At 36.4% G+C, this 56736-nt stretch carries 67 protein-coding genes and 2 tRNA genes (2 of these 69 cut by a window edge); 56 read left to right on the top strand and 13 right to left on the bottom strand.

Annotated features, from left to right (window positions below):
* The 5 genes from gyrB to dnaA all read right to left on the bottom strand — a co-directional run.
* Positions 1-350, bottom strand: the 5' portion of a protein-coding gene (gene gyrB, locus F0Q01_RS09265) for a DNA topoisomerase (ATP-hydrolyzing) subunit B (RefSeq protein ID WP_090153287.1). Its footprint begins 1579 nt before the window's first position; the window shows 350 of its 1929 coding nt (coding positions 1-350); its start codon is at positions 348-350; its stop codon lies beyond the left edge, outside the window.
* Complete coding sequence (gene recF, locus F0Q01_RS09260; RefSeq protein WP_090488336.1) at positions 343-1443, bottom strand: DNA replication/repair protein RecF; 1101 nt, start codon at positions 1441-1443, stop codon at positions 343-345. The genes gyrB and recF overlap by 8 nt, the downstream gene beginning before the upstream one ends.
* Positions 1433-1648 carry a S4 domain-containing protein YaaA gene (gene yaaA / locus F0Q01_RS09255; RefSeq protein WP_090488334.1) on the bottom strand — a complete coding sequence of 72 codons (216 nt, stop codon included), beginning with the start codon at positions 1646-1648 and terminating at the stop codon, positions 1433-1435. Before yaaA ends, recF begins: the two co-directional genes overlap by 11 nt.
* Positions 1648-2763, bottom strand: a complete 1116-nt coding sequence (dnaN, locus tag F0Q01_RS09250) for a DNA polymerase III subunit beta (protein WP_090153280.1) — start codon at positions 2761-2763, stop codon at positions 1648-1650. Before dnaN ends, yaaA begins: the two co-directional genes overlap by 1 nt.
* Before the next feature lie 270 nt (positions 2764-3033).
* Positions 3034-4419 (bottom strand): chromosomal replication initiator protein DnaA, encoded by a 1386-nt coding sequence (dnaA, locus tag F0Q01_RS09245; RefSeq protein ID WP_090153278.1) that lies wholly within the window; start codon positions 4417-4419, stop codon positions 3034-3036.
* A gap of 470 nt (positions 4420-4889) precedes the next feature.
* Here dnaA and rpmH point away from each other — a divergent pair, with 470 nt between their 5' ends.
* From rpmH to F0Q01_RS09155, 18 genes are all read left to right on the top strand, one after another.
* Positions 4890-5024, top strand: coding sequence for a 50S ribosomal protein L34 (rpmH, locus tag F0Q01_RS09240; protein WP_015550658.1), 135 nt, complete (start codon positions 4890-4892; stop codon positions 5022-5024).
* A gap of 48 nt (positions 5025-5072) precedes the next feature.
* Entirely contained in the window at positions 5073-5411 is a 339-nt protein-coding gene (gene rnpA / locus F0Q01_RS09235) for a ribonuclease P protein component (protein ID WP_090153276.1), read from the top strand.
* A 20-nt stretch (positions 5412-5431) separates the two neighbouring features.
* Entirely contained in the window at positions 5432-5644 is a 213-nt protein-coding gene (yidD, locus tag F0Q01_RS09230; RefSeq protein WP_090488333.1) for a membrane protein insertion efficiency factor YidD, read from the top strand.
* A 21-nt stretch (positions 5645-5665) separates the two neighbouring features.
* Complete coding sequence (locus tag F0Q01_RS09225) at positions 5666-6940, top strand: YidC/Oxa1 family membrane protein insertase (RefSeq protein ID WP_242941856.1); 1275 nt, start codon at positions 5666-5668, stop codon at positions 6938-6940.
* A 14-nt stretch (positions 6941-6954) separates the two neighbouring features.
* Positions 6955-7584 carry an RNA-binding cell elongation regulator Jag/EloR gene (gene jag, locus F0Q01_RS09220; protein ID WP_090153272.1) on the top strand — a complete coding sequence of 210 codons (630 nt, stop codon included), beginning with the start codon at positions 6955-6957 and terminating at the stop codon, positions 7582-7584.
* Positions 7585-7749: 165 nt separating this feature from the next.
* Positions 7750-9120 (top strand): tRNA uridine-5-carboxymethylaminomethyl(34) synthesis GTPase MnmE, encoded by a 1371-nt coding sequence (gene mnmE, locus F0Q01_RS09215; protein ID WP_090488331.1) that lies wholly within the window; start codon positions 7750-7752, stop codon positions 9118-9120.
* Between the two features lie 72 nt (positions 9121-9192).
* On the top strand, positions 9193-11070 hold the full coding sequence (gene mnmG, locus F0Q01_RS09210) for a tRNA uridine-5-carboxymethylaminomethyl(34) synthesis enzyme MnmG (protein WP_090488329.1): 1878 nt from the start codon (positions 9193-9195) through the stop codon (positions 11068-11070).
* Positions 11071-11122: 52 nt separating this feature from the next.
* A complete protein-coding gene (gene rsmG / locus F0Q01_RS09205; RefSeq protein ID WP_090488327.1) occupies positions 11123-11842 on the top strand; it encodes a 16S rRNA (guanine(527)-N(7))-methyltransferase RsmG in 720 nt (239 codons plus the stop codon).
* A gap of 21 nt (positions 11843-11863) precedes the next feature.
* The gene (locus tag F0Q01_RS09200) at positions 11864-12343 is read left to right on the top strand and encodes a hypothetical protein (protein WP_090488325.1); all 480 of its coding nucleotides are present in this window, start codon (positions 11864-11866) and stop codon (positions 12341-12343) included.
* Between the two features lie 280 nt (positions 12344-12623).
* Positions 12624-13394, top strand: coding sequence for a ParA family protein (locus tag F0Q01_RS09195; protein WP_090488323.1), 771 nt, complete (start codon positions 12624-12626; stop codon positions 13392-13394).
* 2 nt (positions 13395-13396) lie between these two features.
* On the top strand, positions 13397-14290 hold the full coding sequence (locus F0Q01_RS09190; RefSeq protein ID WP_090153261.1) for a ParB/RepB/Spo0J family partition protein: 894 nt from the start codon (positions 13397-13399) through the stop codon (positions 14288-14290).
* Positions 14291-14316: 26 nt separating this feature from the next.
* Positions 14317-14811, top strand: a complete 495-nt coding sequence (locus F0Q01_RS09185; protein WP_090153259.1) for a DUF4446 family protein — start codon at positions 14317-14319, stop codon at positions 14809-14811.
* A gap of 1 nt (position 14812) precedes the next feature.
* Positions 14813-15685, top strand: coding sequence for a DUF3881 family protein (locus F0Q01_RS09180; RefSeq protein WP_163927211.1), 873 nt, complete (start codon positions 14813-14815; stop codon positions 15683-15685).
* A gap of 29 nt (positions 15686-15714) precedes the next feature.
* A tRNA-Arg gene (locus F0Q01_RS09175) sits at positions 15715-15788 on the top strand.
* A gap of 55 nt (positions 15789-15843) precedes the next feature.
* Positions 15844-16773 carry an AEC family transporter gene (locus tag F0Q01_RS09170; protein WP_090153255.1) on the top strand — a complete coding sequence of 310 codons (930 nt, stop codon included), beginning with the start codon at positions 15844-15846 and terminating at the stop codon, positions 16771-16773.
* A 197-nt stretch (positions 16774-16970) separates the two neighbouring features.
* On the top strand, positions 16971-17582 hold the full coding sequence (gene fliY / locus F0Q01_RS09165) for a flagellar motor switch phosphatase FliY (protein WP_090153253.1): 612 nt from the start codon (positions 16971-16973) through the stop codon (positions 17580-17582).
* Between the two features lie 8 nt (positions 17583-17590).
* Complete coding sequence (locus F0Q01_RS09160; RefSeq protein WP_090488319.1) at positions 17591-19000, top strand: hypothetical protein; 1410 nt, start codon at positions 17591-17593, stop codon at positions 18998-19000.
* A 207-nt stretch (positions 19001-19207) separates the two neighbouring features.
* Positions 19208-19280, top strand: a tRNA-Lys gene (locus F0Q01_RS09155).
* Between the two features lie 89 nt (positions 19281-19369).
* Here F0Q01_RS09155 and trmB read toward each other — a convergent pair.
* Entirely contained in the window at positions 19370-20014 is a 645-nt protein-coding gene (trmB, locus tag F0Q01_RS09150; protein ID WP_090488317.1) for a tRNA (guanosine(46)-N7)-methyltransferase TrmB, read from the bottom strand.
* A gap of 116 nt (positions 20015-20130) precedes the next feature.
* On the opposite strand from trmB, the gene F0Q01_RS09145 reads away from it, so the two are divergent.
* Positions 20131-21516, top strand: a complete 1386-nt coding sequence (locus F0Q01_RS09145) for a D-alanyl-D-alanine carboxypeptidase family protein (RefSeq protein WP_090488315.1) — start codon at positions 20131-20133, stop codon at positions 21514-21516.
* 129 nt (positions 21517-21645) lie between these two features.
* Here the strand turns inward: F0Q01_RS09145 and F0Q01_RS09140 are convergent, their stop codons facing one another.
* A complete protein-coding gene (locus tag F0Q01_RS09140; RefSeq protein ID WP_090488313.1) occupies positions 21646-22158 on the bottom strand; it encodes a hypothetical protein in 513 nt (170 codons plus the stop codon).
* A gap of 256 nt (positions 22159-22414) precedes the next feature.
* On the opposite strand from F0Q01_RS09140, the gene F0Q01_RS09135 reads away from it, so the two are divergent.
* Positions 22415-23047 (top strand): type IV toxin-antitoxin system AbiEi family antitoxin domain-containing protein, encoded by a 633-nt coding sequence (locus F0Q01_RS09135; protein ID WP_090153237.1) that lies wholly within the window; start codon positions 22415-22417, stop codon positions 23045-23047.
* A complete protein-coding gene (locus tag F0Q01_RS09130) occupies positions 23047-23901 on the top strand; it encodes a hypothetical protein (RefSeq protein ID WP_090488311.1) in 855 nt (284 codons plus the stop codon). Before F0Q01_RS09135 ends, F0Q01_RS09130 begins: the two co-directional genes overlap by 1 nt.
* 2 nt (positions 23902-23903) lie before the next feature.
* Here the strand turns inward: F0Q01_RS09130 and mobA are convergent, their stop codons facing one another.
* On the bottom strand, positions 23904-24521 hold the full coding sequence (gene mobA / locus F0Q01_RS09125) for a molybdenum cofactor guanylyltransferase (protein ID WP_090153232.1): 618 nt from the start codon (positions 24519-24521) through the stop codon (positions 23904-23906).
* Between the two features lie 67 nt (positions 24522-24588).
* Between mobA and F0Q01_RS09120 the strand changes: the two genes are divergently transcribed.
* From F0Q01_RS09120 to rpsR, 12 genes are all read left to right on the top strand, one after another.
* Complete coding sequence (locus F0Q01_RS09120) at positions 24589-25944, top strand: aminotransferase class I/II-fold pyridoxal phosphate-dependent enzyme (protein WP_090488309.1); 1356 nt, start codon at positions 24589-24591, stop codon at positions 25942-25944.
* A 51-nt stretch (positions 25945-25995) separates the two neighbouring features.
* Positions 25996-26583, top strand: a complete 588-nt coding sequence (locus tag F0Q01_RS09115) for a guanylate kinase (protein WP_090488308.1) — start codon at positions 25996-25998, stop codon at positions 26581-26583.
* Between the two features lie 4 nt (positions 26584-26587).
* Positions 26588-27028, top strand: coding sequence for a YaaR family protein (locus F0Q01_RS09110; RefSeq protein WP_090488416.1), 441 nt, complete (start codon positions 26588-26590; stop codon positions 27026-27028).
* Positions 27029-27044: 16 nt separating this feature from the next.
* A complete protein-coding gene (holB, locus tag F0Q01_RS09105; RefSeq protein WP_090488306.1) occupies positions 27045-28103 on the top strand; it encodes a DNA polymerase III subunit delta' in 1059 nt (352 codons plus the stop codon).
* Complete coding sequence (locus tag F0Q01_RS09100) at positions 28100-28978, top strand: PSP1 domain-containing protein (RefSeq protein WP_090153224.1); 879 nt, start codon at positions 28100-28102, stop codon at positions 28976-28978. Before holB ends, F0Q01_RS09100 begins: the two co-directional genes overlap by 4 nt.
* On the top strand, positions 28978-29718 hold the full coding sequence (locus F0Q01_RS09095; protein ID WP_090488304.1) for a tRNA1(Val) (adenine(37)-N6)-methyltransferase: 741 nt from the start codon (positions 28978-28980) through the stop codon (positions 29716-29718). The genes F0Q01_RS09100 and F0Q01_RS09095 overlap by 1 nt, the downstream gene beginning before the upstream one ends.
* Positions 29719-29745: 27 nt before the next feature.
* Complete coding sequence (rsmI, locus tag F0Q01_RS09090; protein WP_090488302.1) at positions 29746-30585, top strand: 16S rRNA (cytidine(1402)-2'-O)-methyltransferase; 840 nt, start codon at positions 29746-29748, stop codon at positions 30583-30585.
* Between the two features lie 9 nt (positions 30586-30594).
* A complete protein-coding gene (locus F0Q01_RS09085) occupies positions 30595-31053 on the top strand; it encodes a divergent PAP2 family protein (RefSeq protein ID WP_090488300.1) in 459 nt (152 codons plus the stop codon).
* 27 nt (positions 31054-31080) lie between these two features.
* Complete coding sequence (locus F0Q01_RS09080; RefSeq protein ID WP_090488298.1) at positions 31081-31839, top strand: NAD-dependent protein deacylase; 759 nt, start codon at positions 31081-31083, stop codon at positions 31837-31839.
* A 137-nt stretch (positions 31840-31976) separates the two neighbouring features.
* Complete coding sequence (gene rpsF / locus F0Q01_RS09075; RefSeq protein ID WP_028247183.1) at positions 31977-32267, top strand: 30S ribosomal protein S6; 291 nt, start codon at positions 31977-31979, stop codon at positions 32265-32267.
* Between the two features lie 27 nt (positions 32268-32294).
* Complete coding sequence (locus F0Q01_RS09070; protein WP_090153211.1) at positions 32295-32732, top strand: single-stranded DNA-binding protein; 438 nt, start codon at positions 32295-32297, stop codon at positions 32730-32732.
* Positions 32733-32775: 43 nt separating this feature from the next.
* Complete coding sequence (gene rpsR / locus F0Q01_RS09065; protein ID WP_028234190.1) at positions 32776-33030, top strand: 30S ribosomal protein S18; 255 nt, start codon at positions 32776-32778, stop codon at positions 33028-33030.
* A 56-nt stretch (positions 33031-33086) separates the two neighbouring features.
* On the opposite strand, the gene F0Q01_RS09060 is transcribed toward rpsR, so the two are convergent.
* A complete protein-coding gene (locus tag F0Q01_RS09060) occupies positions 33087-34367 on the bottom strand; it encodes a serine dehydratase subunit alpha family protein (protein WP_090488297.1) in 1281 nt (426 codons plus the stop codon).
* A gap of 132 nt (positions 34368-34499) precedes the next feature.
* Between F0Q01_RS09060 and F0Q01_RS09055 the strand changes: the two genes are divergently transcribed.
* The 5 genes from F0Q01_RS09055 (at position 34500) to F0Q01_RS09035 (ending at position 39281) form a co-directional block, all read left to right on the top strand.
* Positions 34500-35696, top strand: a complete 1197-nt coding sequence (locus tag F0Q01_RS09055) for an ABC transporter substrate-binding protein (RefSeq protein ID WP_090488295.1) — start codon at positions 34500-34502, stop codon at positions 35694-35696.
* A 61-nt stretch (positions 35697-35757) separates the two neighbouring features.
* The gene (locus tag F0Q01_RS09050; protein WP_090488293.1) at positions 35758-36639 is read left to right on the top strand and encodes a branched-chain amino acid ABC transporter permease; all 882 of its coding nucleotides are present in this window, start codon (positions 35758-35760) and stop codon (positions 36637-36639) included.
* Positions 36640-36648: 9 nt separating this feature from the next.
* On the top strand, positions 36649-37734 hold the full coding sequence (locus tag F0Q01_RS09045) for a branched-chain amino acid ABC transporter permease (RefSeq protein ID WP_090488291.1): 1086 nt from the start codon (positions 36649-36651) through the stop codon (positions 37732-37734).
* The gene (locus F0Q01_RS09040; RefSeq protein WP_090488289.1) at positions 37727-38584 is read left to right on the top strand and encodes an ABC transporter ATP-binding protein; all 858 of its coding nucleotides are present in this window, start codon (positions 37727-37729) and stop codon (positions 38582-38584) included. The genes F0Q01_RS09045 and F0Q01_RS09040 overlap by 8 nt, the downstream gene beginning before the upstream one ends.
* Entirely contained in the window at positions 38571-39281 is a 711-nt protein-coding gene (locus tag F0Q01_RS09035) for an ABC transporter ATP-binding protein (RefSeq protein WP_090488287.1), read from the top strand. The genes F0Q01_RS09040 and F0Q01_RS09035 overlap by 14 nt, the downstream gene beginning before the upstream one ends.
* Positions 39282-39516: 235 nt before the next feature.
* On the opposite strand, the gene F0Q01_RS09030 is transcribed toward F0Q01_RS09035, so the two are convergent.
* Entirely contained in the window at positions 39517-39987 is a 471-nt protein-coding gene (locus tag F0Q01_RS09030; protein WP_090488284.1) for a cupin domain-containing protein, read from the bottom strand.
* Between the two features lie 185 nt (positions 39988-40172).
* Positions 40173-40880: a zinc ribbon domain-containing protein gene (locus F0Q01_RS09025; RefSeq protein WP_090488282.1), complete on the bottom strand. Its 708-nt coding sequence runs from the start codon at positions 40878-40880 to the stop codon at positions 40173-40175.
* A gap of 216 nt (positions 40881-41096) precedes the next feature.
* On the opposite strand from F0Q01_RS09025, the gene F0Q01_RS09020 reads away from it, so the two are divergent.
* From F0Q01_RS09020 to F0Q01_RS09000, 5 genes are all read left to right on the top strand, one after another.
* Complete coding sequence (locus F0Q01_RS09020) at positions 41097-41651, top strand: biotin transporter BioY (RefSeq protein WP_090488280.1); 555 nt, start codon at positions 41097-41099, stop codon at positions 41649-41651.
* Positions 41652-41678: 27 nt separating this feature from the next.
* Positions 41679-42662: a biotin synthase BioB gene (gene bioB, locus F0Q01_RS09015; RefSeq protein WP_090488278.1), complete on the top strand. Its 984-nt coding sequence runs from the start codon at positions 41679-41681 to the stop codon at positions 42660-42662.
* A 21-nt stretch (positions 42663-42683) separates the two neighbouring features.
* The gene (gene bioD / locus F0Q01_RS09010) at positions 42684-43349 is read left to right on the top strand and encodes a dethiobiotin synthase (RefSeq protein ID WP_090488276.1); all 666 of its coding nucleotides are present in this window, start codon (positions 42684-42686) and stop codon (positions 43347-43349) included.
* A 95-nt stretch (positions 43350-43444) separates the two neighbouring features.
* Positions 43445-44002 carry a GNAT family N-acetyltransferase gene (locus F0Q01_RS09005; RefSeq protein ID WP_090488275.1) on the top strand — a complete coding sequence of 186 codons (558 nt, stop codon included), beginning with the start codon at positions 43445-43447 and terminating at the stop codon, positions 44000-44002.
* Between the two features lie 12 nt (positions 44003-44014).
* Positions 44015-44161 carry a hypothetical protein gene (locus F0Q01_RS09000; RefSeq protein WP_163927209.1) on the top strand — a complete coding sequence of 49 codons (147 nt, stop codon included), beginning with the start codon at positions 44015-44017 and terminating at the stop codon, positions 44159-44161.
* On the opposite strand, the gene F0Q01_RS08995 is transcribed toward F0Q01_RS09000, so the two are convergent.
* A complete protein-coding gene (locus tag F0Q01_RS08995; protein WP_090153197.1) occupies positions 44158-44454 on the bottom strand; it encodes a hypothetical protein in 297 nt (98 codons plus the stop codon). The genes F0Q01_RS09000 and F0Q01_RS08995 overlap by 4 nt on opposite strands.
* A gap of 210 nt (positions 44455-44664) precedes the next feature.
* Between F0Q01_RS08995 and F0Q01_RS08990 the strand changes: the two genes are divergently transcribed.
* From F0Q01_RS08990 to sfsA, 11 genes are all read left to right on the top strand, one after another.
* Entirely contained in the window at positions 44665-45783 is a 1119-nt protein-coding gene (locus F0Q01_RS08990; protein WP_090488273.1) for a CapA family protein, read from the top strand.
* A 9-nt stretch (positions 45784-45792) separates the two neighbouring features.
* Entirely contained in the window at positions 45793-46194 is a 402-nt protein-coding gene (locus F0Q01_RS08985) for a (deoxy)nucleoside triphosphate pyrophosphohydrolase (RefSeq protein ID WP_090153190.1), read from the top strand.
* Positions 46195-46235: 41 nt separating this feature from the next.
* The gene (locus tag F0Q01_RS08980) at positions 46236-46784 is read left to right on the top strand and encodes a prolyl-tRNA synthetase associated domain-containing protein (protein ID WP_090488271.1); all 549 of its coding nucleotides are present in this window, start codon (positions 46236-46238) and stop codon (positions 46782-46784) included.
* A gap of 108 nt (positions 46785-46892) precedes the next feature.
* Positions 46893-47594 carry a gamma-glutamyl-gamma-aminobutyrate hydrolase family protein gene (locus F0Q01_RS08975; protein WP_242941855.1) on the top strand — a complete coding sequence of 234 codons (702 nt, stop codon included), beginning with the start codon at positions 46893-46895 and terminating at the stop codon, positions 47592-47594.
* Positions 47595-47610: 16 nt separating this feature from the next.
* Positions 47611-48402, top strand: a complete 792-nt coding sequence (locus F0Q01_RS08970) for a transporter substrate-binding domain-containing protein (RefSeq protein WP_090153185.1) — start codon at positions 47611-47613, stop codon at positions 48400-48402.
* Between the two features lie 50 nt (positions 48403-48452).
* Positions 48453-49124, top strand: coding sequence for an amino acid ABC transporter permease (locus F0Q01_RS08965; protein ID WP_090153182.1), 672 nt, complete (start codon positions 48453-48455; stop codon positions 49122-49124).
* A complete protein-coding gene (locus F0Q01_RS08960; RefSeq protein ID WP_090153179.1) occupies positions 49114-49857 on the top strand; it encodes an amino acid ABC transporter ATP-binding protein in 744 nt (247 codons plus the stop codon). The genes F0Q01_RS08965 and F0Q01_RS08960 overlap by 11 nt, the downstream gene beginning before the upstream one ends.
* A gap of 10 nt (positions 49858-49867) precedes the next feature.
* Complete coding sequence (locus F0Q01_RS08955; RefSeq protein WP_090488268.1) at positions 49868-50455, top strand: AAA family ATPase; 588 nt, start codon at positions 49868-49870, stop codon at positions 50453-50455.
* A 197-nt stretch (positions 50456-50652) separates the two neighbouring features.
* Positions 50653-51642, top strand: coding sequence for a guanosine polyphosphate pyrophosphohydrolase (locus F0Q01_RS08950; RefSeq protein WP_090488266.1), 990 nt, complete (start codon positions 50653-50655; stop codon positions 51640-51642).
* Positions 51643-51674: 32 nt separating this feature from the next.
* The gene (locus F0Q01_RS08945; RefSeq protein WP_090488264.1) at positions 51675-54251 is read left to right on the top strand and encodes a PEP/pyruvate-binding domain-containing protein; all 2577 of its coding nucleotides are present in this window, start codon (positions 51675-51677) and stop codon (positions 54249-54251) included.
* Positions 54252-54272: 21 nt separating this feature from the next.
* Positions 54273-54932 (top strand): DNA/RNA nuclease SfsA, encoded by a 660-nt coding sequence (gene sfsA / locus F0Q01_RS08940; RefSeq protein ID WP_090488262.1) that lies wholly within the window; start codon positions 54273-54275, stop codon positions 54930-54932.
* A 4-nt stretch (positions 54933-54936) separates the two neighbouring features.
* Here the strand turns inward: sfsA and F0Q01_RS08935 are convergent, their stop codons facing one another.
* A complete protein-coding gene (locus F0Q01_RS08935) occupies positions 54937-55209 on the bottom strand; it encodes a DUF1294 domain-containing protein (RefSeq protein ID WP_090488260.1) in 273 nt (90 codons plus the stop codon).
* A gap of 127 nt (positions 55210-55336) precedes the next feature.
* Between F0Q01_RS08935 and F0Q01_RS08930 the strand changes: the two genes are divergently transcribed.
* Together F0Q01_RS08930 and F0Q01_RS08925 are read left to right on the top strand one after the other, a co-directional pair.
* Positions 55337-55957, top strand: a complete 621-nt coding sequence (locus F0Q01_RS08930; RefSeq protein WP_090488258.1) for a metal-dependent hydrolase — start codon at positions 55337-55339, stop codon at positions 55955-55957.
* Positions 55958-56305: 348 nt separating this feature from the next.
* Positions 56306-56736, top strand: partial view of a 5' nucleotidase, NT5C type gene (locus tag F0Q01_RS08925; RefSeq protein WP_090488256.1) — the 5' portion only. It continues 91 nt past the right edge of the window; the window shows 431 of its 522 coding nt (coding positions 1-431); the start codon lies at positions 56306-56308; the stop codon falls past the right edge of the window.

The raw sequence follows: 56736 nt of genomic DNA, 5'->3' as shown, positions 1-56736 counted from the left end.
CCACCTGATACCTTGTAACCGCCACCGCCGAATTTACCACCGGCATGAAGTACTGTAAATACAACTTCAACCGCAGGAATTCCAGCTTTGCTGTTGATACCAGTAGGAATACCACGACCGTCATCAACTACTGTAATTGAATTGTCTGGATTAATAGTTACCTGAATATGAGTACAAAATCCTGCAAGTGCTTCATCAACTGCATTATCTACAATCTCATATACTAAATGATGAAGACCTCTTTCAGAGGTAGAACCAATATACATACCAGGACGCTTACGAACAGCTTCAAGTCCCTCTAAAATCTGTATTTGGTCTGCACCATATTCCTGATTAACTTCCTTACTCATTTAGTTCCTCCGTAATTAATTCTATAGAACCATCTGTTACCTTATAAACTGTGTTTAGCTTAAATCGATTTTTTACAAATTCATCAAGTCCAGTACAAGTAATGATAGTTTGTGTATCAAGTAAATTATCTAATAAATCACTTTGACGATTTTTATCAAGCTCAGATAAAACATCATCAAGGAGAAGTATTGGCTTGTCATTTATTGTATTTTCAACAAGTTTAATTTCTGAAAGTTTAAGTGAGAGAGCACAAGTACGTTGTTGACCCTGACTTCCAAATTTTCTAATATCTATTCCATCAACAGTTATCTTAATATCATCTCTATGAGGCCCTACTGAAGTCTGGCAAAATCTCATATCTTTTTCTTTATTTTTTACTAATTCATCAAGGAAAAAAATGTCCTCAATATTTGGATCATAACTTACATCTATATTTTCCTTACCTGATGTAATTTTAGAGTGGATATCTTTAACTATGATGTTGATATCATTAATAAATTGTTGACGTCTTGTTATTATCTTTTTGCCATATGTAATAAGCTGCTCATCCCATACTGGCAATGTCTCTTTTAAATCAGGTTTATAAATCATCTCTTTTAGTAGAGCATTTCTCTGATTTAAAGCTTTGTTATAATTTGTCAAATCTGAAAGATATATTTTATCTATTTGACAAAGTTCAGCATCCATGAATTTTCTTCTCTCAGCTGGACCATTTTTAATAATATTTAAATCTTCCGGTGAAAAGAAAATAATATTGATTAGACCAAATAAATCAGCGGCTTTTTTAATTGGAACTCTATTAATTGCAATACCTTTTGATTTATTTTTCTTAAGATGAATATCTATTTGATAGTCACGTTCATTTTTTGAAATGACCGTTTTAATATGACTCTCATTTTTATCAAATTTAATTATTTCTTTATCACGACTTCCTTTATGAGATTTGGTAGTACCACTCATATAGGCAGACTCTAAAATATTAGTCTTACCCTGGGCATTGTCGCCAAATAGAATAGTAGTATGTTCATCAAAATTAATATTTAACGAATCATAATTTCTAAAATTCTCTAGCTCAATGGATTTAATTATCATTAGTAACTGTTACGCTTTCTCCATTAAATTCAACAACATCACCAGGATAAACCTTTTTGCCTCGGCGAGTTTCAACTTCACCATTATATTTTACAAGTCCTTCTTCAATGACTTCTTTGGCCATAGCTCCAGACTCAACTAAATTAGCTAGCTTTAGTAGCTGTCCAAGTTTTATAAATTCATCTCTAATTTGAATAGTTTCCATTAATTAGCTCCTGGATTATTAAAGTTAACAGGAAGGACAATGTAAATATATGTACCTTCATCATCTTTAATGAAACATGGACTCTTTGCATTAAGCATGTAAAGATTTATTTCTTCATCATCAATTGCCTTAAGTGCATCCATCACAAATTTTGGATTAAAGCCAATCATGATGTCCTTACCTTCTTTAACAATATCAATATCTTCATTCATTGATCCAATAAATGAAGTAACTGAAAGTGACATTACATTATCAGAAACGTTAACAATGATTGGTTTCTTATCACCTTCGTTAACGATAGTATTTGCTCTATCAATACAATCAAGTAAATCTTTTTTATTGATTTTAACTTTTGTCTCATAATCAGCTGAAAGCATCTGCTCAATTTTAAAGAACTCACCCTGAATAATACGAGATACAACAGTAGTCTGATCAAATTCAAACACAATGTGATTATCAGTAACGAAAATATTTACAAAATCATCAACACCACCGTCAATGATTTTAATAATTTCATTAAGAGTATTCTTTGGAACAACAACATTAACATCATTTGTTGCATCCTTAAGATCAACATATCTAATAGAAACTCTGTGACCATCAAGTGCAACTGCTTTTAGCTTGCCATCTTTTATTTCTAAAAGCTCACCTGTCATCATCTTATTGTTATCTTTATCAGGAACAGTAAAGATAGTTTTTCTAATAATCTCTCTTAAAGTATATTGAGAAATAATGATTGGTTGATTTCTAGTAACAACTGGAATGTATGAGAAATCTTCTCCTGACTTACCTACATTGAAGAACTTTGCTTTTTCACAAGTAATCTTTGTATTAAATGAAGCATCTGTTTCTATAGTAACTTCATTATCAGGAAGCTTTCTTACAATATCAGAGAAAATCTTTGCATCAAGTGCTACAATTCCTCTTTCTTCAATAGTTCCATTTATAATTGTTTCAATTCCAAGTTCCATATTATTAGCAGTAAGCTTAATCTCTCCAGAAGATGCATCTATAAGAATGCATTCAAGAATAGCCATTGTAGTTTTGGTAGGAACTGCTTTTGAAACAAAGTTAACTCCTTTTAAAAGGTCTGCTTTTTGACATCTGATTTTCATTTGATTGCTCCCTTTCTTAACATAAAAAAATATAATTTATTTTCTAAGTACTATTCTTATAGGCTGTTGATATGTATATAAGTGTGAAACAGCAGTATTTACACGTAAAACGTGAAGGATAAGTGCTTAAAAATTTGTGAATTTATTATTGATAATCTATGGATAAAATGTGACCAAAATTTGTTTAAAATTTGTTTTTGTTTATTATCCGCATTTAATAAACAGGCTAATAACAGCTTATCCATATGTTTATCAACATGTTATTAACAATTAGTTTGGATTGATTTTTTTCTTGATAGTTTCAACAAGTGATTTTGTACTATCGTCTTTGTTGATTTCTTCTTCTATTTTATTAGCACCATGGATAATAGTAGAGTGATCTCTACCTCCAAGAAGTACACCAATTGCCTGAAGTGAAGAATCTGTCATTGTATTACATAAGTACATAGCAATCTGTCTAGGTCTAACTACATTGCTTGATCTATTTTTAGATGCCATCTGATCAACTGTAATTCCAAAATGTTCTGATACTACTTCAATGATGAGCTGTGGAGTAATCTCTCTTGATATATTAGGAGAGATAAAATTCTGAAGCTCTCTTTCTGCAATATCCATTGTGATATCAATCTTTTCAAGTCTAGAAAAAGCAATAAGTTTATTTAAAGCTCCTTCGATTTCACGAATGTTTGATTGAATATTTTCAGCAATGTATTTTCTAATTGATTCATCAAGATTAAAATTCTTTTCTTCAATCTTTTTATTTAAGATTGCCATACGTGTTTCATAATCTGGATATCCAATATCAGCCATAAGACCCATATCGAATCTTGATTTGAAACGGTCATCTAATGTCTCCATATCTTTTGGTGGCTTATCAGATGAAATAACAATCTGTTTACCCATTGCATGAAGTGCATTAAATGTGTGGAAAAATTCTTCCTGTGTTGCTTCTTTTCCTATAATAAACTGAATATCATCAACCATGAGAACATCAACTGTACGATACTTATCTCTAAAACGTTGCATAGCTGTAGCGTTGTTATTAGTTCTCATGTTCTCAATAACTTCGTTAGTGAATTCTTCTGAAGTTACATATAAGATATGTGTACTAGGATTTTGATTTTCGATGTAGTTACCGATGGCCTGCATCAAGTGAGTCTTACCAAGTCCAGGTCCTCCATATATATAGAGGGGATTGTAAAATTCACCTGGTGATTCTGCTACTGCAAGAGCTGCAGTCTGAGCAAATCTGTTGTTGCGACCAACGACAAAATTATCGAATGTAAATTTAGGATTAATTGTAGAATTTCCTATTTTCTTATTATTAAATAGAGGTGTTTCTTCTATTTTAATATGCTGTGTATCATTATCTGCTTTAAGCTTGTTTGCTTCTTCTTGAGAAATGATTACAATTTCTTCAAATGAATTACCTGTGAGCTCAGCAATAGAAACCTTGATAGGAGTACCAAATTTTCTGGTTACATATCCTATAGTCATGCTGCTTTGATCACCGTTGAAAATGATATATAATTTATTATCTTCTATTTGAAATAATTCAAGAGGCTTAAGCCAAGATTCATAAGATACTTCTGCTACAACATACTCTGTTTTTACATAAGCGAGAATCTCATCCCATTTTTTAACAATTTCTTCCATCTAATATCCCTTTTATCCACAGTTTAATTATTTCCATTCTAACCTATATAAGGCTTTTTAGCAATATTTTACCCTAAAAGGTGTAGGGGGTTGTTTAATGTGAAAAGTGGCTTATTTTTTAAATTTGAGCCTATGAAATTGATTTTTGAGTTATCCACCATGAAATAATAGAGTTATCCACAGGATTAGAGCTTAGTTTTAATAAGTTTTTTGACTAAATTGTTGAAATTTTTGATTTAATTTGACTTTATCCACAATGTTATCCACAGGTTGTAGATAACAATTAATTTTTTTTAATGGTTTTAACACAACATTTTGTATTTATTTTTATTAATTCTATTAAGATATTGTGTTTTTTAGTTATCCACATGTATGTTTACTTTTAATTAATGCTTTTTTTATTGACTTTATAGGGTTTTCCTTATATAATTTCAACTGATGTTTTCTCATAAAGAGGAGGTGGATATATTATGAAGATGACATATCAACCAAAAAAGAGACAGAGATCCAAAGTACATGGATTTAGATCTAGAATGAGCACAGCAGGCGGACGTAAGGTTCTTGCAGCTAGACGTGCAAAAGGAAGAAAGAAATTATCTGCTTAGGCCACAGACCATGTGGTCTTTCTTTCTATTTAGGAGAAAATAATTGTTATGGAATTTAGTGAATCTTTAAAAAAGAATAAGGACTTCACTGTTGTGTACAGAAGAGGTGTGTCAAAAGCTAATAGACAGCTTGTTATGTATATCTACCATAATAATACAGATCGAAATCGCATTGGAATTTCTGTTAGTAAAAAGGTTGGAAATTCAGTAGTTAGACATCATTTGACGAGACTGATAAGAGAAAGTTATAGACTAAATGAAGAGATGTTCAATAGTGGTTTGGACATTGTAGTCGTTGCAAGAGAGGCTTCGGCTTCTGCTAATTTCGATGAGATTCAAAAATCTTTGCTTCATCTTGCAAATCTTCACAAGGTAACTCGAAAATAATTGGAATCATCGTTTCTATTATGTTGAAGAAGCTTTTTATATTTTTAATCAGGTTTTATCAAAAATATATTTCTCCAATGAAGAGAACTAAGTGCCCATATTGTCCAACATGTTCTGTTTATGGTTTAGAAGCAATTAAAAAACATGGGGCAATTAAAGGTGGTGCTTTAACTGCATGGAGATTAATAAGATGTAATCCTTTTTCACGTGGTGGATATGATCCGGTTCCTTAGTAAACTGGAGGTTTATTTACATTGAGCGAACTATTTTTAACCGCTTATAACGGTTCCATTTTAGGACCTATCGCTAAGGGTCTTGGATGGATTATGGACAGGATTTATGTTCTTCTTGCTGCTATTGGTCTTGAGAACATAGCTCTTACAATTGTTGTTTTTACTGTTGTTATTTACCTTTTAATGTTTCCTCTTACATATAAGCAGCAGAAGTTTTCTGTTTTGCAGCGTAAGATGCAGCCTGAGATGAAGGCTATTCAGGAAAAGTATAAGGGTAAAAAAGATCAGGCTTCAATGCAGGCTCAGCAAAATGAGACTCAGGCACTTTACGACAAGTACGGTGTTTCTATGGCAGGTAGCTGTGGATATATGCTTATCCAGATGCCTATTCTTTTTGCACTTTACAGAGTTTTCTATAATGTACCTGCTTACATTTCTTCTGTTAAGGGCATTTTCAGTAATCTTGTTACTGGTATTATGGCTACAGATGGTTATGCAGATAGCATGCAGAAAATTTATGATGCAGCTAAGCTTCGTCTTCAGATTACACCAGATTTTGGTGCTTCAGATAAGACTGTAGTTTCTGATTTCATTGTTGATACACTTTATAAGTTACCAAATGATGGATGGAATATGGTTGCATCAAAGTTCTCTGGTCTTTCTGATTTAGTTCAGAGTACTCATGTAGCTCTTGATAAGATTAATTACTTATTTGTTCTTAATATTTCAGATACTCCTTTGAATTTAATTAAGGATGGATGGTTTGCATCTCATAAGAATTTTGGTCTTATTGTTTGTGCTTTACTTGTTCCTATTGTTTCTTATTTATCACAGATGTTAAATATCAAACTTGCACAGACTGCTTCATCAGATCAGAATGATGCAATGGCTCAGCAGATGAAGACAATGAATATTATGATGCCACTTATGTCATTTTTCATTGCATTCTCTGTTCCTGTAGGTCTTGGTCTTTACTGGATTGCCGGTGCTGTTGTTCGTGTAATTCAGCAGTACTTCCTTAATAAGCACTTTGAGAAGATTGATCTTGAAAGTATTATTGAGGCTAATAAAGAAAAAGCTGCTAAGAAAGCTGAAAAGCGTGGTATTCGTCAGGCTCAGATTTATAATGCAGCTAATATGAACACAAAGAAGACTATGTCTGAAAAGGCTAATCTTGTTAATGCATCAGATGATGTTTTAAAGAAAGCTGAAGAATTCAGATCTAATGCTTCTGATGGTTCTCTTGCATCAAAAGCAAATCTTGTTAAACAGTTTAACGAACAGAATAATAAATAAGGGGGATTGACGTAATGGAATTTAAAGAGTTTACAGGTAAGACTGTTGATGATGCTCTTACTAATGCAACAGTTTCACTTGGTGTTACTTCTAGTGAGATTAAATATGAAGTTATTGAAGAAGGAAGTAATGGTTTCCTTGGTATTGGTTCAAAAGATGCAGTAATTAAAGTTGTTATTTCTGGAAATGAAGATCCAAAGGAAGTTGCTAAGGATTTTCTTAATGGTGTTTTCGAGGCTATGCAGCTTGAGGTTAATATTTCAATGGATTTAGAGGAAGCTGATAATACTCTTTCTATTGATTTAGCTGGTCCAGAGATGGGCGTACTCATTGGTAAGCGTGGTCAGACACTTGATTCTTTACAGTATCTTACAAATCTTGCTGTTAATCGTTCAGCTGAGAATTATACTAGAGTTAAGATTGACACTGAAGATTATAGACGTCGTAGAAAAGAAACTTTAGAGAACCTTGCTAAAAACATGGCATCTAAGGTTAAGAGAACAAAGAAGGCTGTTACTCTTGAGGCAATGAATCCTTATGAGAGACGTATTATTCATTCTGCTCTTCAGAATGATAATAATGTTACAACTCATTCAGAGGGTGAGGAGCCATATCGCTACGTTGTTATTACTCTTAAGAAATAATTATTGATTTTTTAGGGTTAGTCTTTTTATTATTAGACTAACCCTATTATTTGCTTTTAGGCTTAATTAAATATAATAGAAATTAATATTATTGTTAGTATCATTTTCTATTGTATTTAATGAATCTCTTTTGAGATTTTCTTGGTTACATTTTGGAGGTTTATTTTGTACCAGTCAGATACAATTTGTGCTATTGCTACATCACTTAATAGTTCAGGAATCGGCATAATTAGAATTAGCGGTGAAGATGCTATTTCTTTTGCGGATTCTATTTTTCGTGGTAAAAATAAACTTGCAGATTGTGAGACTCATACTATTCAATATGGTCACATTTATGATAATGAAGAACTTGTTGATGAAGTATTAGTTCTTATTATGAGAGGACCTAGAAGTTATACAACAGAAGATGTTATTGAGATTCATTGTCATGGTGGTATTCTTGTATTAAAAAAGGTTCTTTCTTTATTAGTTTCAGTTGGTTGTAGAATTGCTGAACCAGGAGAGTTTACTAAGAGAGCATTTTTAAATGGTCGTATTGATTTATCAGAAGCTGAATCTATTATGGATTTGATTTCTTCTAATTCAGAGCTTGCTATGAAAAATTCAGTAAAGCAGCTTTCTGGTTCTTTAAGAGATATTATTGTAGATTTACGTGACAAGATTTTATATGAAACTGCTTATATAGAATCTGCTTTAGACGATCCAGAACATTATGATTTGACAGGATATCCAGATGATTTAAAAAATAAAGTTGATTCGATGATTAGTAGAATTGATGATTTAATTAATTCATTTAACTCTGGTCATATTTTAAAAGAAGGTATTAATACTTTAATTCTTGGCAAACCTAATGCTGGTAAGTCTTCTCTTTTAAATACACTTAGTAGAAGAGAGCGAGCTATTGTAACAGATATACCTGGTACTACTCGTGATACTCTTGAAGAGCAGATTACAATTAATGGTGTTTCTCTTAATATTATTGATACTGCTGGTATTAGAGAGACTGATGATATCGTTGAAAAAATAGGTGTTGATAAAGCACTTGATTCTATTGATGATGCTGATTTAATTTTATTTGTGATTGATTCATCTAGACCTTTAGATGGGGATGATGAGTTTATTATTAGTAAGATTATAGATAAAAAAGTAATTATTTTACTTAATAAATCTGACCTCTTATCTGTTATTACAGAGGAAGATATATGTAATAAATACAATAAACCTGTTATTTCTTTTTCATCTGTTAGTTTAGATGGACTTAAGACCTTAGAATCTACTATCACTGATATGTTTTTCTCTGGTCAGGTTAAATCTGATGAGACTTTATATATTACTAACTCTCGTCAGGCTTCTTGTCTTGTTAATGCTAAAAATAGTTTATCTAATGTATTAATGAGTATTGATAATATGATGCCAGAAGATTTCTTCTCCATTGATTTAATGGATGCATACAATTTCTTAGGAGAAATAACTGGTGAAACTATAGAAGATGATTTAGCAAACAAAATCTTTAGTGAATTTTGTATGGGAAAATGATACGATTTTTCCAATGAAATGAAGAAAATATCGTATCAGGAGCAAATGAAATTTATTTTTTAAGGAGCAATTATGTCACACGTTGAAGAATCCTATGACATTGTTGTTGTAGGTGCTGGTCACGCTGGTTGTGAGGCTGCTTTGGCTGCAGCACGCATGGGCCTTAATACAATTTGTTTTACAGTAAGTATGGATTCTGTAGCTTTGATGCCATGTAATCCTAATATAGGTGGTAGTTCAAAGGGTCACTTAGTTCGTGAGCTCGATGCACTTGGTGGACAGATGGGTATTAATATTGATCATACTTTTATCCAGTCCAAGATGCTTAATAGTTCAAAGGGTCCAGCTGTTCATTCTCTTAGAGCCCAAGCAGATAAAGCTGCTTATTCTCTTAGAATGAGAAAGACAATGCAAGAAACTGAAAATCTTACATTGAGACAGGCTGAAGTAACTGAGCTTATTATTGAAAATAATAAAGTTTGTGGAGTTAAGACTTTATCTGGTGCTACTTATCATTGTAAGGCTATAGTTATTTGTACTGGTACATATCTTAGAGCTAGATGTTTATATGGTGATGTAATAGAACATACTGGTCCTAATGGTTTAAAAGCTGCTAACTATTTAACCCAATCATTATTGGATAATAATGTAGAAATGAACCGCTTTAAAACTGGTACACCTGCAAGAATTGATGGTAATTCTATTGATTATTCTAAGATGGAACCACAATATGGTGATGATCCAGTTATTCCATTCTCTTTTAGTACTAATAGAGAAGATGTTCAGATTGAGCAGGTTCCTTGCTATTTGACTTATACAAATGAAAAAACTCATGAGATTATTAGAGCCAATCTTGATAGATCTCCAATGTACTCTGGTGTTATTGAAGGAACAGGTCCTAGATATTGTCCTAGTATAGAAGACAAGGTTGTTCGTTTTTCTGATAAGAATAGACATCAGCTTTTTGTTGAGCCAGAAGGTCTTAATACTAATGAAATGTACATTGGCGGTATGAGTTCTTCAATGCCAGAGGATGTTCAGTATGAAATGTATAGAACAGTTCCTGGTCTTGAAAATGCTAAGATTGTTCGTAATGCTTATGCCATTGAGTACGATTGTATTAATTCAACACAGTTAAAAGCTTCTTTGGAATTTAAAGAAATCGATGGTCTTTTTGCTGCTGGTCAGTTTAATGGAAGTAGTGGTTACGAAGAGGCAGCTGCTCAGGGGTTGGTTGCTGGTATAAATGCTGCATTAAAACTTCTTTGTAAAGAGCCAATGATTCTTGATAGATCAAATTCCTATATTGGTGTTTTAATAGATGATCTTGTTACAAAGGAAACAAAAGAACCTTATCGTATGATGACATCAAGAGCAGAGTATAGGCTTTTACTTAGACAAGATAATGCAGATATTCGCCTCTCTAAAATTGGGTACGAGGTTGGTCTTCTTTCTAAAGAACGCTATGACCATGTAGTTGAAAAGGAACGTTTAATTGAAGAAGAGGTTGCTCGTATTAAGGAAATAAATATTGGAGCAAGAAAAGAGGTTCAAGAGTTACTTGAATCTTATGGTAGTATTCCTCTTTCAAATGGTATCAAGCTTGTTGATTTAATTAGACGTCCTGAACTTGATTATGATAAGCTTGCACCTATAGACCCAGAAAGACCAGAACTTTCTGATGAGGTTAGAGAAGAGGTTAATATCTATATCAAGTATGAAGGTTATCTTACAAGACAAGCTAAACAGGTTGCACAGTTTAAAAAACTAGAATCTAAAGTTATACCTCAAAATATTAATTATGAGGATGTTTCTAGTTTAAGACTTGAGGCCCGTCAGAAGCTTACTAAATTAAGACCAGCTAATATTGGACAGGCGTCTAGAATATCAGGTGTTAGTCCAGCAGATATTTCTGTTCTTTTAGTTTATTTGGAAACATATAAGGGTTAGTTTTAAGGGTACTTCTATATACCCTCTTAACAATCAGTTTTTAAGGAGAAAGATGAATAGAGATTATTCTTATCTAGTTAATACACTTTCAAGTTGGAATTTTAGTTTATCTGATAAACAGATTCAGCAGCTTGATTTGTTTTATGAATTATTAGTAGAAAAAAATAAGGTAATGAACCTTACTGCTATTACAGAGTTTGATGATGTATTAGTAAAACATTTTGCTGATAGTTTATCTATATGTACTGTTTTACCATCTGATGTTAAAACAGTTTGTGATTTGGGAACAGGTGCAGGTTTTCCTGGTATACCTATGGCTATAGCTTATCCAGAAATCTCATTTACTCTTATTGATTCTTTGAATAAGCGTATTAAATTTTTACAGGAAGTTGTAGATGCTTTAGGACTTACTAATGTTACTTTAGTTCATGCTAGAGCAGAAGAGGCCGGTCGTGGAAAAAATTATAGAGAACATTTTGATTTAGTTGTTTCACGTGCAGTTGCTAATATTGCTACTTTATCTGAGTATTGTTTACCTTTGGTTAAGATTAAAGGATACTTTATTAGCTTTAAGTCAGGTGATATAAAAGATGAGATTGAAGCATCTGGTTCTGCTGTTAAGAAACTTGGTGGTACTATGACAGAGCCTGTGTATTTTACTATTCCTGAAACGGACATTAGTAGATCTTTTTTGATTATTAATAAAGAAAAAAATACGCCAAAGGCATATCCAAGAAAAGCTGGAACTCCTAGTAAGGAACCACTTAAGTAAAAATAATTGGGGGATTTATGTATGGTTAATGACTTCCTTAGAAAATATCAGGAAGAACTTATTACACAGAAGATTCAATTAAAAGAAGATATGGATTTACTTGAGACTAAAATAAAAGAAGAAACTAAGTTTCTAAATCTTTTAGAAGAGTCTAATGAATCTTACTTTGTAGAGTTTACGCCTAGAGATATTAATGAAAAAAATAACAAAAAGGCAGAAGAAGTTAGATTAAATCTCAAGGATTTGAATTCTCAGATGGATGAAAAAATAAAGAAAATGAGATTTTTTGATGGTAGATTAGTAGAATTAAATGCTTTACTTACTAATTCAGTTGCTATTAATAAGCCATCTTCTACTATTAAAACTATTAATCCAGTGAGAAATAATTCTTCTGACTTAATTAATAGGTTAAATAATCTAAAGGATGTTATAGTTTTAGATCCTTATAAAGCAAAAATCGATTTGGAAAATATAATATCTGATATTGAAAAAGATATATAAACTATATATAGAAATGTTTCACGTGAAACATTTCTATATGATTTATGATCTAAACACAAAATATAGTGTTTTGAAATTTTAACTAACTGCAAGATATTGCTATTTAGATATAATAATGTTTCACGTGAAACATTATTAATAAAAAAATATGTACTATATATAGTAAGTAATATAGAAAAATATATCAAAGCAAACAGTCTTTCTGAGTAGAATTGAATATATCGTAATGATATAATGTTAACTATTCAGTACAAACATAAACTAACAAGGGAGAAAATAGATGAAGAGAGTAATTGCTATTGCCAATCAAAAAGGTGGAGTTGGTAAAACTACTACTAGTATTAATTTATCAGCTTGCTTAGCAGAGGCAGGAAAGAAAGTTCTTGTTATCGATACTGACCCACAGGGAAATGCAACAAGTGGTTTAGGTTTGGATAAGGATGAATGTGAGAATACTGTTTATGATTTAGTTCTTGATCAGTGCAGCATTAAGGAATGTATGTATAAGGTTGATAATATTCCAAACCTTACAGTTATTCCATCTAATGTAGATTTAGCCGGTGCTGAGATTGAGCTTCTTGGTATTAATGAAAAGGAATATATTCTTAGAAATGCAGTAGATTATGTAAAGGATGACTTTGATTATGTAATTATTGATTGTCCTCCATCACTTAATATGTTAACTATCAATGCGATGACTACTGCCGATTCAGTTCTAGTACCTATTCAGTGTGAGTACTACGCACTTGAAGGTATCAGTCAGTTGATTCATACAATTGATCTTGTTCAGCAGAGACTTAATCCAAAGCTTAAGATTGATGGTGTAGTATTCACTATGTATGACAAGAGAACAAATCTTTCTTCTGATGTTGTAGATACAGTTAAGAATAATCTTAATGCAACAGTATATCAGACTATTATTCCTAGAAATGTTCGTCTTGCAGAGGCTCCATCTCATGGACTTCCAATTAATCTCTATGATGAGAAGTCTGCTGGTGCAGAGAGCTATAGAAATCTTGCAAAAGAAATTATTGGAAGAAAGGATATATAATCATGGCAGCAAAAAAGGGAGGTTTAGGTAAGGGATTAGATTCTCTTATTGTTAAGAAAGAAGAGGGTGTTGTTGCAGTTAATCCAGAACAGCACGGCGCTCCTGTTGAAGTAGATATTAATAAGGTTGAGCCTAATAAGCTTCAGCCAAGAAAAAACTTTGATGAAGATAAGCTTCAAGAGTTAGCAGATAATATTAAAATACATGGTATCGTTAATCCAATTATTGTTCAGGACCGTAAGGGCTACTATGAGATAATTGGTGGTGAGCGTAGATGGAGAGCAGCTAGAATTGCTGGTTTCAAAAAAGTTCCAGTTATCATTATGAATCTTAGCGAGCAAGAGTTCGTTGAGATTTCTCTTATTGATAATATTCAGCGTGAGCAATTGAATCCAATCGAAGAGGCTATGGCTTTTGCCCGTCTTATCGATGAGTTTAATCTTAAGCAGGATGAAGTTGCTGAGAGAGTGTCAAAGAGTAGAACTACAATCACTAATGCTCTTAGATTATTAAAGCTTGATAAGCGAGTACAGGATATGATTGTTGATGACAAACTTTCAACTGGTCATGCCCGCGCTATGCTTGCGATTGCTGATCCAGACAAACAGTATGAGTTTGCTGAGAGAGCATTCGATGAAAAGATGTCAGTACGTGATGTTGAGCGTGAAGTTAAAAAGCTTTTAAATGACAAGAAGAGTGATAAGAAATCAAAGGCATCTGAGATTGATTCACAGCTTGCAGCTGTTTACCAGGAGACACAGGAAAGACTTAAGGGTGTGCTTGGTACAAAGGTCTTCATCAATGCTAAGGATAATAAATCTGGAAAGCTTGAAATCGAGTACTATTCTCAGGATGAGTTAAATAGAATCGTTGAATTACTAGAAAATATTAAATAGAACAAATGTTCTTAGGAGAGAGATTAATGATTGAAAAATACTTAGGAATAAGCTCTGATTATGTGATTATAGGTCTTGCTGGTCTTGTACTTTTAACAATGATTCTTTTAATCGTTTTTATTGTACAGATGGCAAAATTAAAAAAGAGATATAAGATATTTATGCAGGGAAATGATGCTAAATCATTAGAAGACACTCTTGTATATAGATTAGAGCAGGTTGATGAGCTTATTGAGGCAAATGCAAGTAACGAGAGAAACATCGATATGATTTTCAAGAACATGAAGGATTGTTTCCAGAAGATTGGTCTTGTTAAGTACGATGCATTCAATGAGATGGGTGGTAAGCTTAGCTTTTCTCTTTGCCTCTTAAATGAAAAGAACAACGGATTTATAATTAATGCTATGCATTCTCGCGAAGGATGTTATACTTATGTTAAGGAGATTATAGATGGAAATTCTATAATCCAGCTTGCTGATGAAGAAGAGCAGGCATTACAACAAGCTATAGGTGGTATCTAACGTGCATCAATATTTGCCAGCAATTGGATTTAGCAAAATTAAAAAAAGAGAACTGGAGAATCTTTTACAAGAGATTACTCTTAGACCGGATTATCAGGAATCTGCCATTGATTTCGAAGGCAATCAGTTTGTTGAGCTTAGATATATGGTTGCTGATAATGTAGGACTTGTTCTTAGAGGTATTTACAATGAGGATGATGAGTTTATCTTAGATTACTATTATCCTACTTATTTTGGTGAGTCAATTTCTTCAAAAAATGATGTTGAAGTAATAAAGCAATCGGATAAGGATAATTACCTTGTAATGTGTGATGAAATCAGATTAGGTGTTAATTTGATTTTTCAGCTTCAGAACATGGGAGAATTCCTTAGAAACAATATAATGGCAGGAAAGAGTGGAGACAGGACTATTAGACTTGCAGCTCTTTCACTAGATGCCAAAATCATTCTTCCTTTATATGACAATGAAAAGAGTCGTATAAAGGAGAAGATGAATAATAAAAAGCGAATTGATTTATTTGAACAGGCTAGAGAGGGAAATGAAGAAGCACTCGAAAGTCTTACAATGGATGAGATTGATCTTTATCAGAGAATATCTAGACGTGTGACCAGAGAAGATATTTTAAGTGTGGTCACAAGTTATTTTATGCCTTTTGGTATTGAAAATGACAAGTATGATATTCTTGGTGATATTTTGGATGTTAAGTCACTTGTAAATCACCTTACAATGGAAGAACTCTACATCATGATTATTGAGAGTAATGATGTAGTTTTCGAAGTATGCATTAATAAGAAAAATTTATTTGGAGAGCCTGCTGTTGGCAGACGTTTTAAAGGCACAATATGGCTACAGGGAACTGTTGATTTTTCGTAATTATTAGATTAAAATCTAGTAGTTGCTTTGTTCCTATAGCTCAGCTGGATAGAGCGTCCGCCTCCTAAGCGGAAGGCCGCGCGTTCGAATCGCGCTAGGAACGTTATTGGGGAGCCTGAGGGCTCCTTTTATTATTAGAAAAATAAGAGGGACGAATAATGGAAGTGTTTGTTATTTTTCAAAGAATGCTCATGTTGCTTGCTATGATGGCACTAGGCTATATAAGCTACAAAAGAAACTGGCTTGATGAAGGTGGACATAAAAAGTTGTCCGAAATGGTAGTAAATATTTTCAATCCAGCACTAGTAATTAATGGAGCAATAACAGCAACAGCAGCTGGAGGCTCTAATCTGTCTCTTATAAAAGAAAACCTTATATTTGTGTTAATATATTATGGAATTTGCATTGTTATTAGCTATCCAGTGGCAAAAATTGTCAGTGCAAAAGATAGTCAAAAAAGCATGTTTATGCTAATGACAATATTTTCAAATGTAGGTTTCATGGGCATACCTGTATTATCAAGTATATACGGAAGCCATGCTGTAATTTTCATTACATTTTATATTTTAGCCTACAATGTAATTCTTTATACTCTTGGAGTTTTTATTGCTCAAAGGAATATCCCAAAAGAAGAGAGAAAAAGCAGTCTATCAGGACTTCTAAATATAGGAATGATATGTTCAGTACTTGCTATTATTCTATATTTTAGTGGAATTAAATTTAATGACTCAGTAATGTCTTTCTTTAACTATGTAGGAAATGCAACAATTCCTCTATCAATGATTGTAATTGGAGCATCAGTTGCAAAGATTCCTTTTAGGGAAGTATTCAAAGGAATTCGTTTATACGTATTTGCTTTTATTACCCTTTTACTTATTCCAATAGCTGCATCCTTTATCTTTAAAGGAATGAAAAACGACGAGATGGTATTTGGTATTTTTATTTTATTGTTTGCAATGCCTGTAGGAAGCATAGTTTCAATGCTTATAAAAGAATACGGCGGCGATGAAACACTATGTAGCAAGACAGTTATCATAACTACTTTGCTTTCAATAATCACAATTCCAATAGTTACAATGTTTATATAATCATGGGCCTAGTGAATGCTAGGCCTTATTTTTATTTCGTTTAATAACAATAAATCCACATTTTTTTCGCAATATTGGGGTAAAATACTTTTATCTGGTAAGTAGTCGAATAAAATTAAATAATGTATAATCAAACTAAGTTTAAAAGACTCTAATTCATTTCAAAGGGGGAAGGAATAAGAGGAGGACAAAAATGTATGGCAGATTTGAATTTGACTAAAGAGCAGCAGGATACACTTGGGGAAATTGCAAATATTAGTATGGGTTCATCAGCTACATCTCTGAGTGCCCTTTTAAATAATCTAAAGGTTGATATTACAACACCAAAGATTGAATTGATTAGAAAAAGTGAGTCACTGGACGATTATCATAATGTGTGTGTACTTGTGCATATAAATTATGTTAAGGGACTTACTGGAAGCAATGTTTTAATTTTAAAAGAAAATGATGTTAAGATAATCGCAGATCTAATGATGGGTGGACAGGGTGTTGCTAGCCCAGAGCCTATTGGAGAGCTTCAGTTGTCAGCAGTATCTGAGGCAATGAATCAAATGATGGGTTCTGCAGCAAGTTCTATGTCACAATTACTTAATAGGGTAGTTGATATTTCGCCACCAAAGACCGATAACATAGATGTGGAAAGTGTAAAGATATTTGAGAGACTATTTGAATCTCCAGAAATTGATTTTGTGAAGATAACATTTAATCTCAAGATAGGTACAGTAGTTGATTCAGTGATGGTACAGCTGTATCCTATTTCGTTTGCACTAGACATGGTACATCTATTTGATAAAAAAGACGAAAACTAGGGGGCCACATGGACGAGAACGCTAAGAAAATTCAAAGAGAAATAGCCAAAGACAAAATTCAAATCATTCTAGCTAGTATTGCACTTGCTATTTTAATTATCATGGAGTTTTATATCATGATAAATTTCAAGAGCAATTTTATGGCTATGGCAATTGGCGTGCTTTTGATGATTGTTGTATTGTTTTTCCTTATTAGCGGTGTTATGGACATATCTCTTAAGCAAAAAGATATGGAAACACAGAAGTATGAGGATATATATAATGCGCAGAAAGCATCATACCTCGTCATTAAAAAGAGCTTCGATGAAATGGAGCAGAGACTTCGTGCTATAGAAGAGAATAGCTCACTCCCTGCAGAAGATATTATTAATGCTCAAAAAGCTGTTGCTAAGGTGACAATTTCAAGAAGTAAAGAAAATACAGATGCTTTAATGAACTCAAATGATGAGCTTATTAATCAGCTTGTTAGTATTCAGGAAAAGCTAGAATCTAATAATACACAGATTCTTGAAAAGCAGCAGAGCTTACTTAAGGAAAATAATTTTGATATTCAGCAGAAAATAGCAGCTATTACAAATCAGCTTTCAAGTTTAGAGGGAAGAATCCAGGGTGGAATGTCAGCAATGGCAGCTCAACCAGTACAAATGGCAGCACCTGTTATGCCAGAGGTGCAAGAACCTGTGCAGACAGCAGATATGCCTGTAATGGAAGAAGCTATAGCAGAGGATATTCCTCTTGATATGGATATAGAAGTACCGGCAGAGGAACCTGTAGCAGAAGAGGCACCAGTAGAGGACTTAGGATTAGATTTAGATGCAGTAGTAGAAGAGCCAGCGGCTGAGGAAGCCCCACTTGATTTAGATATAGAGGTACCAGCAGAGGAGCCGGTGGCAGAAGAGACACCAGTAGAAGACCTTGGATTAGATTTAGATGCAGTAGTAGAAGAGCCAGCGACTGAGGAGGCTCCACTTGATTTAGATTTAGAAATACCAGCAGAGGAGCCAGTGGCAGAAGAGGCACCAGTAGAAGACCTTGGATTAGATTTGGATGCAGTAGTAGAAGAGCCAGCAGCTGAGGAAGCTCCACTTGATTTAGATATAGAAGTACCGGCAGAGGAGCCAGTAGCTGAAGAAGAGGCTCCTGTAGAAGAGATAGTGGCAAGCGAACCAGAGGAAGAAGACTTAGGAGCTAGTTTAGATGCACTCCTACAAGAAATAGGAGAGCCTCTTGAGGAAGACGCTCCAGACGTGCCAGCAGCTGAAGCTGAAGCAGAAGCTCCTGCTGCTCCAGAGCCAGAGGTACCAGAAGAAAAACCTGCAAGTGAGGAAATAGTTATTCCAGATGTAGGAGTTGATTTAACCGATCCTAACCGTGTAATGAGCGCGGAGGAAATAGAAAAATTATTTGCAAGTATTTAGATTTTTAACACCTGTCTCATATTTGAGGCAGGTGTTGTTTTATAAACACGCAATTAAATAATCACTAGAAAAATTGTGAGGACTTTTCAGAAAACTCCCGTAAAAAAAGTTTTGAAAAACAGAAAAAAAATTAAAAAAAGGCTTGCAAAATATGCAAAAAGGCTATATACTTATTTTCGTTGCTGAGGCAATAAAGTAAATAAATGAGCGCGATTAGCTCAGCTGGCAGAGCACCTGACTCTTAATCAGGGTGTCCAGGGTTCGAACCCCTGATCGCGCACTACAGATCGTCGAGATGATTCTCGACGATTTTTTTATTTATAAAATAAGAATATGTAAATAAAAAAAGCATGCTAAGCATGCTTTTTTCTATCGACTAGCTATTAACTTAAATATTGGATTACCGAGGCTAGAAAACTTCTCTTCATACTCAGTCATAATATTGCCCTCATTCATAGTTGAATCGTTATGTAAATCATAAGTAACTGCATCCAACTTCCATAGAGGGTGGTTATTGATTTCTTCAACAGAAAAATCAAATAAATCACGATTATCTGTCTTAAACTCAATATGTCCTTCAGTTACAAGAATAGAATTATATCTATTAAGGAAAGTAGAAGAAGTAAGTCTACGCTTGCTGTGTCTATCCTTTGGCCATGGATCGCTAAAATTGAGATAAATTCTATCTACTTCTTTACAAGCAAATATATCAAGTATATCAGCGGCATCAAAACAGATAAACCTAAGATTAGGAATCTCCTCCTCCTGTACCTTCTGAATAGCTCTAAGAAGTACGCTAGTATATCTTTCAATGCCAATATAATTTATGTCAGGGTTTTGTTTCGCAAGTGTTGTAATAAATTGACCTTTTCCCATACCAATCTCAATATGTAGGGGATTGTCATTGTTAAAAAGCTCTGATTTAAATGAGCCCTTGAATTTAGCAGGCTGGGAAATACAATAAGGACTGTTTGCAACAACCTCATCCGCGCCTGGAATATTTCTTAATCTCATTATTACCTCCGTTTGAAAAATTAAAACATAGCTATCATACCATCTTTAGCAAAAAAACAAAAGAAGAGGTTGGCTTGAGAGAATTAAAAAGTTATACTAGTGAGATGAGGTACAAAATGAAAAAGAAACTATTGAAGGCATTAAGCCTTATTTTTATTTTTAATCTAATATTAACAGTCCCGAAAATAGAAGTTCAGGCACAGGATTATTGGCCTAGCAGTGTAGATGTTGCAGCAGAGGCGGCCATAGTGATGGAAGAGGAGACGGGAGCCATCCTATATTCGAAGAATATGGATGATGTTCATTATCCAGCCAGTATCACAAAGATAATGACAGCTCTTGTAGTTCTTGAAAACTGTGATTTGGATGAGACAGTTACATTTTCAGCAGAAGCTGTCTATGGAACAGAGCTTGGTTCATCAAGTATTGCCAGAGATGTTAATGAAGAGATGACTGTAGAACAGACTCTCTATGGTATGATGCTTGAATCTGCAAATGAATGTGCTTATGCTCTTGGAGAACATGTAGCTGGAGATATTAACTCTTTTGTTGATATGATGAATGCAAAGGCAAAGGAGTTGGGCTGCAAGAATACCCATTTTAATAATTCAAATGGACTTCCAGATGATGAACACTACACAAGTGCCTATGATATGGCCTTGATAGCAAGGGCAGCATATAAAATTCCAAAGTTTGCAGAGATTGTAGGAACAAAGAATTACACCATTCCTCCTACAAATAAGCATTCAGAGCCTACAATGCTTAACAATCATCATTGTATGCTTCACTATTTCAAGACTAATCAGTACTTGTATGAATATTGCCTTGGTGGTAAAACAGGATATACAGATGTAGCAAGGTCAACACTTGTAACATACGCTAAAAAAGACGGTATGACTTTAGTATGCGTAGTACTTAAAGATCAGACTGGCGAGCAATATGTAGACACAACCAACCTATTTGAATATTGCTATGACAACTTCACTAAATATCATGTATCTGATTTTGCTTCTATATCAGAGGATAATACAGATATAACTGGAAAGCTTAGTGAAAAGAGTGAGTTAATAAAGATAGATAAAAAGGGATTAATTGTAATTCCTAAGGCAGCTAGCATATTAGATGTGACTTCATCGGTAGTTCCATATAAGGATGATACTAACAAAGCTGTAGTTGGACAGCTCCAGTATAGCTATGCTGGAAGAAATGTAGGATATGCAAATCTTCTATTTACAAATGCAGAGACAGGCAGCTATCCATTTGACAACTTGCCAGTAGAGCAAGGAGGTAGTGGAAAGGATTATATCCAGGTAAACTACGTTAAGATTGGCTTGATAATTCTTATAATAATTGCAGTTGCGGCTGTAGTAATGTTTATAAAAAGTAAGTCTAGCTCTATTCTGTTATTTAGACATAGATTCAAGGCAAAGCACTATAGACAGCCTAAAACTAATATGACAATCATTAGAAATAATGGAAAAAAGCGAAGAAGACGCAGATAAACGACAGTGTATGTCGTAATATTAAAAGAAAAGGACAGAATATAATAATTAAGGACAGTTTATAATTCATAAACTGTCCTTTTATTTTATTAGAGACCTGAAAATAATTTTCACTTCTAGAAAAACAAATTATCTATTTATCAGACTATTAATCATTATTTCTAGCTGATGTTTATTGTTTGTAAACAATATTATGCCGTTTGAAGAGTTAATCATAGTTATAACCTTGTCAGAAAAAGTATCTGATTCAGATAAAAGTTGATAGAGATAATCCTTGTGTTTGCCATCTGCTTTTAAGAATAAAGTCTCATATTCTTCAAAAGGAACAAGGGTGGAATTGGTTTTATTCATTAGAAAGGCGATTTCCTTATCCTGCTCCAACTGGGCCTCAGTCTTATTGATAATAAAGTAACCTTTGTCATCCTTTGGCATACCAAGATTTTTAACAGCACGCTGAACTTGCTTGGTTAAGCTATCGCTAGCTGGATAAAGGGACTGGAAATAGCTCATGAAATCAGAGGCACTTTTAAAATGCTCATTGGTTCCTCTTTCCAAAACTTCAGTCATAAGAATTTTTTTAATAACATTCTCACATTCCTTACGAGAAGGATTCTTTCTGAGATTGATGGTTTGTTCTGACATATATATTCCTCCAATAATTACATCTATTTGGTATAAATAAAGTATAAGACAAATAAACGACAATAATAAGGGATAAAAAGACTAAAAATAAGACTAATAATTGTTTAAAACGACAAATATAAGGCAAAAAAGGCTAGAATATCAAGAAAAATAAAAGGTAAAACCAATAGAAGTAATAGTGATTTATTGACAGTAAATATAGAGAATGTGATAATTAGAATATAATTACCTCTTAGGAAGAGTAGGAGTGGAAAAAATGGAAAGTTTATTTTCTAGAGATGAAAAGAAGCAATATCAATTAGAACAGATTAATGATTTGGTAGAGAAGAATGGTGGATTAGTTCGTACTAGTGAAATAGAAGCACTTGGAGTGGACTACAGACGAGTTCTTCATTTTGTAGAGGAAGGATATTTAATCCGTGTAAAAAGCGGATACTATACTACAAAATATTTTGAGTGCACAGAGGATCAGTGGATTCAAAAGCTTTTTGGAGAAGATGGAATTCTTACAATGGAATCAGCGCTGTTTATGTACGGCTATCTAAAAGATAGACCGTATAAATGGAGCATTGCTATCAATAAAAACACAAGCAAATCTCGTTTTAACATAGACTATCCAATAGTAGAACCATTTTATACTGAGCCAGAGGTCCTTGAAATCGGAGTGACTGAAACGGATTTTGCTGGTGCAAAGATGAAAATCTATACAAAAGAAAGATTGATTTGCGATGTACTGAAGTACCAGGAAAAGATGGATAGAGAGGATTTCAAAAAAGGAGTATGGGGCTACATCATGGATGAGAAAAAAGATGTAGTAAAACTTATGGAATATGCAAAAGAACGAAAAGTCCTTAAGAAAGTCCAGAATATGGTAGGTGTGTGGCTGTAATGATTAATAGATTTACGATAAAGGAAAAGTCAGAACAATTAAATATTCCTTTTAAAAATTTATTATCTGCATCTGTTGCTGAAATAATAATTGGAATTATTGCAGATGGAAAGTATTGTAATGAGCTTTACCTTTGCAATACTGGAGATTTCAACCAGGCAGTTTATAAAGACATCTGTATCAGCAACATTTACTTTGAATATATTAAAGAAATAGATGAGAAAATGGCCGTCCTTTATATGAGGGATATTTTAAAGGATATTATGGCAAAGGGCTCCTCAGAAGCTTTTATTGTAAATGGAACTGTGGAAGAGGGAGCTATCCATCTAAAAATAACAGTGGATGAAATGTACATCCCACTTAAGATTTATTTTGATAAACATAGAGCATCACATGAGCCGGAAAAGATGGAACTGAAGCTCACTGCCTATGAAAATCGAAGTGTTGTTGTATTTACAAATCCAAAGGAAGAAGAATTAAGTAAGCATCTTATAGAAATCATAGAAAAGCTTGAGCTAATAAATGATATGGATCATTACTATTTGGCATATAAGATTCTTACGGAATATCCAGTAAATGGAAGAAAAGTAAAAGAGAGACTAGCAGAGCTTCTAGCAGAGCGTTCTATAGAGATAAATGATGACAGAATAAATATGCTAGAAGGATATAGAAGCTATACCTATATGAAAAAGAAATGGAAGGTAGAGCTTAGGCAGGTAAAGAAGTCTGAACCTGCATGGGAAGACGTAAATATATGTCTTATTAATTTTTTAAAGCCAATATGGAAGGCAATCGAGGACAATGTAGTCTTTTTGGGAGACTGGATGCCTCAGCTTAAGAGATTCCTAGACTAGTACTAGCAAGTAAAGTTTTTCTTAAGAATAGAAAAGACTGCATAGTAATAAGACTGTCTATCATTAACCTTGTAGAACTGCTGATCTACAGATATTTTAGAAAACTCTTCGATTTCAGATGTGTCGTAAAGGTTGGTGTAGACTTTATCCAAAATATAGCTAAAAGTGGTGCGATTGAAAAAGAGGCCTTTGAAAAGAGTTCCAATACACTTTTTAGAGAAAACACCACAGATAGTATCAAGATATTTACCAGAGAATTTAAAGCTAGTAATGTCATAGTCTGCAGAGTTGTCATATAAAAATACAGCTGTGCGAGGATCCATAAATGGAGTATCAACTGACATAAAAAATGCTTTTTCTCCAGAAATCATTGTAAGAGAAGACATAATGCCGGCATAAGGTCCGCCATTTTTAGAAATGTCAGGGATTTCTTGGGCGTCAATATCAAGGTGAGAAAAGTCACCACGTTCATTAACTGAAAGATAGATTTTATTAAAATAAGGGCTGAACTTATCGTAGATATATTCAACCATAGTCTTATCTTCAAATGGTAAAAGAGCTTTTGTTGTACCCATGCGAGAGCTATCGCCACCGCATAGAATAACTAGAGTTCTGTCCATAAGCACCTCCTGAAATCAAATTCATTATATAAATAAATAGGGAAAATTAAAAGTCACAAAGTAAATTATGAGTTTAAAAGAGAAGTTAGAAGAATACTCAAAATCAAATATGTACCCATTTCATATGCCAGGTCATAAGAGGATGTTTGAGGGACCATATAAAATAGACATGACAGAGGTGGAGGGAGTTGACAATCTCCATCATCCAACTGGTGTCATAGCATTAGAACAGCAAAGGATAGCTAAAATATACAATTCCAAAGAAAGTCTGATGCTAGTGGGAGGTTCTACTGTAGGAAATTTAGCAGCTATATATGCAGCCTGCAATGAAGGAGATACAATAGTAATCCAGAGAAATTCCCACAAAAGCGTATATAATGGAGCCATTATTAGGCATCTAAAAGTAGAGTACATTAATCCTAGCTGGGATGCAGATGGAATTTTCCATGGAGTGACTAGTGAAATGGTAGAAGCTGCCATAGAAAATTATTCTCCAAAGGCAGTAGTACTAACTACCCCAAGCTACGAGGGTTATCATTGCAACATAGAGGATATTTCAAACATTTGCCATGAAAAGGGAGTAATCCTTATAGTTGACCAGGCCCATGGAGCACATCTTGGATTCCATCCTGATTTTAAACATTCAGCAGTAGGTTTTGCAGATATAACAATTCAGAGCCTTCACAAGACCCTTCCTTGTTTGACCCAGACTGCACTTATGCATATATGCGGGAAGCTTGTGGATTCAAGAAAAATAAAAGAGGCTCTAGAGATATTTGAAACAAGTTCTCCATCCTATGTGCTTATGGATTCAATAAGTAGATGTATGGACTTTCTTGAAGAAAAGAAGGATATCTTTGGAGAATATGTGGATAAGTTAGCTGATTTTTATGAAGTAGGTGGACAGCTAAGACAGCTTCATATCATTGATGAAAGTAATGAAATAAAAGATAAGGGCAAGATTGTCATATCTACGAGAAATGCTGGTATTACAGGAGTAGAGCTTGCCAACCTACTTAGAGAAAAATATGAAATAGAAACAGAGCTTTCTAGCTTTTCATATGTGCTTGCAATGACAAGCATAGTGGATACAAAAGAAGGATTTCATAGATTAAAAAAGGCACTACTAGAAATCGACAGGACTTTAAAAGAAGAGCAAATTGAGATGCCTGAAATAACATTTGAATCAAACAAGGTAATGGAACCCTTTGAGGCAAAGAATAAATCTGCTGAAAGTATAGCTTTTGATGAAGCAAATGGCAGAATTTCAAATGTTATGGTGTGTTTATATCCACCGGGAGTTCCTGTGATTGTTCCAGGAGAAGAGATTAAAGAACAAAACATTAAATTAATAAAAGATGCTTTGGAAAAAAGTATACAAGTTACGGGGCTAATAAGTGGCACTATCTCCGTTGTAAAATAGGGATTTTTTAATTATACTTCTAAGTAAGAAAATATATGTATAGAGGATTATATGGGTAACATTTATTGCATCATGGGCAAGAGCTCATCAGGAAAAGACACTATTTTCAAGCTTTTGCTAGATAGGACAGATATTGATTTAAAGACAATTGTTTCATACACCACTAGACCAATCAGAAGTCATGAGAAGCCAGGTGAGGAATACAATTTCGTTAGCATAGAGGAAAAGGATAGACTTGTAGCAGAGGGTAAGGTCATTGAGCTTAGGGAATACAATACAGTTCATGGCCCATGGTTTTATTTTACAGTAGATGACGGAAGTCTAGATCTTGAGCACCATGATTACCTTATAATCGGGACAGTTGAGAGCTTCGTGAAAATCCGTGATTACTACGGAGAAGACAAGGTTTTGCCGATATATATAGAAGTAGATGATGGCATTCGCCTAACTAGAGCTCTTGAGAGAGAGAAGATGCAGGAGAATCCTAAGTACGAGGAAATGTGCCGCAGATTTCTTGCAGACCAGCAGGATTTCTCAGAAGAAAATATTAGAAATGCCAGAATCACTAATGTCTTCAATAACAACAAAGACAGCAAGGAAACATGTGATAAGATAGCAGCATTTATTAATGGCAGGTGAGCTTATGGATATTCGAGTAAATGAAGTAAGTCAGGTGCAGCAGCCGGAGGCTACGCAAGCAAAGGCTCCAGTAGATGACACTTTTAAATTTACACTTGCAGCAGCAGTTGATGATGCAGAGTTGCAGGAAAAGCTGACAAATTTACTTAATGATATAACCACACAGGGAAAGCTTTTGTCTGAGCATATGGATATCAGAGATATGAAGAGATATCGTGGATTGGTAAAGGATTTTCTCAATGAAGTGGTTAACCGTTCACACAAGTTTTCCCGCGAGAACTTTTTGGATAGACGTGGACGACACAGAGTTTATGGAATGATTAAGCTTGTGGATGAGAGAATGGATGAGCTTGCAACAGCATTAGTTCAGGACGAGCGAGACCATATTGATATATTAAATAAGGTTGATGAGATTAGAGGATTGCTTTTAGATATCATCACCTAAATTTGGGAGATAATTAATGAGCTTTGCAGAGATTATAGGTCAGGAGGATGCAAAAGACCTTCTTAAAAATGCGATAAAAACAGGAAAGCATAGTCATGCCTATATTTTCAGCGGAGAAAAGGGCTCTGGAAAAATGATGTTGGCTGAAGCTTTTGCCATGATGCTTCAGTGTGAGAATCCAGCAGATGATGCCTGTGGAGAGTGCCATGCATGCAAACAGACAGCCAGCCACAATAATCCAGATGTCATTTACATTTCTAGGGACTACGATAGTAAGACTAAGAAATTCAAAAAGAATATTAGCGTTGACCAGATTAGAGAAAAGCTAGTCAACGATGTTGATATTAAGCCATATAGTAGCAAATACAAAATCTATATTATCGATGAAGCAGAAAAGATGAACCCACAGGCTCAAAATGCAATGCTTAAGACCATTGAAGAGCCACCTGAATATGCGGTAATCATTCTGCTTACAGCAAATCATAATGCGTTCTTGCAGACAATTCTTTCCAGATGCGTTTTGATTCAAATGAAACCTGTGCATATTGACAGTATCAAAAATCTCTTGCAGACAAAGTACGATGCTGTGGACTATCAGTCTGAGATGGTAGCATCTTTTGCTCAGGGAAATATAGGCAAGGCAATAGCTTTGACAACGGATGCAAGCTTCAATGAAGCCAAGGATATGGTGGTTTCATTATGTAAAAAAGCAGGTAAAATGGATGCACTTCAAGTATCCAACGAAGTAAAATCAATCAAAGAAGCCAACGACCAGGAGAAAAAAAGCAACGAAGCAGAAAATGAAAAATTTCAGGGTTTTGTAGAGCAAATGCTAGATTTAATAACCCTTTGGTATAGAGATGTGCTATTATATAAAGCGACATTGAATGATAACATCCTTCTTTTCAAAGAGGATTTATTTGATATTCACGATCAGGCTCAGAGTTGTTCCTACGAGGGACTTAACAACATAATTGATGCTATATCAGAGACTAGAGCCAGACTTAATGCTAATGTCAATTTCGAATTGACAATTACGCTTCTCATAAATGCAATGAAGGAGAATACTAGATGATAAAAGTAATCGGCGTACGCTTTAGAGGCGGCGGAAAAGTATATTATTTCGATCCAGCTGGGGTGGAGCTCAAGCGAGAGGATCAGGTAATCGTTGAAACAGTTCGTGGTGTTGAAATCGGAACAGTTTTGTTAGTAGACAAGGAGATTTCAGATGATGAAGTCCCAGGCCCTATCAAAAAGATTATGAGAAAGGCCACAGAGGACGACGTTAAAAAGGCAGCCAAGAATCTTGAAAAAGAAAAAGAGGCTATGAAGATTTGCGAGGAGAAAATCGCTAAGCGCGAGCTTGATATGAAGCTAGTTGGCGCAGAATATACATTTGACAATAATAAGCTTATTTTCTATTTCACAGCAGACGGTCGTATCGATTTTAGAGAGCTTGTTAAGGATTTGGCAGCAGTATTCCATACTAGAATCGAGCTTAGACAGATTGGTGTAAGAGATGAGACAAAGCTTATGGGCGGAATCGGTATTTGCGGTAGAGAGCTTTGCTGCAAGAGTTGGCTTGGAGATTTTGTTCCAGTATCTATTAAGATGGCTAAGGAGCAGAACCTTTCACTTAACCCTACCAAGATTTCTGGACTTTGTGGACGCTTGATGTGCTGCCTCAAGAATGAGCAGGAGACATACGAGTATTTAAATAGCAGACTTCCAGGAATTAACGACACTGTTACTACACCAGAGGGATACAAGGGAACAGTTCAGTCTGTTAATGTACTTCGACAGACAGTTAGAGTTCTTTTCGAAGAGGGCGACCTTAAGGAAGTTAAGGATTATCCTACAACAGACCTTAAGTTTAAGCCTCGCAAGAAAAAGGTACAGGTATCTAAGGAGGAGGCAAAGGAGCTTGCCGACTTGGAGGATAAGGATTAATGGAAAATCTTGTGCGTTCAGATGAGCGAATAGATGATCTACAAATAAATGGATATAAAATAATTCAGCATCCTGACAAATTTTGTTTTGGCATGGATGCTGTCTTGCTATCATCTTTTGCCAAAGTAAGAGAAGGGGAAAAGGCGCTAGACTTAGGCACTGGAACAGGGATTTTACCAATCCTTCTTGAGGCAAAGACAGAGGGTGTGCATTTTATCGGATTAGAGATTCAGCATGAGAGTGCTGAGATGGCAAATAGATCAGTTCTTCTAAATGGACTGCAGGATAAGATAGAAATAATAGAGGGTGATATCAAGGAAGCCTCAGCTATTTTTGGAAAAGGAAAAATAGATGTGGTTACCAGCAACCCACCATATATGACTAATCATCACGGACTAAAGAATCCAAATGACGCAAAAGCAATTGCAAGGCACGAGCTTTTATGTTCCCTTGATGATGTGGTAAGAGAGACCGCTGCAGTGCTTAAACCAAGAGGAAGATGCTATTTTGTTCATAGACCAAAGCGTTTGGTAGAAATATTTGAGGCTATGAGAAAATACAGGATTGAGCCAAAGCGCATGCGTCTTGTGTATCCTTACGTAGATAAGGAACCAAATATGGTATTAGTTGAGGGTGTCAGAGGTGGCGGAGCACAGCTTACTGTTGAAGCACCACTTATTGTGTATGAGAATCCTGGTGAATACACAAGAGAAATATATGAGATTTACGGTATGAACTAGACTTTGGTCCAAAATACAGGAGATAATATGTCAGGAACATTATATTTAGTTGCAACCCCTATAGGAAACCTAGAGGATATGACCTTTAGAGCGGTTCGAATTCTAAAGGAAGTAGATTTGATTGCAGCAGAAGATACGAGAAATTCAATAAAGTTGCTTAATCATTTTGAAATAGATACACCTATGACTAGCTATCATGAGTTTAATAAGGTGGATAAGGCAATTACTCTTATTGAAAAGCTAAAAGAGGGTAAGAACATTGCAGTTGTCACAGATGCAGGTACTCCTGGTATTTCAGATCCTGGTGAGGAGCTGGTAGCTATGTGCTATGAGGCAGGCATAGAGGTAACTTCAGTACCAGGTCCAGCTGCTTGTATTACAGCAGTGACAATGTCCGGACAGGCCTGTAGACGCTTTGCATTTGAGGCATTTTTACCAAAAGACAAAAAAGAACGTCGTAGAGTCTTAGAAGAGACAAAAAATGAAACTAGAACGATTATTATATACGAGGCACCACATCATTTGATTGGCACCTTAAAGGAACTGGCAGGAGTTCTTGGAGAAGACAGAGGAATTACTCTCTGTAGAGAGCTTACGAAAAAGCACGAAGAAAAAGAGAAGACAACAATTGGCGGAGCGCTTTTATCATATGAGACAAAGGAGCCTAGAGGAGAATATGTTCTCGTCATTGCAGGCAAGTCCAAAGAAGAAGCTATTCAGGAGGCGCGAGCCCAATTTGAAGATATGACCATAGAAGAGCATATGGATCTGTATTTGGCTCAGGGTATGGATAAAAAAGAGGCAATGAAGGCGGTGGCAAAGGATCGAGGGGTTAGCAAGCGAGATATTTACAACGCCCTTTTATAGGAGGAGAAGATGAGTCATTTGGTTGCTTTATTTACAAGTAAATATTTTTTAGCCCCAACAATTGGATGGGCGGTTGCGCAGCTTCTGAAGATGATTATTGATACATTCAGAAGTGGGTTTAGCAAGGAGCGCTTCAAAAGCAATACAGGAATGCCTAGTTCCCATGGAGCGATAGTTTCTGCGCTTATTATTATCACAGGATTATTAAAGGGTACAGGCTCTTTTGAATTTGCTGTAGTTTTATTCTTTGGGTCAATAGTGCTTTTCGATGCTACAGGAGTTAGATTTGAGACTCAGCGTCAGGGTAAGGCCCTTAACAATCTCAACGATGAGAGACTTGAAGAAGGCAAGCAGCCTCTTGATATAATCCGTTTTAAGGAAAAGCTTGGACATAACATGATAGAGATTATTGTGGGATGTTTGATTGGAATAGTTAGTGCAATAGTGGTTTACCATTTGCCAATATAATTACAATTAAAGAGAGGGGGAAATTTGGTGGATAACATCGAAAAGCTAAAAGAGATAATTGATGCTTCAAATAGCATAGTATTCTTTGGCGGCGCAGGGGTTAGTACAGAGAGCGGTATTCCAGATTTTCGAAGTAAAGATGGCTTATACAATCAGCATGATGTTCGATTTGACATGTATCAGCCTGAGTATTTACTGAGTCACAGTTGTCTTATAAATGAGCCAAAGGTTTACTTTGAGTTTCATAGACAAAAGATGGATACCAGAAAAATCGAGCCTAACAATGCCCATAAATATCTAGCTAAGCTAGAGGAACAGGGCAAGCTAATAGGCGTGGTTACACAAAATATTGATGGTCTTCATCAGAAGGCCGGCAGCAAGAAAGTTTTTGAGATTCACGGAAGTGCACTTAGAAACTACTGCATGAAGTGCGGCACCACTTATCCTGTGGATTACATTTTCGATTCAGAGGATGAAATACCTAGATGTGACTACTGCGGAGGAGTTGTCAGAGCAGACATCACCCTGTATGAAGAGGGGCTTCCAGAGGACCAGGTAGAGGGCGCCATTAGAGCAATAAGCTCTGCAGATACCATGATAATAGGTGGAACTTCTCTGACCGTTTATCCAGCAGCATCATTTGTAAATTATTTTAAAGGGAAAAATTTAGTAATCATAAATCGTGACCCTTTGAATATTCGAGTTGGAGAAAATGTGCTGGTAATTCAGGAAAAAATCGGCCAGGTATTTACGAATCTAGCAAAGTTACAAGGAATAGAACTATAAAAATAAGAGAAAATAGGAAAAAGCCTTGAAAAACGCATAAGTTCATGCTATTATCTTAATTCGTGGTATAAAACATTTATATCCTTGCTAGGCTATATGACGTAGCTTGGCCAATAGACCAAAAGGAGGTAGAAAGCATGAACAAGTATGAATTAGCACTCGTTGTTAATGCGAAGATCGAAGACGATGCAAGAACTGCCACAGTTGAAAAGGCAAAGGAGTACATCACTCGCTTTGGTGGACAGATTTCTGACGTCGATGATTGGGGCAAGAAGAGACTTGCTTACGAGATTCAGAAGATGAATGAGGGTTACTACTACTTCATCCACTTTGATGCTGAGGCAGGCGTACCTGCACAGATCGAAGAGAATATTCGCATCATGGACAACGTACTTCGATTCTTATGCGTTAGAGCTGACGAGGCTTAATAGTATAAGACAAGGAGATTAATTATTATGAATAAAGTAATTCTTATGGGACGTCTCACAAGAGACCCAGAAGTTCGTTATGGTGGAGCAAACAACAGCGCTGTTGCAAGATTCTCTCTTGCAGTTGATCGTAGATTTAAGAGAGATGGCGATGAGCAGACAGCAGATTTTATTAACTGCGTTGCTTTCGGTAAGACAGCAGAGTTCCTTGAGAAATATGCTCGCAAGGGCACAAAGTTCGTTGTAGAGGGTCGTATTCAGACAGGCTCTTACACAAACAAGGACGGCCAGAAGGTTTACACTACCGATGTAGTCTGTGAGAATGTTGAGTTCGCAGAGAGCAAGAATTCTCAGAGCGGCGGAAGCAGCTTTGACGGTGGCGCAGGTTTCGCACCTAGCTCAGATGCAGGCGACGGCTTCATGAATATCCCTGATGGAATTGACGAGGAATTACCGTTCAATTAGGAAGGAGCCAAGCTCCGACCGGATTTCAATAGGAGGTTAAATCATGGCTTTTAATAAGACAGGTGATGGTCAGCAGAGAAGAAGACCAATGCATAGAAGAAAGAAAGTCTGTGTTTTCTGTGGTAAGGATAACGTAATCGACTACAAGGATACAGCAAAGCTTAAGAAGTACATTTCTGAGCGTGGAAAGATTCTTCCACGTCGTATCACAGGTACATGTGCTAAGCACCAGAGAGCTCTTACAGTAGCTATCAAGCGTGCTCGTCACGTTGCACTTATGCCATACGTACAGGATTAATTCTTGATATGATTATAAAGCACTTTCTAGGGAAACCTAGAGAGTGCTTTTTTTGTTTAGGAATAACACTTGGACATAATTTCGATGATTTTCTCATCAGTATCTTTCATACCGTAGTGGCCTAGGTAAGAGACATTGTTGATGGTGTTTTCCACACCTTTACTAACGATTCCATCACCATCAAGGAATTCATTGCCTTCTTCGTACATTTCAAAGCCCATAATACCAGCTTCTACAGCCATGGCAATCTTAGCTGCACAGCTTGCTTTGGCACCATCGCAGACTATACCGCTGGTAATAGCTAGAGCATTAACGATGGTGTGGCGAATCACAGTGACATCCTTGGTCAAAAGATAAGCAATTCCAGCACCGGCGCCAGCACCAGCGCTGACTGCACCGCAGTACGCTGAGAGACGTCCTATCCCATATTTGAGATGGAGAGTAACTAGGTTCGAAACTAAGAGAGAACGGTAGAGGTTCTCATCACTTTTTTCATAATGTTTAGCATAAGCAATTACAGGAAGGGAAGCGGTGAGACCCTGATTACCACTGCCAGAATTGATTACTACTGGCAGATTGCATCCGTTCATCCTAGCGTCGGAGCCAGCCGCTGCAAGTGCTTTAGCTTTGGTGCGAACACAGCCATCCTGTTTCATAAGGAGTCGTCCTATGGATGCTCCATAGTGACCATGAAGACCTTCCACGGCTATTGCCTTATTATAAGTAATCTGAGTATCAAGTAGATTTTTGACATCATCTAGGTCGCAAGTGGAGGCAAAATCAACTATGTCATCAACTGTTAAGAGGGTGTAATCCACAGAAGAATCAACCGAAGAATCAGTGGAGGATGTAATAGAAATCGGGGCATCATCGTAGGATAATTCAATGATATTAGTATGCTCATCCTGGATATGAACGAAGGAAGTGTGTTCAGACTTATATGCAGTGACTTCGATATCAAGCACATGGCAGGTGGAGAGAGGATATACCTCAATATCTATCTGAGTCATAAGTTCTCTTAGGGAAGTAGCCTCCTCATCAGTGACAGAAGATATTACTTCCAGACCCTTTGAGGCATCGCCGTAAAGAGCGCCTACTAATACTGCGGACTCTAAACCTTTCATGCCAAGAGTATTTGGAACGATAACACTCTTAACATTTTTGATAATATTTCCACTGACTTTCAAAATAATTTTTTCGGGTTTTACTTTTAGTAGTTCAGTTGCTTTGGCTGCTGCGAAGGCTATAGCAATGGGCTCTGTACAGCCCATGGCAGGCACTAATTCTCTATCAAGTATTTCCATATAAGATGAGTATTTAAAATCTGATTTTTCCATTATTCAGCCTCCAAAAATAAAATTTGTCATTGACTATAAACAAAAAATAAATTAAAATCAAGCACAACTTACAAAGAGGTAGGGATCTATTTGATCTCTGCCTCTTTTTTTATTTTGAGAGGAGATAACAGTATGAAAAGAAGCTTAGGATTATTACTTGCAACATCATTAATTGCCACATCATTGATTGGATGCGGAGAGTCATCAAGTAGTGAGAGCGCACAGACAGCAGGTAACGGGGATGTAATTAAAATTGGTGTGTTTGAGCCTAAGACAGGTGAAAATGGATCAGGCGGAGCTCAGGAAGAACTTGGTATTGAATTTGCTCACTCAGTGAGACCTACAGTAACAGTTGGTGGAAAAGAGTACACTATTGAGCTGGATTGGCAGGATAACCAGTCAGACAAAACTGTTGCAGCTACTGCGGCACAGAAGCTTATTTCTGATGGATGTGTGGGTGTTATTGGAGGATATGGTTCAGGTACATGTATCGCAGCAGGTTCTTATTTCTCAGATGCTATGATTCCGGCAATCGGAACAAGCTGTACAAACACTAATGTAACACTTGGAAATGATTATTATTTCAGAGTATGCTACCTAGATCCTTTCCAGGGCACAGTAATGGCTGACTGGGCTATAGACCAGGGTTATACAGAGATTGCCACAATCGACAATATTGGTAATGAGTACACATCAGGTCTAGTACAGACATTCAAGGATGAGTACGAAGCTAAAGGCGGTACAATCGTAACAGCCGAGACATTCCAAACTAACGAGTCAGACTTCAAGGCTATTCTTACAAATATTAAGAATTCAGGTGTTAAGGCCGTATTTGCTCCTACAGATTATGTATATGCTCCACTTCTTTTGAATCAGGCAGCAGACCTAGGGCTTGAAGTACAGTGGATTGCAGGTGACACATGGAATAACCCAGTATTAACGGAGGATGCAGGTGATAACGCAGAGGGGGTAGTTCTTGATTGCTTCTATGCAGAGGGCGGTAATGAAGAATTCGATGCAGCATTCAAGGAGTGGATTAACAGTGAATCAAAATACTTAGAGGCAAACCTTGGCACAGACAATATCATTGGTAATCAGGCAATGTGTTATGACGCATACATGGTAATGTGTGATGCAATCGAAAGTGCTAACTCATTAGATGGTACAGCAATTAGAGATGCCCTTGCTAGTATTACAGTTGAGGATGGTGTAATTGGCGGAACGGTAGTATTCGATGAGAATGGTGATGCCAAGAAGAACACAACCTATGTCCTAGAGGTTAAGGATAAAGCCTTTACCTTTGTTGAGGAAGTAACTCACGGGGAATAAATAAAAGTCAGCGGAATGAGAAATCATTTCGCTGATAAATTTAGAAAAGAAGGTAACATATATGACAATATCATATTTCTTTCAACAATTATTAAATGGCTTGTCATTAGGTGGAGCGTATGCTCTGATTGCTATTGGTTACACAATGGTATATGGAATTTTAAGAATGATTAACTTCGCTCACGGCGATGTGTTTATGATGGCAGGTTATTTTGCAATTTATTCCATGGCAGCATTTCCATGGCAATTATCACTTCCAATTGTAATTATAGGCACAATAGTTCTTGGTGTGGTAATCGAAAGAATAGCATATAAACCACTGAGAACAGCTCCTAGAATGTCAGTTATGATTTCAGCAATTGGTGTATCCTATTTTTTGGAGAATCTCGCAAATTATCTATTTACAGCAATGCCTCAAAGCTATCCACAGATTGATATATTAAAGCAAATACATACATTTGGGGATATTACAGTATCAAGAGTAACAATTATTGCACCAATAATCACAATAGTTCTTACCTTTTTACTAATGACACTTGTGAATCATACTAAGCTAGGCATGGCTATGAGAGCTTGTTCAAAGGATCAGGATACAGCGCGTATTATGGGAATCAAAGTGGATAGAGTAATTACCATGACCTTCGTAATAGGATGCGGACTGGCAGCAATTGGCTCAATCCTATATTTCACAGATAGAAATACAGTTCAGCCATATTCTGGATCACTTCCAGGACTTAAGTGTTTTGTTGCAGCAGTACTTGGTGGAATAGGTTCAATTCCAGGCGCCATGGTGGGAGGCTTTATCGTAGGGATATGCCAGATTGCAATAACAGCTGCAGGCTATTCTGTATTCTCAGATGCCTTCACTTTTGTACTACTTATATTCATATTGATTATTCGTCCTACAGGAATTTTCGGCGAAAAAGCAACTGATAAAGTGTGAGGTACTGTTATGCAAAAAATAAAATTAACTAACAAAACAATATTTAATATAGCTTGTGTTGCAATAGTAGTTATACTGCTTGGTTATTTACAGGCTACTGAGATTGAGAATTCATATGCAATCACAATCATTGAACGCAGTTGTATATATGCGGTTGCAGCAGTATCTATGAACTTGATGATTGGATTCACAGGACAATTCTCCCTTGGAACAGCAGGATTCATGTGTTTAGGGGCTTATATTACAGGAATCTTCACAATGCCAATAGAAATTCGAGATCAGGTGTATTACCTATATGGAATGGTATCATTCATACATAATATTCAGGTGCCTCTTGTGGTAGCCCTTCTAATATCTGGAGTAATTGGCGCCATCATTGCATTTTTAATAGGTTGGCCAGTACTTCGTTTAAAAAGTGACTATCTAGCTATAGCTACTTTAGGTTTCTCAGAAATTGTACGAGCAGTTTTAGGCTGGGATGGACTAGGCAAGATCACTAATGCTTCGTATGGTCTCAGTAACATACCAGCCTTTTCAAGTATTTTCCAAGCAGTGATTATCTGTGGTGTGTGTATTGCATTGATGCTTTTAATGATTAATTCATCATATGGTAGAGCATTCAAAGCAGTCAGAGACGACGATATTGCAGCAGAAGCTATGGGAATCAACTTATTTAAGACAAAGCAGTTAGCATTTGTAGTATCTAGCTTCTTTGCTACAGTAGCTGGCGGACTCATGGCAGTATTCTTAAGGTCTGCAGCCACATCTACTTTTACAGTAGCTCTTACTTACAATATCCTCCTTATGGTAGTCATCGGAGGAATCGGATCAGTAAGTGGCTCGGTATTAGGTGCATTCCTTATTACAGCAGGCCAGGAGTGGCTTAGATTCCTAGATAAGGAATACTACATTGGTTCATTTAAGGTTCCGTTTACAAGAACAGGATTTAGAATGGTAATCTTTTCAGTCTTACTGATGCTATTTGTTCTTTTCTGGAATAAGGGAATTATGGGTTCAAAGGAATTCAGTTTCGATTGGTTCAAGAATATATATATAAGTATCAAAAGAAGAATAAGGAGGAAAAATAATGCCTAATAAAGAAAGTGTCCTCCGAGTTGAGCATGTAACAATGCAGTTTGGTGGTGTAGTTGCAGTAAATGATCTGTCACTTGAGGTGAATAAGGGTGAAATCATCGCTCTTATTGGACCTAATGGTGCAGGCAAGACAACAGCATTTAACTGTATCACAGGAGTGTACGAACCAACTAATGGAGAAGTATATTTTAACAATAAGATATTAGTTAGAAACCATCCTCAGGGTAAGATGAAGCGCATGTACCTAGGTGAGGATGAGGGAGAGTATTTTGGAACTATAGTAGCACCTACACCAGATGTAATCACTAAGAAAGGGATTGCCAGAACCTTTCAGAACATTCGTCTCTTTTCTTCCCAGACAGTAATGGATAATGTACTGGTGGCTAAACACATGAGAGCTAAGCAGAATCCCTTCACGGCCACATTTCGGCTGAACCATAGCGAAGAAAGCAGAATGCGTAAGGAGGCAGTGGAACTTTTAAAGGAGTTGGATTTATATCAGTACAAGGATGATATAGCAGGATCTCTACCATATGGAATCCAAAGGAAGCTTGAGATAGCAAGAGCATTGGCAACAGAGCCTAAGCTATTGCTATTAGATGAGCCCGCTGCAGGCATGAACCCACAGGAGACTATGGAGCTGACAGAGTACATTAGAGAAATCAGAGATAAGTATGACCTTACAATATTTATGATAGAGCACCATATGGACCTTGTAATGGAGATATCAGATAGAATATATGTGCTTGATTTCGGTAAGACGATCGCGAGTGGATTACCAGAGGAAATAGCCACTAATCAAACTGTAATAGAAGCATATCTGGGGGTGACTGAAGATGTTGGAGATTAGAGATTTAAGCGTAAGTTACGGTGGAATCAGGGCAGTAAGAAGCATATCCTTCGATGTAAATGATGGAGAGATATGTACGTTAATTGGCTCTAATGGAGCAGGTAAAAGTACTACATTAAAGTCAATCATCGGTCTGGTTAAGCCTGAGTCAGGCTCAATTAAGATAGATGGCAAGGAAATCATGGGTCAGCAGACCAATGAGATAGTAACAGAAGGAATTACGCTGGTTCCTGAGGGACGTCATGTGTTCCCTGATATGAGTGTATTAGAGAATCTTAAGATAGGCGCATATATGAGAACAGATAGCCTAACTGATGATATCGATTATGTGTATGACTTGTTTCCTAGGCTTAAGGAGAGATCATGGCAACCGGCAGGTACATTGTCAGGTGGTGAGCAGCAGATGCTTGCAGTAGGTAGAGCTCTTATGAGCAAGCCTAAGATAATTATGATGGACGAACCTTCCTTAGGTCTTGCGCCAATTATTGTACAGGGAATATTCGACATTATTAAAGAGATTAACAAGCAGGGAGTTACGGTACTTCTTATTGAGCAGAATGCAAATATGGCACTTAAGATAGCCCACAGCGCATATGTTATGGAGACTGGAGCTATCACACTAAGAGGAACGGGTGAGGAATTAGCTAAAAATGACGAGATAAAGGCAGCATACTTAGGAGCAAAGATTAAGCATTAATTTTTGGATGAAAGAAATTGAGATAATTTAATAGAAAACGGTTGCACTTATGCCATACGTACAGGATTAATTCTTGAATTTAAAAGACACTATTTAGAGTAATCTAAATAGTGTCTTTTGTCATATAATGGTTCATTATTATCGTTCTAATGGTATTTAATGTTTTATAAAATATTTAAAGGACAACCATATGAGCCAATATAAGATATGTGAGATAGTGTTATGCAAATAGATATTAATATGCTAAGTATTCCACATCATCGTAATAACTAGCCCAGTTGTTTTTGATTTCATCTTTATATACAAGTCTAAAACCTTCATAAGTGAAGTTTGGTGTAGTAGCACAAGATACGAAAGTGAAGCCTTCATTAGAAAGATTTTCCGCACCAAAGATAACACCTTTAGGGATAACGACCATTGCGCGTTGACCTTTTTCTACCTCATTTCCGAGGAAGATTTCTTCTTTTCCATTTGGGCCAAGAATAGTAACTTTCATACCACAGCCCTCGTGATAGTACCAAATCTCATCGCAGTCTATCTGATGAAAATGTGAGATTTCGTCTTTATCTAACAAGAAGTAAATACTGCCAGCAAGTGGACGACCCTCTATTTCAAATGGTGCGGTATAAACTTCTGCAAACCAACCACCTTCCGGATGCTGCTGTAAGTTATATTGTTGTTTTAATATGTCTGATCTCGAATTCATGTCGTTATTCTCCTCAAATAAATATGTATAAAATTATAACACAGATTTTTGTACCATTCTAAGCAGGTCGGCTTGAGCTCCCAGAACACTAGCGTTATTCCATTTCCGTTACCAAATGTTATGGAAGGTTAGTGCTCTTTCTAAAAAAGGACAGGCAAAGCCTGTCCTTTGTAGGATATTATAGATTACCAATTAACATTAACGCCATTCCATAACTGAAGTGAAATAGAATTCAATTGGGAAGTAGTATTATTCTGATATAAGTGATTATTGTACAAATTGTATGCTTCACCAAGAGATGAGGCCATTTTATTTATAAGACAATTTTTTATAAAATTAGCAGCGGAAGAACAACGATAATCTGGAGCTAGTACAAAGCTTTCTGGTGTAGCGTTGTTAGCAGCATAGTCGGCAAGATTTTTGTAAAGAGTGTTTAATTTACGGCCCATAATATATGAATTTATATATCTTCCAAAAAGACCATATATACTTGCAATAAAAGCAGCTGGCATAATAAACATAGGATGTTCTTCCGGTCCACCCATCAATGTGACGAAGGGGAGAAGTGGCATATTTAAAAGAACAAAAACTATGCTGAAACGAATGCATCCCCATATAAATGATATAGGAGCGGTTAAAGTAAGCGTTCTTTTTCGCTCAAGGCGAGATATTTTGTCAATCTGTTGTTGAATATTTTCGTAATACGGCATTGATTGATTAATTTTACGTATTACATCTGCAATATCTTCTGATTCAGAAGGGGTATTATCATTAAATTGAGCAGGCTCGATTGATTCATTTCTTTTTTCATTTACAAAAGAAATAGGAGTGCCGCATTTACTGCAAAAACTACTCCCTTCAGGCAACAATTGTCCACATTTTACGCAAAACATATATTTCTCCTTTCAAGTAAAAAAATGAGTCGATTAATTATATATATATATATTAAGTCAATGGGGAAAATATAACTTTTATCGCAAAGTGAGCAAGAATTAAAGAATATAATTGTCACCTATTAGATAACTAATGGTTGACATTCGACGTCTGTTTTCATACACTCAGTAGGGACTGGCTTTTAGAGCCAAATACTTACTGGAGTGTAACTAATCATGACAAAATCTATTTTATCTGTAAAAAATCAGGTTCTTTGCGCCTTGTTTGCAGCGCTAGTTGCTATAGGTGCGTTCATTCAAATCCCGGTACCTTATATGGATTATTTCACATTGCAGTTTTTCTTTGTATTGATGGCTGGTATTTTGCTTGGAGGAAAACTGGGGGCAATCTCTGTTGGATGCTATGTGCTTCTTGGACTAGTGGGGCTTCCAATATTTGCAGCAGGCGGTGGAATAGGCTATGTGTTCCGTCCTAGCTTTGGATATCTCATAGGTTTTATAGTGGCTGCATTTGTCACAGGGTTTATTAGTAGAAAAATGAGTGTAAGCTTCCTTCACTATTTTCTGGCTTGTCTGGGAGGCTTTGCTGTAACTTATGGAATTGGAATCGTATATAAATATTTGATGTTGAAATATTACTTGAATACTCCTGAGACACTTGGAGTTATTCTTTTATCTTGTTTTCCACTAGATATGCCAGGAGACCTTGTGCTCTGCGGCTTAGCATCATTTGTGGGAACAAGATTAACAGCTATTCGCATCATGGAGTAGGCATAAATAATGTAAAAGGAGAATAAGATGGGCAATTTAATTCAAGAGTTAAAAGAAAAGGTACTGGCAGGAAACGAGATTACAAAAGAGGAGGCTTTGGCACTTTACAATCTGCCAGAGGAGGATTTAAAAGAGCTTTGCCAGGCTGCGGATGAGTTGAGAGAGCATTTTTGTAATAATGCATTTGATATGTGCACTATTATTAATGGAAAAAGTGGGCGTTGTTCAGAAAACTGTAAGTTCTGCTCACAGTCAGCTCATTATAAAACCTGCTCTGAGCAGTATCCACTTCTAGAGAAGGAGGAAATAGTAAAGCAGGCAAAATACAATGCAGATCGTGGTGTTTTAAGATATTCTATTGTGACATCTGGAAGAGCTCTTACAGATGCTGAAGTAGACAAAGTCTGTGAGGCAGTAAGAGAGATAAAAAGAACAATTGATATAGAAATCTGTGGTTCATTTGGACTATTAAACACTGAACAATATAAGAGATTAAGAGAGGCTGGAATTACTAGAATTCATAATAATCTTGAAACTTCTGCAAGCTATTTTTCAAAAGTGTGCACCACACATACCCATGAGGACAAGTTGCAGGCTATTAGAAATGCAAGGGAAGCCGGAATGAGCATTTGCAGTGGCGGAATTATGGGACTTGGAGAGAGCGTAGAGGACAGAATCGACATGGCCCTAGAGCTTAGAAGCCTTAATGTAAAGAGCGTGCCAGTTAATATGCTTAATCCTATTCCTGGAACTCCATTTGAAAAAAATGAAAAGCTTACTATAGATGATATGTGCCGTATAGTTGCGGTATATCGATTTATTTTACCAGATGCATCCATTAGATTAGCTGGAGGAAGAGGACTGTTGCCAGGACATGGTAGAGAATGCTTTAAGTCAGGCGCCAATGCAGTAATCTCTGGTGATATGCTTACCACGGCAGGCTATACAATTGAGTCAGATATGAATATGATTCACGAGCTGGGATATAAGGAAGAGCTTTGGGAAAAATAGAATGGGCGTAGGTGAATGCAAATGACGAAATTACTAGAACTTGCAAAATGTAAAAAGGGTGTATTTATCACTGGAACAGGCACGGATATAGGAAAGACATATGTGACGGCCCTTTTAGCTAAGTATTATAGGGAACAGGGCATAGATGTAGCATATTATAAAGCTGCGATTTCAGGTGCAGATACAATTCCTGAAAGTGATGCGGGATATGTAAAAAAGATAGCAGGCCTAGAGCAGTCTGATGAGTCGATGGTTTCATATCTGTTTAGTGAGGCTGTATCTCCCCATTTAGCTGCAAAAATAAATAATCGTCCTATAGAATTAGATAAAATAGTTGGAGATTATCAAGTTGTAAGAGATAGTCATCAGTTTACAGTTGTAGAGGGAAGCGGAGGAATCGTGTGTCCTATCCGATATGATGAATCAAAAAAGATACTGCTACCAGACGTTGTAAAAGAACTGGGATTATCGGTAATTATAGTGGCTGATGCAGGTCTTGGAACCATTCACAATGTGGTAACCACAGCAGCTTATATTAAAACCCTAGGTATTGAAATAGAGGGAGTACTTCTTAACAATTACATAGGAGACTTGATGCAAAAAGACAATTACTACATGATTGAAGAGCTTACTGGACTTAAAGTAATAGGGACAGTAGCTCCAAATGGAGAGAACATAATATTTTAACAATTAAAGCTCACATTTGTGGGCTTTATTTATTTTGAGAAAAACAGTAAAATATCCCTTAATATACAGTTTATGATACATGAGGAGGGAAGGCTTTGAAGGAGCAGGCTAGAGAAATTATAGGTAAAGACGGGCAGAAATATACTATGAAATCAATAAATGCAGCTAATGCAGAACAATTCCTAGATTTCATGTATCAAGTATCTGATGATACCCATTTTATGACTCGGTATGGAGATGAAGTGGGACAAAGTGAAAAAGATATAAAGGAAGAAGAAAAGAGACTACAGAGCCTTTATGACGATTCGAGGCAGACTATGACTTCTATATTTGATAATGAAAAAATCGTTGGAAACATTGCTGTTAGATGCATCGGTAAAGGTCGAAAAACAAAGCATCGGTGTGAGATAGGACTTGGTGTTAGAAAAGAATATCACGGAGCTGGTCTTGGAACTATTTTAATGGAGCATGCAATTGATTTTGCAAAAAACGCAGGGTATACATGCATGGAATTAGAAGTGCTAGAGGATAACACGAAAGCTCTTGGCTTATATAAGAAAATGGGATTTGTAGAATCAGGAAAATTGCCTTGTGGATTTAAGCTTGATGATGGCACAAGCATAGGTGAGATTTCAATGTATAAATTGTTGTAGTAAAATAGGCAGGTGGCACTGCAGGCATGTCTAGATTTTCTTTTAGAAGAAGAAATAGACATTACCTTTGCAGTCCTAGATCAAAGAATAATGGAAGTAGGCCAGCAGGAACTACAAAAGCTTAGGCAAGAGGAAAAATATAAGGCTATTTCCTGCTAAGAATAAAGCTCAGCAAACTTCGCGCTATGTCGGTGGTAGTAACGAATCTCCGCCTCATGACACAGCTTTAGCTGTTCATCTAATCTGACAGTAAACATACCTAGCTCTATCTGAATATCTCGCAGGGTATCAGATAGGGCTTTTTTATATTTAGTATGTTTAAGTAGGTCAATCCATTTATCCAAGTCGTTGTCGTAGGCGAAAATAAGAACATCATAATAAGAGATGCCCTTGTTGGCCATAATATAATCATTTATCTCAAGTTCTGTTTTTGTAGGCTTTGAAGTTTTCATAACTTATAACTCCTTTCTTTAAAAACTTGTAACATTATAGACCAAAACGTAACATATTTGCAACATTTAAACTGTTTAGATTAGAAAAAGCGCGAAAAATGGGGAGTTACTAGACTTTTTTAAAATGGTAAAATATACCTAGTGCTTTAAATAAAGGAGCATAACGGTTAAAATTTTTATGATATTGAAAATCATATTTTAAGGATAATTATGAATAGTAGAAAACAGGTAGCAGTTGGTCTTTGTGTAGCAGTTTGTTTTGTAGGCTGTGGTAGCAAACCCAACATAGCTAAAGAAGAAAAAATAGAGGCAAAAGCCCAAGTGGCAGATGCGACTAGTGTTGAAGAAATACAGGACAATGGGGAATATGACTTCACCCTATGTTTTGCTGGAGATATTAATTTTGACGAAAATTGGGTCACAACCCAGTATTTGAATACCTGTGAAAATGGTATAGAAGACTGTATAGCGCCTGAGTTGATAAGTACTATGCAGCAGGCAGATATAATGTGGATAAATAATGAGTTTACCTACAGTGACCGTGGAAATCCGCTTGATGGTAAGGCTTACACATTTAGAGCCAATCCAGATAGGGTGGAGAATCTTAAGGAGCTGGGAGTAGATATAGTTGGCCTTGCTAATAATCATGTTTATGACTATGGAAAGGATGCGTTGCTAGATACATTTACCACATTGGAGCAGGAGGGAATCCCTTATGTAGGAGCAGGCCATAATTTGGCTGAGGCTAGCCAACCGGTATATATGGAGGTTGAAGGGAAAACAATTGCTTTTGTAGCAGCCTCTAGGGCGGAAAAAAATAGAATGACACCCCAGGCAACAGAAACCGAGCCAGGTATCTTAAGATGCTATGACACTGAGCTTTTTGATAAGGAGATCGAAGAAGCAGACGCAAATGCGGATATAGTTGTGGCATTACCACATTGGGGTACAGAGTATTCTACAGAATTAGAGAAAGTACAGGTGCAGACTGCCCATGAATATATTGATGCAGGAGCAGATGTAATTATAGGCGCCCATACTCACTGTTTGCAGGGATTTGAGTATTATGAGGGAGTGCCTATTGTATATAGCTTAGGTAATTACTGGTTTAACGAGAAGACACTAGATACAATGCTTGTGACACTTCATTGCTACGGAGACAATGATGAGGATCATATGGAAGTGCTTATTACACCAGCATTGCAGGCAAATTGTACTACCACATATGTGGCAGATAGCAAGGACCAAAGAGCATTATATGACAGGCTTGAAGATATATCTGTAAATGTAGAGATAAGTAATGATGGAAAAGTTGAGGTATCAGAATAAGGGGAAATAATGAAGACAGTTAGGGTAGTTGCAGCAGTAATAAAAGCAAAAAATGAAAAAGGCCAGCCCATGATATTTGCCACCCAAAGAGGTTATGGAGATTACAAAGATGGTTGGGAATTTCCAGGTGGGAAAATAGAAGCAGGAGAGACTCCAAAAGAAGCGCTTAAAAGAGAGATAAAAGAAGAGCTTGATACTATAGTTCAAGTAGGAGATTTAATAGATACAATCGAGTATGATTATCCAACATTTCATTTATCCATGGACTGTTTTTGGAGCGAAATTGTAGAGGGTGATTTGGTTTTAAAGGAACATGAGGCCGCTAGATGGCTTACAAAAGAAACCATAGATGATGTGGATTGGCTGCCAGCGGATATAACCCTTATAGAAAAGTTAAAACAACAGATTTAGCATATAAATACAACTTTAAATCGAATCAAGAGGAGAATATTATGACAGAATTACAGACCGGAAGACCTGCAGATTTGACCGGAAGACTAGAACGAGAGGTGCGAGTTTACGATTATTTAGATGAGCTTCAGATTGAATATGAAAGAGTGGATCATGAGCCAGCCACAACAATGGAGGCATGTGAGGAAGTAGATAAAAAGCTTGGCACCCTAATGTGTAAAAACCTGTTTTTATGCAACAGACAAAAGACCAATTTTTATCTGCTTTTAATGCCAGGTGATAAAAAGTTTAAAACAAAAGAATTGTCCCAGCAGATAAATTCAGCCAGATTATCATTTGCAGATGCGGAAGATATGTTAAAATACTTGGATATAGAGCCTGGTGCGGTCAGTGTCATGGGTTTAATGAATGACAAGGACGGTGCAGTAAAGCTTTTAATTGATGAGGATGTCATAAAAGGTGATTATATTGGTTGTCACCCATGTGTATGCACAAGCAGCCTTAAGATAAAGACAAATTTCATATTGGAGAAATTTTTACCAGCAGTATCCCATGATTATGAGGTAGTTAAGCTAGTAGGCGAGGATTAATTCCTTAGAAATAAGCCTTGCACAATAATTATAAAAGTTGTAAAGTATGAAAAAGACAAGGGCGTCTGCACTATGAGCAGGCGCCTTTTTGCTTTATAGGAGGCAAAATTGAGACCGATAATAGGACTGATACCTTTATATGACGATGAAAGAGAAAGCTTTTGGATGTTGCCAGGGTATATGAAGGCAATAGAAAAAGCAGGAGGACTGCCAATAGTGCTACCTCTGACAGAAGATGAAGAAGAATTATCAGAAGCATATAGCTTGTGTACAGGCATTCTCTTTACAGGAGGCCATGACGTATCGCCAGATGTATATGGCGAAAAAGCAAAAGCTACTTGCGGAAAGCCTTGCAAATCAAGAGATTTTATGGAAAGCTTTATATTGGACCGATGTTTGGTGGACGATAAGCCTTTTTTGGGTATATGCAGAGGGCTTCAATTTATAAATGCATATCTTGGTGGTAGTCTTTACCAGGATTTACCTACAGAATATAATTGCAGGGTAGAACACCATATGAGTCCTCCTTATAATAGGCCAGCCCATAAAGTTCAGGTGCTAGAAGGCACTAGGTTGGCAAAAATAATAGGAAGTGGCATTCACGAGGTTAACAGTTATCACCATCAGGCTATAAAAACATTGTCGCCAAAGGTGGAGAAGATGGCTGAATCTGAGGATGGATTAGTTGAGGCAATAGCTGTGAAGAATCACAGATTTGCAATAGGAGTGCAGTGGCACCCAGAGTTTTCCTATGAGAATAATGAGGAAAGCATGAATTTAATTAAGGCATTTATTAAAGAATGTATATAAAGGAAGGAGATTAATTATGAAGAAAAGAGTTCTAGCAGTTTTAATGGCTGTTGCTACTATGGCAACAATGGTAGGATGTGGCGACACAGCATCAGAGCAGAAGCCAGAGGCATCAGAGGGTTCAGGTGAAAAAGTATGGGTAATCGCTACAGATACAGCTTTTAAGCCATTTGAGTACACAGATGATAATGGCGATTTTGTTGGTATTGATATGGAAATCTTAGACGCAGTTGCTAAGGACCAGGGATTTGAGTACAAGGTTGATGTACTTGGCTGGGATGCAGCTATTGCAGCATGTCAGGCTGGTCAGGCAGATGGAATGATCGCTGGTGCATCTATCACAGAGGAGCGTAAGGCATCTGGTTGGATTTTCTCTGATGGATATTATGATGCTAACCAGAGTATGGCAGTAGAGGCATCATCAGATATCGATGGTTTTGATGATTTAGCAGGAAAGTCAGTTGCAGTTAAGACAGCTAGTATGAGTGCAACATATGCTGAAGAATTAGCATCAGAATACGGATTTACAGTTACATATTTTGAGGATTCTCCAACAATGTATCAGGCAGTAGTTGGTGGACAGGTTGCAGCAGTATTTGATGATACACCAATCATGGCTTCTAACATCAAGGAGACAGGCATTGCTATGAAGATTGTAGATGGAACAGGTAATGATCCAGCACAGTACGGATTTGCAATTTTCAATGCTGACAATCAGGAGCTTGTAGATATGTTCAATGCAGGTCTTAAGAATATCAAGGCTAACGGAACATACGATGAGATTATTAGCAAGTACCTTGGAGAATAAGAAACTAATGTGGGCAGCTTAAACTGCCCACTGATTATTGAGGATAATATATGATTAAAATTATAACAGTATATGGACCTATGCTATGTGGCGCTCTAGGAAGAACGCTTCTTTTGGCATTATTGGGATTATTTTTTGCCTGCATTATAGGCTTGTTTTTCGGTATTTTAGGTGTGCTTAAAAATAGAGCATGCAATGTTATTTCGCAAATATTCGTAGATGTAATTCGTGGTGTGCCAATGATTGTATTGGCATTTTTTGTCTATTTTGGAATCCCTTATTTATTTAACACAATGGTAGGTGGATTCAATATAAGCTTGTCAGCTCTTCAGGCTGGTACTATCTGTTTGGCTCTCAACTGCGGTGCCTACATGGCAGAGATTGTCAGAGCAGGTATTCAGTCCGTTGATCCAGGACAGATGGAGGCAGCTCGCTCACTTGGTCTTACATACGGTATGGCCATGAGAAAGGTAGTGCTTCCTCAGGCAATACGTACTATGATTCCTACATTTATTAATCAGTTTATTATTACATTAAAGGATACCTCTATCCTTTCAGTAATTGGATTCCCTGAATTAGTAAATACAGCGAAAAATGTTCAGGCTAATACATTTATGTCATTCCAGACATGGGCTGTTGTAGGAATTATGTATTTGATTGTTATCACTATCCTTTCACGTAGTGCAAAGATGGTTGAGAGGAGGTTAAGCATTGGTAGATAAGAGTACAGTTAAAATCAAAGTAGAACATTTAAATAAAAAATTTGGAAGCCTTGAAGTATTAAAGGACATTTCAACAGAAGTGTATGGTGGCGAGGTAGTATGCGTAATCGGACCATCAGGCTCAGGAAAGTCCACATTCCTAAGATGTCTTAACAGACTTGAGAAGGCAAGTGCAGGATTAATAGTAGTAGACGGCGAAGAGATTTTAAGCAAGCAGGTAAATATTAATCATGTGAGAGAAAAGATTGGAATGGTTTTCCAGCATTTTAATCTTTTTAACAACCTTAACATCATCGATAATCTTACATTGGCTCCTGTAGAATTAGGAAAATGCTCAAAGGAAGAGGCTACAGAACGAGCAAAAAAGATGCTTGAGCGAGTAGGCCTTGAGGATAAGGCAAATAGCTTTCCTAGCCAGCTTTCAGGTGGGCAGAAGCAACGTGTAGCCATTGCTAGAGCTCTTTGCATGGAGCCAGACATTATGCTTTTCGATGAGCCAACAAGTGCACTTGATCCAGAAATGGTAGGAGAAGTTCTTCAGGTTATGAAGTCACTTGCAGCAGATGGTATGACAATGGTGATTGTCACACACGAAATGGGATTTGCAAGAGAAGTGGCAGATAGGGTTATTTTCATGGATGGAGGATACATTGTGGAAGAGGGAACTCCACAGGAAGTATTGCTCAATCCTAAGGAAGAAAGAACAATAGATTTCTTAAACAAAGTATTATAGTGGGGGCTATATGAAAAATATAATTACAATTAGCAGACAATTTGGAGCAGGTGGTAGCACAATTGGCCAGGCAGTGGCAGAGAGACTTGGATACTATTATTGCGACAAAGATATGATTGTAAGGACTGCCATAGAAAGCGGAAATCTTTCACCTGAGGAGATTCGCTACTATGATGAAAAAGTTCCAAAGGAATTTGGATTTGGACAAAGCTTATTTGATTTTTACAACAAGCCTTTAGATGAGCGGCTTTTTAATGCGCAAAGAGAAGCTATTAGAAAGGTTGCTGAAAAGGGTAATTGTGTAATCGTAGGACGAAATGCAAACTTTATTCTTAAGGAATATGATAAGAGTCTTCATGTTTTCATTTCTGCAAGCGAGCGCTTCAGATTAAAGAGAATGATGGGTAAAATGCCAGATGTGCCGGAAGCTAAGGTCCTTGAGAGATTACATTCTGTTGATAAGGCTCGTAAGAAATATTGTAAATATTATACACACACAGAATTTGGTAATGCAGAATTCTATGATTTATCAGTAAAGAGTTCAACACTTGGAATAGATAATTGTGTAGATATCATTTGTAATGCGGCAAAGTTTTAGTGGATAGACTATTGCGTATTGACATGGGAAAAGATAACTAATTATAATTAAAAAAAATATTTTGTTTTCGACAAAGGCGTCGCATTTATTTGCGTCGCCTTTTTTTATGCTAAAAAAGCAAAACGGAGATGGTAAATCAAGAACAATTCTTGGAACTACGGTGGAATAGTGAATTAAAAAATGGGAAGGAAGGTAATATGATAAAACTTAACGATTATTTGTATGATGGTGAGACGATTTTTAGAATACTGCAAAAGTATATGGATGATTTAGAGGCAAGCGCGATGGATTCCCATAATCAAATAGATATAGTTCATTGTTCATTTCTTGAAACAATATACGAGTTATTGGAGCATAATGAGTTCTTGACGTCTCAGTCCCAGCGAATAAGAGAGTTTTATAAATACATGGTGGAGAAGTATTATTATCTTGCATTTACTTTTAAAGGGAGAATTAAATCCATTATCAGATCAGAGGAAAAATTTAATAGATATATAGTGGATTTTATATATGAGTATTATCAGCAGTATCATCATTTTCCTGCTATACAGGAAGTAAAAGAAAAGTTAAGCTGCTTCAGGGATTTGATTGCTTATAGGATAGTAATATCCTTGCCTAAGTGTCACCTTAAAGAGGGACAGGACAGTGAGGAAGAAGAGATAAAGCTATTATACGAAATAGCAAATGCACTTCCCTCTTTTTTATCAGAACAGGGATTTGCTGTTGTGAAATCAAATCTTGAGGGTAGGGAATGCTCTGACTTGTTGGATGAGAACTTGAGAGATATTTATAGAGATTATGTTCATGAGCCAACCAGTGCTGGATATAGATCTTTGCATCTAACACTGTTTGATGAGATGGCAAGATGTTATGTAGAAGTTCAGCTTAGAACAAAGGCCATGGATGACAGCGCAGAAATAGGAAATTCAAACCATTTAAGATATGTGAAGGCTCAAGAACAGCAGCATAGTAGAAGAAATGAAATACCAGTAGGAGAATGTTTATACTTCGATGAGGCGTATGAGCGAGTGGTAGCTCTTGAAGATATAGATTTATCAAAGATAGATGTAAATATGTTTACAGCGGAAAATAACAGCCTGATTAATGATGGATGTGGACTATTTAGGGGTAGACAGATTTTGCCGTTTGAACATTTATCAAGATTTCAAAATGGATTGGTGGATTAAAAAAGTAGATTAATAACTTGGGGGAATTTACAATGGCAGCATTTGATAGAGTATGTTCTGGTATTCCGCAAATGGATGAGCAGTTTGACAACATTAGATTTGGGGATAATGTTGTCTGGAGGGTGGATAAGCTAGAGGATTTTATGCTTTTTGCAGGTCCATACGTGAAGCAGGCAATAGAGGATGGGAGAAATCTAATTTATGTTAGATTTGCATCTCACGAGCCACTCTTTGAACCACAGGAAGGTTTGAAGATTGTTAATGTGGAACTGTCCCACAGATTTGAGACTTTTACAGTTGCTATTCATGAAATAATTGAAAGGGAAGGTGTTGATGCCTTCTTTGTATTTGATTGTCTGTCAGAACTTCAGACTGCCTGGGCTACAGACCTTATGATGGGTAATTTTTTTCAAGTAACCTGCCCATATCTTTTTTCACTTGATACTGTGGCCTTCTTCCCATTGATTAGAGGTAAGCATTCATTTAAAGCAATAGCTAAAATTCGTGATACAACACAGCTATTTCTAGATGTTTATTCAGATTCAAAGCATGTATATGTAAGGCCAGATAAGGTTTGGAATAGGTATTCTGAGACAATGTTTTTGCCTCATATTTATGAGCCTGAAAATGGTACATTTAAGCCGATGCTTGATGGTGTAATGGCTAGCCATTTTTATCAGTTACTTGAAACTGAAACATCAAATGCAGACCGTGGAAACAAGGATAGTTGGGATAGATTTTTTGATATGACAAAGACCATGCACGAAAATGGCATTGACGTCACTGAGCAGTGTAATAGAATGTGCAATATCATGATGAGCAGAGATGAAAGGATGCGCATCATGATAAAAGAAAACTTTAGGGCCGAGGATTATCTTAATGTGAAAAATAGGATGATTGGAACGGGCATGATAGGTGGAAAATCCTGCGGAATGCTCCTTGCCAGAAAGATTATTGAGAACAGTAGGCCTGATATATTTGATAAGTTTGAGCCCCATGATTCCTTTTATGTGGGCTCTGATGTATTTTATACATTTATTGTGGAGAACCACTTTTGGGATATTAGGGTAAGACAGCGAAAGCCAGAAGAATATTTTAGTTTGGCGGAGGAGTTTGCAAATCGTCTAAAAACGGGAAAGTTTTCGCGAGATATGGAAGAAGAGTTGGTTAAGCTTCTTGAGTATTACGGTCAAGATCCAATTATTGTAAGGTCTAGCTCTATTTTAGAAGACGGATTTGGCAATGCGTTTGCAGGAAAGTATGAATCAGTATTTTGCCCGAATGCAGGGGATATGGAACAAAGACTTTTGGAACTTGAGGATGCGATTCGTACAGTTTATGCTAGCACGATGAGTAAGTCAGCCTTAGATTATAGAAATCGTCGTGGACTGCAGGCAAGAGATGAGCAGATGGCTCTTTTGATTCAGAGAGTTTCGGGTTCATATTATGGGGAATATTATATGCCTTGTGCAGCAGGCGTTGGTTATTCATACAGCCCATATCGATTTATGGAAAGTCTGCAGCCAACAGCAGGAATGCTTCGTCTAGTAATGGGACTTGGAACGTCAGCAGTGGATAGAACGGAGGGCTCATATCCAAGACTTGTAAGCCTTGATAAGCCAAAGGCCTCAACAGCGAAAAATAGCATCGAAAAACATAGATATTCGCAGAAGAAACTGGAACTTATTAATCGAGCTGAAGGGAAGTTGCAGCAGGTAGAGCTGGATACAATAAAACCATTTATGCCATTTTATTTACAGGGCCTGCTTTTAGAACATGATTATGAGGCAGAAAGCATCTATCGTGAACAGGGACATCCTAGAGATATACAGTTTATTTCTTGCTATGGAATAGTTACAAAGGATGAATTAATGGCTCAGATGAAAGACATTTTGAGAACTATTCAAGAAACATATGAATATCCTGTGGACACAGAGTTTACTATCAATTTTGCTGAGAATGGAGATTATGTAATTAACATTCTGCAGTGCCGACCGCTTCAGATTTTTGAGGATTCAATGGATTTTGAAATGCCGGAAAATATTGATGAAAATAAGATTTTATTTGAATGCGAAAAGTCTTCAATGGGATTATCCAGAGTGGAAAAGATGGATTTAATAGTCTACGTTGATGCTGTTAAATATTACAACATGGGCTACAAGGATAAGTACATTATTGCTAATGCCATCGGAAGGATAAATTGGAAGATGCGTAATCAGGGAAAAAAGATGCTTCTCATGGTACCAGGGCGCATTGGAACAACATCTCCTGAGCTTGGAGTACCTACAGCATTTGCGGATATAAGTGAGTTTGAAGCAATTTGCGAGATTGCAAATTCTGAGGCGGGATACAATCCAGAGCTTTCTTATGGAAGCCATTTCTTCCAGGATCTAGTGGAATCAGGAATACTATATAATGCCATTTTTGAAAATGAAAAGACGAAGGTCTTTAATATGGGATTGTTGAAGGGAAATAAGAATATTTTGGTAGAGATGGATAGCAATTATAGGGAGATAGAAGAAATAGTAAAAGTGTATGATGTTTCCGAAAAGGATATTTACTTATGCAATGACATGAAAAATGAAAGAATAATATGTTATGAGAGATAGAATTATGCTATTATCTTTTCCATGAAATATGAATGCATCGTAGAAGCAAAATTTATATCTAGACCCAACAGATTTATAGCTAATGTAGAGGTCCATGGAGAAGAAATAAAAGTCCATGTAAAAAACACGGGACGTTGTAAGGAATTGTTAATTCCAGGAAGGACTGTGTACTTGGAAAAAGCAAGTAATCCTGATAGAAAAACACCTTTTGATTTGGTGGCAGTAGAGACACCTATTGGGATTGTAAATATAGATTCTCAGGCACCAAACGCTGTAGTAAAAGAGTGGCTTATGAAGCAGGACTACGACCTGGTTGTGCCTGAGTACAAATACGGGAACTCTAGAATCGATTTTTACATGGAAAAAGGAAAGGATAAATATCTTCTTGAGGTAAAGGGCTGCACCCTGATAAAAGATGGGATAGGTTACTTCCCAGATGCTCCTACCGAGCGAGGAGTAAAGCATCTTAGAGAACTTACCGCAGCCATAGACAAAGGATACAAAGCCATGGCAGCTTTTGTAATTCAAGTGGAGGGCGTCAGTGAGGTAAGACCAAACATAGAGACCCACCCTGAGTTTGGGGTAGCCCTTAATGAGGCTAAGGAAGCAGGGGTAGAGGTGCTTAACTTAGAGTGTAATGTGAAAAAGGATGAGCTTACAATAAAAGCTTCTAAATCATGATGATTTAGAAGCTTTTTGTATATATTAGCCACCCTAAAACTAAATGAATTGCAAGAATGAAAGGCATTCCAATGACGAAATACCAGTGTTTTGTCTTGTGGCGGAATAGGTACATACCTAAAAGAGTGCCGATACTGCCTCCGATAGCGCTGACTAAAAATAGAGTTTTTTCTGGGATGCGCCATTGATTTGAAATAGCCTTCTTTTTATCAAGTCCCATAACGGCAAGACCTAGTGCATTCATCATCACTAAATAAGAAATAATAATATCTTTCATAAATAATCTCCCTAGCAAATAGTATGGGTCTATTATAAAAAATCTAAAATAAAAGATGCAAACTATTTGTCTAAAATAAAAAAAGATTTATCATATAAGGAGGGATTAGGAAAATGGGAGAAATGTTATGCTTAGTAAGACACACATTGCAATAGGAGTGGCCAGCTCTCTTACAATTCTGGCGCCAGAGACTATACAAGAACTGTGTCCTATTGTTATAGGGGCATCGGTAGGAAGTATTTTATGTGACATAGACTGTAAGATCGGTGTATCAAAGGATGCAGTATTAGGCAGGTCTATAGCCACCATACTATCAGTGGCAGCCTTGTATATAGATATTGTTGCTCATGGCAGCATGTTTGAATACTTTATGCAGACCCACATTATTTCTTTGGTTCTTGGGCTTTTGATAATATTGATTACCGGGTATTTTGCTAGAGAATCGGAACACAGAGGATTTTCTCATTCTCTGACGGCATTTGGACTATATGGAATAGGTATATTTTTATTTTCAAAGCCAGTGCTTTTAGGCTTCATTATAGGATTTGCATCCCATTTATTGCTGGACGTTTTAACATATCGTCCGGTCCAGTTGTTTTATCCTAGAGAAAAGGGAGTAAGCCTTAAAATATGCAAGTCCAAGTCAGCGCTTAACACTGTAATAATGATATTTGGCTATATTTGGCTCATCGCGGTTTGCGTTTTGTACTATCAGCATTTTTTGGTTTTACTGCCAAAAAGGGGGTAAAATCCTATTGATTTATACATAGTGCACAGTTTTAGGTGTTGCAATTTGTTTAATTTGTATATTTGCCCAATGGAACTTTCTAAAAAAGATGGTATTCTAATGGTGTAATTAGGAATCAGCTTAATAGGAGGTTAGACGATGGGCTTATTTAGAGAGTTATTTGACAGCGAAAACGGCACATTAATGACATTCGTTGAGTATTTAAAGAGCGGATATGTCGACTAAATAAATTTTGAAAAGCATTTCGGAGTGTCCTTATAAAGGGGCACTTCTTTTTTTTACAATAATATCAGCAGATAACCTGCCCAGAAATGGCGGGATTAATTAACAGACGTAGGAGGTGCTGGTATGGAGAAGATTAAAATATACATAGACATGGATGGATGCATAGCAAAGTGGAACATGGATGCATCAATAGAAGACACATTTGAGCCAGGATATTTTGCAGCGTTGGAGCCGGATGAGAGATTGATAGATGCGGTTAAGATGCTTTCAGAGGAATATGATGTCAGTATTTTATCAGCTGTTTATCAGGATAATCATTCCATGGATGACAAAATAACGTGGCTTGATAACAACGGTTTAGGACATTTACAGAGGATATTTGTTCCTTATGGCCAGCCCAAGCAAAAGTATATAGATCAGGATTTTACATCTATTTTAATTGACGACTACTCTAAGAATTTGGAGGAGTGGATTTTAGCTAAGAATTGCTATGGAATCAAATATCTAAATGGGATCAATGCTACAAAGGGCATGTGGAATGGATTTATGATATC

Origin of the sequence: Pseudobutyrivibrio xylanivorans, from assembly GCF_010906925.1 — a bacterium.
GTDB lineage: Bacteria > Bacillota > Clostridia > Lachnospirales > Lachnospiraceae > Pseudobutyrivibrio.
The sequence above is the reverse complement of the archived record's forward strand: the minus strand, read 5'-3'. Positions and strand labels throughout refer to the sequence as shown.

Bases quoted from the DNA above. Each gene is read 5' to 3' on its own strand.
- F0Q01_RS09170 (WP_090153255.1), top strand. From the start codon at position 15,844: ATGGAAGTGTTTGTTATTTTTCAAAGAATGCTCATGTTGCTTGCTATG.
- F0Q01_RS08950 (WP_090488266.1), top strand. From the start codon at position 50,653: ATGATAAAACTTAACGATTATTTGTATGATGGTGAGACGATTTTTAGA.
- F0Q01_RS09085 (WP_090488300.1), top strand. From the start codon at position 30,595: ATGAGTCATTTGGTTGCTTTATTTACAAGTAAATATTTTTTAGCCCCA.
- F0Q01_RS09100 (WP_090153224.1), top strand. From the start codon at position 28,100: ATGATAAAAGTAATCGGCGTACGCTTTAGAGGCGGCGGAAAAGTATAT.
- mnmG (WP_090488329.1), top strand. From the start codon at position 9,193: ATGTCACACGTTGAAGAATCCTATGACATTGTTGTTGTAGGTGCTGGT.
- F0Q01_RS08980 (WP_090488271.1), top strand. From the start codon at position 46,236: ATGACAGAATTACAGACCGGAAGACCTGCAGATTTGACCGGAAGACTA.
- F0Q01_RS08985 (WP_090153190.1), top strand. From the start codon at position 45,793: ATGAAGACAGTTAGGGTAGTTGCAGCAGTAATAAAAGCAAAAAATGAA.
- yaaA (WP_090488334.1), bottom strand. From the start codon at position 1,648: ATGGAAACTATTCAAATTAGAGATGAATTTATAAAACTTGGACAGCTA.
- rpsF (WP_028247183.1), top strand. From the start codon at position 31,977: ATGAACAAGTATGAATTAGCACTCGTTGTTAATGCGAAGATCGAAGAC.
- F0Q01_RS09055 (WP_090488295.1), top strand. From the start codon at position 34,500: ATGAAAAGAAGCTTAGGATTATTACTTGCAACATCATTAATTGCCACA.
- F0Q01_RS09190 (WP_090153261.1), top strand. From the start codon at position 13,397: ATGGCAGCAAAAAAGGGAGGTTTAGGTAAGGGATTAGATTCTCTTATT.
- F0Q01_RS08965 (WP_090153182.1), top strand. From the start codon at position 48,453: ATGATTAAAATTATAACAGTATATGGACCTATGCTATGTGGCGCTCTA.
- bioD (WP_090488276.1), top strand. From the start codon at position 42,684: ATGACGAAATTACTAGAACTTGCAAAATGTAAAAAGGGTGTATTTATC.
- F0Q01_RS09135 (WP_090153237.1), top strand. From the start codon at position 22,415: ATGGAAAGTTTATTTTCTAGAGATGAAAAGAAGCAATATCAATTAGAA.
- F0Q01_RS09120 (WP_090488309.1), top strand. From the start codon at position 24,589: ATGAGTTTAAAAGAGAAGTTAGAAGAATACTCAAAATCAAATATGTAC.
- holB (WP_090488306.1), top strand. From the start codon at position 27,045: ATGAGCTTTGCAGAGATTATAGGTCAGGAGGATGCAAAAGACCTTCTT.
- F0Q01_RS08955 (WP_090488268.1), top strand. From the start codon at position 49,868: ATGAAAAATATAATTACAATTAGCAGACAATTTGGAGCAGGTGGTAGC.
- F0Q01_RS09130 (WP_090488311.1), top strand. From the start codon at position 23,047: ATGATTAATAGATTTACGATAAAGGAAAAGTCAGAACAATTAAATATT.
- F0Q01_RS08930 (WP_090488258.1), top strand. From the start codon at position 55,337: ATGCTTAGTAAGACACACATTGCAATAGGAGTGGCCAGCTCTCTTACA.
- F0Q01_RS09140 (WP_090488313.1), bottom strand. From the start codon at position 22,158: ATGTCAGAACAAACCATCAATCTCAGAAAGAATCCTTCTCGTAAGGAA.
- rpsR (WP_028234190.1), top strand. From the start codon at position 32,776: ATGGCTTTTAATAAGACAGGTGATGGTCAGCAGAGAAGAAGACCAATG.
- F0Q01_RS09115 (WP_090488308.1), top strand. From the start codon at position 25,996: ATGGGTAACATTTATTGCATCATGGGCAAGAGCTCATCAGGAAAAGAC.
- bioB (WP_090488278.1), top strand. From the start codon at position 41,679: ATGGGCAATTTAATTCAAGAGTTAAAAGAAAAGGTACTGGCAGGAAAC.
- recF (WP_090488336.1), bottom strand. From the start codon at position 1,443: ATGATAATTAAATCCATTGAGCTAGAGAATTTTAGAAATTATGATTCG.
- F0Q01_RS09025 (WP_090488282.1), bottom strand. From the start codon at position 40,880: ATGTTTTGCGTAAAATGTGGACAATTGTTGCCTGAAGGGAGTAGTTTT.
- F0Q01_RS08935 (WP_090488260.1), bottom strand. From the start codon at position 55,209: ATGAAAGATATTATTATTTCTTATTTAGTGATGATGAATGCACTAGGT.
- F0Q01_RS09185 (WP_090153259.1), top strand. From the start codon at position 14,317: ATGATTGAAAAATACTTAGGAATAAGCTCTGATTATGTGATTATAGGT.
- F0Q01_RS09020 (WP_090488280.1), top strand. From the start codon at position 41,097: ATGACAAAATCTATTTTATCTGTAAAAAATCAGGTTCTTTGCGCCTTG.
- F0Q01_RS09050 (WP_090488293.1), top strand. From the start codon at position 35,758: ATGACAATATCATATTTCTTTCAACAATTATTAAATGGCTTGTCATTA.
- rsmG (WP_090488327.1), top strand. From the start codon at position 11,123: ATGAATAGAGATTATTCTTATCTAGTTAATACACTTTCAAGTTGGAAT.
- F0Q01_RS09095 (WP_090488304.1), top strand. From the start codon at position 28,978: ATGGAAAATCTTGTGCGTTCAGATGAGCGAATAGATGATCTACAAATA.
- F0Q01_RS09035 (WP_090488287.1), top strand. From the start codon at position 38,571: ATGTTGGAGATTAGAGATTTAAGCGTAAGTTACGGTGGAATCAGGGCA.
- F0Q01_RS09070 (WP_090153211.1), top strand. From the start codon at position 32,295: ATGAATAAAGTAATTCTTATGGGACGTCTCACAAGAGACCCAGAAGTT.
- trmB (WP_090488317.1), bottom strand. From the start codon at position 20,014: ATGAGATTAAGAAATATTCCAGGCGCGGATGAGGTTGTTGCAAACAGT.
- F0Q01_RS09145 (WP_090488315.1), top strand. From the start codon at position 20,131: ATGAAAAAGAAACTATTGAAGGCATTAAGCCTTATTTTTATTTTTAAT.
- rpmH (WP_015550658.1), top strand. From the start codon at position 4,890: ATGAAGATGACATATCAACCAAAAAAGAGACAGAGATCCAAAGTACAT.
- F0Q01_RS08970 (WP_090153185.1), top strand. From the start codon at position 47,611: ATGAAGAAAAGAGTTCTAGCAGTTTTAATGGCTGTTGCTACTATGGCA.
- yidD (WP_090488333.1), top strand. From the start codon at position 5,432: ATGTTGAAGAAGCTTTTTATATTTTTAATCAGGTTTTATCAAAAATAT.
- rsmI (WP_090488302.1), top strand. From the start codon at position 29,746: ATGTCAGGAACATTATATTTAGTTGCAACCCCTATAGGAAACCTAGAG.
- F0Q01_RS09045 (WP_090488291.1), top strand. From the start codon at position 36,649: ATGCAAAAAATAAAATTAACTAACAAAACAATATTTAATATAGCTTGT.
- F0Q01_RS09110 (WP_090488416.1), top strand. From the start codon at position 26,588: ATGGATATTCGAGTAAATGAAGTAAGTCAGGTGCAGCAGCCGGAGGCT.
- dnaA (WP_090153278.1), bottom strand. From the start codon at position 4,419: ATGGAAGAAATTGTTAAAAAATGGGATGAGATTCTCGCTTATGTAAAA.
- F0Q01_RS09160 (WP_090488319.1), top strand. From the start codon at position 17,591: ATGGACGAGAACGCTAAGAAAATTCAAAGAGAAATAGCCAAAGACAAA.
- F0Q01_RS09200 (WP_090488325.1), top strand. From the start codon at position 11,864: ATGGTTAATGACTTCCTTAGAAAATATCAGGAAGAACTTATTACACAG.
- sfsA (WP_090488262.1), top strand. From the start codon at position 54,273: ATGAAATATGAATGCATCGTAGAAGCAAAATTTATATCTAGACCCAAC.
- F0Q01_RS09060 (WP_090488297.1), bottom strand. From the start codon at position 34,367: ATGGAAAAATCAGATTTTAAATACTCATCTTATATGGAAATACTTGAT.
- jag (WP_090153272.1), top strand. From the start codon at position 6,955: ATGGAATTTAAAGAGTTTACAGGTAAGACTGTTGATGATGCTCTTACT.
- F0Q01_RS08995 (WP_090153197.1), bottom strand. From the start codon at position 44,454: ATGAAAACTTCAAAGCCTACAAAAACAGAACTTGAGATAAATGATTAT.
- F0Q01_RS08945 (WP_090488264.1), top strand. From the start codon at position 51,675: ATGGCAGCATTTGATAGAGTATGTTCTGGTATTCCGCAAATGGATGAG.
- F0Q01_RS09040 (WP_090488289.1), top strand. From the start codon at position 37,727: ATGCCTAATAAAGAAAGTGTCCTCCGAGTTGAGCATGTAACAATGCAG.
- dnaN (WP_090153280.1), bottom strand. From the start codon at position 2,763: ATGAAAATCAGATGTCAAAAAGCAGACCTTTTAAAAGGAGTTAACTTT.
- fliY (WP_090153253.1), top strand. From the start codon at position 16,971: ATGGCAGATTTGAATTTGACTAAAGAGCAGCAGGATACACTTGGGGAA.
- F0Q01_RS08990 (WP_090488273.1), top strand. From the start codon at position 44,665: ATGAATAGTAGAAAACAGGTAGCAGTTGGTCTTTGTGTAGCAGTTTGT.
- F0Q01_RS09030 (WP_090488284.1), bottom strand. From the start codon at position 39,987: ATGAATTCGAGATCAGACATATTAAAACAACAATATAACTTACAGCAG.
- F0Q01_RS09195 (WP_090488323.1), top strand. From the start codon at position 12,624: ATGAAGAGAGTAATTGCTATTGCCAATCAAAAAGGTGGAGTTGGTAAA.
- rnpA (WP_090153276.1), top strand. From the start codon at position 5,073: ATGGAATTTAGTGAATCTTTAAAAAAGAATAAGGACTTCACTGTTGTG.
- mobA (WP_090153232.1), bottom strand. From the start codon at position 24,521: ATGGACAGAACTCTAGTTATTCTATGCGGTGGCGATAGCTCTCGCATG.